The following is a 55670-nucleotide window of genomic DNA, read 5'->3' as shown; positions in this document are numbered from 1 at the left end:
GGCGCACATGATGGCGGCGCTGCGTCAGGCCCTGGGCCCGGCGCATGAGGGGGTGGCGGCATCGGACCTGGGACATGCGTTCATCCGCACGGTGGAGGCCCTGTCGATGCCCGCGCGGCGCGTCGTGGTGACGGGCATCGGCAAGTCGGGGCATATCGGGCGCAAGATCCAGTCCACGCTGGCCTCCACCGGGACGCCGTCGATCTTCGTCCACCCGGCCGAGGCCTCGCACGGGGATCTCGGCATGCTCCAGCCCGGCGATGCGATCCTTGCGCTGTCCAATTCGGGGGAGACGTCGGAACTTGCGGACATCGTCTCGCACGCACGAAGGTTCGGGCTGCTGCTGATCGCGATGACCGCCCGTGCCGATTCGACACTGGCGCGGGCGGCGGACATCGCGCTGGTCCTGCCCCAGTCGCCGGAGGCCTGCCCCATGGGGCTGGCGCCCACCACCAGTTCGACCATGCAGCTTGCGCTGTGCGACGCTCTGGCGATCGTGCTCCTGACGCAGCGCGGCTTCGGCGCGGATGATTTCGGGATCTTCCACCCCGGCGGCCGCCTTGGCGCGCAGTTGCGCGACGTGCGCCAGTTGATGCATGCCGGGCCGAGCATGCCGCTCGGCTCCCCCGACCTGCCGCTGCGTCAGGTCATCATGGAAATGACGCACAAGGCCTTTGGCTGCATGGGCGTGGTGGGGCCGGATGGCACGCTGGCGGGACTGATTACCGATGGGGACCTGCGCCGCGCGCTGGAACAGGATATCGACGGCACCCGCGCCGCCGACATCATGAACACGAACCCGCAGACCATCCGCCCCGACGTGCTGGCGGTGGACGCGCTGCGGATCATGAACGACCGCCCGCGCCCGATCACCAGCCTGTTCGTGCTGGATGGGGACCGTCGCCCGATCGGCATCCTGCACATCCATGACCTGCTGCGTGCCGGGGTGGCATGAACGACAGGGCGCCAGACGATCCGCCGCAGGATACGGACGCGCGCAGCACGGATGCACGCGAAGGCGGTGTCCAGCGCGAGGATTACGCCCGTTCGGCCGAAGACATAGCCCGCCAGCGCAGCATCTTCGACACCCGCTCCATCCGGCAGCGGCTTCTGCCCAACGAGAACGACCTGGCGCGGCGGCGCGCGATCATGCGCTCGGCCAAATGGGTGCTGCCGCTGACCGCGCTGGTGCTGCTGGGGTCGATCGCAGCGTGGCCCGCCGTGGAACGCGCGGTCATCATGCATCGCGGCACGATGGCGCAGATGTCGCATGTGCGCGTCAAGAGCGGCAGCATGCTCAACGCCACCTATCGCGGGGTGGACGACCATGGCCATCCCTTCATGGTAACGGCGAGCGAGGCGCGACAGATCTCCACCGAACGCATCGACCTGACCACGCCGCAGGCCGATACCCTGCTGGGGCCGGGCAACTGGGTCTATGTCACGGCGCGCAATGGCGTCTATATCCAGCATAGCCAGCTTCTGGACCTGACCCAGGACGTAATGCTTTATCGTAGCGACGGAACCACCATGTACAGCCCAACCGCGGATATCGACATGAAACACGGCGTCATCGTGTCCGACAGCTGGATCCATTCCGAAGGTCCGTTCGGCATCCTGGACACGCAGGGGACGATGCTGCTGATCCGTGACGGCATCATGCAGTTCCGGGGACCGGGGCGCCTGATCCTCAACACCACGCATGGCGGGGCGGCGAACGGGCCCCAGGCCCCGGCGGCGCCCACCATGCCCGGTGGTGGGAAACGCTGATGCGCAGGCATGCCCTCACCTCCGTGCTGCTTGCCGGCGCGGCGCTCTCGACCATCTGCACCGGGCCTGCCACCGCACAGGGACTGGACATGTCGCAGGGCGGGCAGGTCAGCATCACGGCGGCGGGCGGGTTCGACTGGGACCAGAACACGCAGACCGTCACCGCCTATGACCGTGCGCAGGCCGTGCGGGGCAATGTCACGGTCCGCGCGGACCGCCTGATCGCCTATTACCGCAAGAAGACGCCGGGCACGCATCCGTCCTCCCCTGCCGCGTCTGCGTCCGGAAATGTGCCAAAGGCCGCAGCGCAGGCAACCACGCCGCAACCCAAACCACAGCAGCAGCCACAGGCCACGCCCCCCATCGCGGAGGCAGGCCCCCCGCCCGCCCCGGCGCAGGACCCCGACGCGGCCCCGCCCGATGCGTCGATCCAGACGGCGCGCCCGGGGGACAGGAAACATCCGGCCACGAAGCCGTCCCCCGCCGCGGCCCCACCGGCGCAGAAGCAGGCGGCTGTCCCCGCGACACCTCCCGCAAGCTCCCCTGCCGGGCCTGCCGCCGCGTCACCGGGCAACATGCCTGCGGCGACCACCCCACCCACGGCGACGGCCCCTGCTGCACAGCAGACCGCAGGCGCCGACCCGGACGTCGATACCAGCCTTGTGACCCATTCCGACACCCTGCCGGAGGATCTGCCACCGCCCGACCGGCCCGCGTCGCAGTCCATGGGCCATAACAACACCCCCGCCCCCAGCGGCGATGGCACGCCCGGCAATGGCGGCAGCGAGGTCTATCGCCTCGAAGCGGTGGGGCATGTCCACATCTTCACCAATACCGACCAGGCATGGGGCGACCGGGCGGTGTACGACATGGACCAGGCCGTGCTGGTGATGACCGGCACGAACATGAAGATGACCACCCCGCAGGACATCCTGACGGCGCGTGACACGGTGGAATACCATTCGCGCGAACACATGTCCGTCAGCCGTGGCAACGCCACGCTGACCACCAATGACGGCCGGCAGATGCGTGCCGACATCCTGGTGGGATATGACCGGCCCAAGGCCGAACGCACGCCCCATGGCGCAGGGCGTGATCCGGGCGGCGCGGGCGCGATTGAACGCGTCGATGCCTTTGGCCATATCCTGATCCGCACACAAAGCGAGGCGGTGACCGGCGATCGTGGCGTATATGTTCCCGACAGCGGGATCGCGCGGATCGTGGGGAATGTCCATATCTCACGCGGGCTGAACGAGATCAGCGGCGCGTCCGCGATCGTGAACATGCGCACGGGCATCGCCACCCTGACGGATACGCCGGGATCGCGCGTCAGCGGGCTTGTCGTGCCCAACCAGGCCGGAACCGGCAACAAGGGAACCACGAAATGAACACGTCCGACGCCCCCCTGCCCGCAACCGCCGCGCCGGCCACCCCCATCACACCCGACGTCACACCCGCCGGGGGCCTGATCGCCAGTGGCATCGGCAAGAGCTATCGCAAGCGTTCGGTCGTGCGCGACGTCTCGCTGCAGGTGCAGCGTGGCGAGGCGGTGGGCCTGCTTGGCCCCAATGGCGCGGGCAAGACCACCAGCTTTTACATGATCGTGGGGCTGGTGCGTCCCGACATCGGCACCATCACGCTGGACGGCGCGGATATCACGCAATTGCCGATGTATCGCCGCGCACGCATGGGAATCGGCTACCTGCCGCAGGAATCGAGCATCTTTCGCGGCCTGAACGTCGAACAGAACATCATGGCGGCGCTGGAGATCGTCGAACCCGACGCGGACCGGCGGCAGACGATGCTTGACGGGCTTCTGGGCGAATTCGGGATCACGCGCCTGCGCCATTCCCCCTCGCTCGCGCTGTCGGGCGGCGAACGGCGACGCCTGGAAATCGCGCGCGCACTGGCCAGCCAGCCGCATTACATCCTGCTTGACGAACCGCTGGCGGGCATCGACCCCATCGCGGTGGGCGAGATCCGCGACCTTGTCGCCCACCTGAAGGATCGCGGCATCGGCGTGCTGATTACCGACCATAACGTGCGCGAGACGCTCGAAGTGATCGACCGCGCCTATATCATGCATAGCGGCCAGGTCCTGACCGAAGGCCGCCCGGAGGAAATCGTCGCCAACGAGGACGTGCGCCGCGTCTATCTGGGTGAGAAGTTTACACTTTAGTTACAGCGGGTTGCGGACCGGGCGGCGGGTTGCATCGAAAATCGTGCCGCCTTGCATGCAAAGAAGGAATGGACAGGACCGCCCCGGACATGTCTGATGGGGTTTCCGGCCCTGCCCACGGGTGGGCCGGAACTGGTGCAACAGAGTGAACCTGAAGCCAGGGCAGGCCGTGCATGCGGAGCGGGGATTTTCATACCTGATACGATAAATGGCCCATCGCTTTTTCCGTCACTGCACATGGCTTCCTTGGCGAAAACAAGGAGTGGTCCCTTATGCACATCAGCGTTGCTGGCAAGCAGATCGACCTGTCTGACGCCCTGAAATACCGCGTGACCGATCACCTGGACCGCATTTCGGAAAAATACTTCGGACAGGCGATGGAAGCCCGCGTCACCTTCAGCCGGGCGCGTTCGTTCTTTACCTGCGACATCAACCTCCATGCCTCACGCGGGCTGACGCTGCGTGGCGAAGGCGAAGCCGCCGATGCCCATGGGGCGTTCGATGACGCCGCCGAACATATCGCCAAGCGCCTGCGCCGCTATCACCGCAAGGCCACCAATCACGGGCACCTGCGTTCCCGCGCCACGCCTACGGAAAAGGGACGCAGCTACGTCCTGCGTCCCGGTGGGGACATCCCGGCGCGCGAGGACACACGGCAGGCAGCCACCAGTGACGGCCTGGACGAGGACACGGACCCGGCCATAGCAGGGGCCGGCCCCTATGCCACCATCATCGCCGAACGCCCGACCGACATCGCGACGCTGAGTGTTGGGGAGGCGGTCATGCGACTCGATCTCGCGGATACGAAACTGCTGATGTTCCGCAATAGCTGCAGCGAGGAGATCAACGTCATCTACCGCCGTGATGACGGCAATATCGGCTGGCTCGACCCCGCGGGCCGCCTCCAGGCATGAAAAAAGGCCGCCCCGTCATCAGACGGGGCGGCCAGCAGGGCGGGATGCGGCAGGGTTCAGTGAACCAGCGCCGGCACCATTTCATGTTCCAGCACGGCGGTGATCGCCATGTCGCGATCCGGTGTCAGGGCCATGGGTGTGCCATCGGCGGCATGGATGGCGAACGCCTCCTCCCCGTCCACGACGACTTCCTTGATATAGGCCACATATTCCATTCCCAGCGCACGCATCTGGCTGTCGCTCAGTGTATGCACATCCAGCGGCAGGCTGTTGCCCTAGCACGGCACCAGCCGACCGTTACGGAGTGTTGTTCTCAATTGCATGCCCTCCAGCAGCCGGAAAATACCCCCATGAAGGAGGTCATTTTCCGCATTCACATGATAACAGGGATGGGCGGCATTCATCCCTCATTCGTCGTCGATGACCCGCACGACATGCTGCTTGCGCATCCCGGGCACATCGACAACCGGTGCTGCGCGATCGCGGATTGACGGGCCTTTCGCGATCTCGATCTTGCGCACGCGCACTTCGGGCTGTGGCCGGTGCAGTTCGATATGCAGCAGGCCGTTATCCATCCATGCACCGCCGATCTCGATTCCCTCGGCCATGACAAAGGCTTTCTGGAACTGGCGTGCGGCGATGCCACGATGCAGGAACACGCGCCCCTGCCCGTCGTCACCCTGCCGCCCACGGATCACAAGCTGGTTGTCTTCCTGCGTGATGTGCAGGTCTTCCATCATGAACCCCGCCACCGCCAGCGTGATGCGCAGGGTCGTGGGGCTGACCTGTTCTATGTTGTATGGCGGATACCCGTCCGATGCGTTCTTTGACGCCCGTTCCAGCATCTGTTCCAGATGATCAAAACCAAGAAACATGGGGGATCCGAACACTCTTCCCGACACTCAGGCCTCCTCAATTCCAGAGCGAGACGACAATCAGGGGTGGACCCGTCATGGCATCCACCCTGTTTCACGATATGGGACATCCGCGCCGGCGCGCAAGGGAACTGTCCCCCTGCGGCCACAGGCGCGGACAAAAGCGACAGGTCAAAAAATGGGCGGATCCGGTAAAAACACGTCTCTGACCACACGGAACCTCTGGTATCCGGGGCGCAGGATCGCTAAATCGCGAACATGATAGATCAGGATGTCATTGCAACGGCCACGCCGATGCCGATTCTTGTCGCCCCGCAGGCGATCCTCCGTCAGAAAACGCGCCTTGTCCGCCCCGAGGACACCGCCGGACTGCGCGAAGCCATACCGCGCATGTTCGCCGCGATGTACAAGGCCCCCGGCATAGGCCTCGCCGCCCCGCAGGTGGGACTTGGCCTGCGCTTCGCCATCGTCGATGTCGCGGACAAGGACGAGGCGCGCAACCCGATGGTGCTGATCAATCCCGACATCATCGCCGAAACCGAGACCATGTCCATCCGCGAGGAAGGCTGCCTGTCGCTTCCCAACCAGTATGCCGAGGTCGCCCGCCCCGAAAGCGTGCGCGTGCGGTACCAGGATCTGGAGGGCAAGCGTCACGAGATCGAGGTCGATGGCCTGCTTGCCACCTGCATCCAGCACGAGATCGACCATCTGGAGGGGATCCTGTTTGTCGATCACCTCTCGGCGCTCAAGCGCAACATGATCATGCGCCGCCTCGCCAAGGAACAGCGTCTCAAGCACTGACCGGCCCGATCCCCCGCCGCGATGCCCACGCCCCGATGACGTGATGCGCGGCGGCCCCTTTTCCCGCCGCCCATGGTGCCTGCCTGCCGCTGGCATCGCCCGGCGCGCCTTTTCCCCGATGGACCGACATCATGCGCCTTGCCTTCATGGGAACGCCCGACTTCGCCGTACCGGCGCTTCAGGCCCTGCACGCTGCCGGGCATGAAATTGTCGTGGCCTATACGCAGCCCCCCCGTCCCGCAGGCCGGGGCAAGGCGCTGCGCCCGTCACCGGTGCAGGTCGCGGCGGAGGCGCTGGGGATCGAGGTGCGCACGCCGCTGTCGCTGCGTCGCAACGTGGCGGAACATGAATATTTCGCGGCGCTGAAGCTCGACGCGGCAGTGGTCGCGGCCTATGGGCTGATCCTGCCGTCCGTCATGCTCGACGCGCCCACGCACGGGTGCCTGAACATCCATGCCAGCCTGCTGCCACGCTGGCGCGGGGCCGCGCCCATACAGGCGGCGATCCTTGCGGGAGACCGTGAAAGCGGCGTGACCATCATGCAGATGGATGCGGGCCTCGATACCGGCGCGATGCTGGTGGAAGGGCGCGTTGCCCTGACACCCCGCACCACGGCGAGCAGCCTGCATGACGACCTTGCCGCCATGGGCGCGCGCCTGATTGTCGAAACCCTGCGTGATATCCCGCCCCCCCGCCCGCAGCCGGAAGAAGGCGTGACCTATGCCGCGCGCCTGACGCGCGAGGACGGGCGCCTGCACTGGGACAAAACGGCGGAACAACTGGACCGGCAGGTGCGCGCCATGACGCCATGGCCCGGCACCTTCACCCGACTGGCGGGCCAGACGATCAAGATCGGGGCCGTCATGCCGGAACACGTGACTTCCTCGGCAGCCCCCGGCACGGTTGTCGATGACAGGCTGCTGGTGGCGTGCGGGGATGGCACGACCCTGCGGATCACGCGCCTGCAGCGCCCCGGACGCGGCATGATGGAGGCCGACGCCTTCCTGCGCGGACAGGACGTGCCCGTCGGCACCCGTTTCGACCTGCCCCACGCATGAACGACGAGACCGCGCGCCCCGAATGGGGCGGCCTGCCCCCCGGATTTGTCCCCCCACGCGCCGAAGCACCGGCAAACGTGCGCCGCTGGGCGGTCAGGATCGAATATGACGGTCGCGACTTTGTCGGCTGGCAGCGCCAGGCGTCGGGCCTGACCTCGGTCCAGAGCGTGCTGGAGGCTGCGGCCACGCGCCTGACCGGTGGCCGTCCCGTCAGCAGCATCACCGCCGGGCGCACCGATTCCGGCGTGCATGCAACCGGGCAGGTCGCGCACCTCGATTTCCCCGACGACATCCCGCTGAGCAGTGCGGCGGTGCGCGATGCACTGAATTACCACATGAAACCGCATCGCGTGGCCATCCTGATCGCGCGCCCCGTCCTGCCGAACTGGAGCGCGCGTTTTTCCGCCATCCGCCGATCCTACCGCTATCGTATCCTCAACCGCAGCGCCCGCCCCACACTGGACGAAGGGCGCGTGTGGCATGTGCGCCAGCAACTGGATGTGGACCTGATGCGCCAGGCGGCGCAGGCGCTGCTGGGACGGCATGATTTCACCACCTTCCGCGCCTCCGCCTGTCAGGCGAAAAGCCCGATCCGCACCCTCGACCGGATGGAGATCATGCGCGAGGGAGAGGAAATCGTGATCGTGACGGAGGCCCGCGCCTTCCTGCACCATCAGGTGCGCAACATGACCGGCACGCTCAAGATGGTGGGCGAAGGAAGCTGGTCGGTCGAACGGGTGGCGCAGGCGCTTGCCGCCCGTGACCGGCGCGCGGGCGGCCCAACGGCCCCTGCGGACGGGCTTTACCTGACCGGCGTGGGCTACCCCGAAGACCCGTTCGCGAAATAATCCTGAAAGCAACAGAAAGTTTTTGGTGAAGCTTTTTTCAAAAAGCTTCAGAGAAACGCCGCCTTCTTGAAAAAAGCGGCGCCCCAAAACCTTCCTTTACCAGCCCTTAGTGGCTGGTCCCAGACGAAGCCCCGGGAAGCGCCATGAAATCGTGCCACGGCATGTAATGCGGCGGCAGCAGCGCGGTCACCACCGCCAGAAGCGTCAGGCTGACCAGCACGGCCCCAACCATCAGCACCGCACGCCCACCACCCAGCGCAAGCCCGACGCGCGCGATGAACCATGTCATCCACAGGCTGTAGGCGAAGCCGACACCGTTGATGATCAGGCCACCATATGTCGTCTCCAGCAGCGCGGGTGAACCCAGCGCCATCAGCAGCGCAACCGCCAGCATGACAAACGGCGACAGCCAGTCGGTCCACCATGCCGCCGCGATATAGCGGCACCACAGCCCGGAACGATGCCAGCGCTGCGCCAGCGCATAGGTCACCACCGCAGGCAGCAGGATCATGCACAGCGAAAACAGCCAGCGCGTGACGCTGGTGGCGTCGGGCGCGTGCGCCATCGTCAGCAGGCCGCCGACCAGCCACAGTGCGATGCGCGGCGCAAGCGCCGTCAGGACCGCATCGCGGGTATTGCCGAAATATGCGAGCCCCGCGACCCGCCCGCGTCCAAGCAGCAGCATCCCACGCAGGATATTGCCAAACCCGCCGGGCTGGGGCGTCATGCCGTCATCCGCCATCAGGCCATCAGCCTTTCCAGAAACATGTCATAGATCCGTGCCAGTTGCGTCAGGTCGGCCACCGGCACATGTTCATCCGCCTTGTGCATGCTGGCCCCGACCAGGCCGAATTCGGCCACAGGGCAGTAACGGCTGATAAACCGGGCATCGGATGTCCCGCCCCCGGTATCAAGGCGCGGCACATGGCCGGTCACCCCGGCCACCGCATCGCGCAGGGCATCCACCCCGGCCGTCGGCTGCGTCAGGAACGATTCCCCGCTGATGCGGATATGGACATCCGCCCCCGGCGCATGCCGCGCGCAGACGGTGCGTATCCACCCCGAAAGGTCCGCCCCCGTATGCAGGTCGTTGAAACGGATGTTCAGCCGCGCGCATGCCGTGGCAGGGATGACATTGGTTGCGGTATTGCCGACATCGATGCTGGTCACCTGCAGGCTCGACGGTTCGAACCACTCGCTGCCGGTATCCAGCGGTGCCGCCGTCAGTTCGTGCAGGATGGCAAGCAGCCGGTGGACCGGGTTGTCCGCCCGGTGGGGATAGGCCACATGCCCCTGCACGCCCGTGACCGTAATCGTGGCATTCAGGCTGCCACGACGCCCGATCTTGATGACCTCGCCCATCTGCTGCGGGTTCGTCGGTTCCCCCACCACACAGAAATCGGGGATCTGCCCCTGTGCCTCCATCCATTCCAGCACGCGCACGGTGCCGTTGGTGGCGGGGCCTTCCTCATCCCCGGTGATCAGCAGGCTGATCGAACCGGGCACGCGGCCGTCGTGCCGCGCAAGGTAGCAGCGCACGGCAGCGACAAAGGCGGCGATCCCGCCCTTCATGTCGCACGCCCCACGCCCATACAGCAGGCCGTCATGGACCTGCGCGCCGAACGGGTCGCTGCGCCATGCAGCATCGCCCACCGGGACGACATCGGTATGCCCGGCAAAACAGACATGCGGATGCCCCGTGCCCAGGCGGGCGAACAGGTTGGGGGTGCGTGCACGCCCCTCCCCGAACGTCAGGGGCGTGACCGCAAAGCCCATCTGCCGCAGGACAGTGGCGAGCACATCGATCGCGCACCCGTCATCCGGCGTGACCGAGGGACAGCGGATCAGGTCGCGGGCCAGCGCAAGCACACCCCCGGCATCCTCCTGCGCCACGGGATCGTGTGTCCCGTGGGGTGCGTTGCCGGTGGGTGTCTCGCTCATGACCGGTCCGCCCTTCAGCCGCGCAGCAGCTCGTTGATGGAGGTTTTCGACCGTGTGCGTTCATCCACACGCTTGACGATCACCGCACAGTCGAGCGACGGCAGCGGCCTGCCCTCGGCCGAGGTCGGCTGGCGCGGCGGCAGGGTGCCGGGCACCACGACGGAATAGGCCGGGACGCGGCCCATGAATACCTCGCCCGTCGCACGATCGACGATCTTGGTCGAGGCGCCAAGGAACACGCCCATCGACAGTACGCTGCCACGTTCGACCACGACGCCTTCGGCCACCTCGGAACGCGCGCCGATGAAGCAGTTGTCCTCGATGATGACCGGGGCGGCCTGCAGCGGTTCCAGAACGCCGCCGATGCCCACGCCACCGCTGATATGGCAGTTCTTGCCGATCTGCGCGCAACTGCCGATCGTCACCCACGTATCGACCATCGTGCCGCTGTCCACATAGGCACCTGCATTGACGAAGCTGGGCATCAGGACCACGCCCGGCGCGATATGGGCCGAACGGCGCACGACGGCACCCGGCACGGCGCGAAAGCCTGCGCGCACGAACTCTGCTTCGTTCCAGCCAGTGAATTTCAACGGCACCTTGTCGAACGCCGGCGCGCCAGCGCCACCACCAAGAACAAGGTGGTTGTCATTAAGGCGGAAGGACAGCAGCACCGCCTTCTTCAGCCATTCATTGACAACCCAGCCGTCCGCGCCCGGCGTCGCCACGCGCAGGCGACCGGTATCAAGTGCGGACAGCGCGGCCTCCACCGGCGCGCGTTCCGCGTTGCCGGATGTGGGGGACAGCGTCTCACGCCGTTCCCACAGGGCCTCGATCTGGCTCTGGAGGGCTGTATCAGTCATGAATTCCAAATCCTGTTCCGGACAGCATCGCCGCCCCTGTGTCTCAGGGTGCGCGCGACGGCATGAAATGGGGCGATCGCGGACCATGCGGGGGATGGCCGCCCCTGTCAACGCATTCCCCGGTTCTCGAAGCCAGAGGCGGCCGCCGCCTCATCCCGCGCGAATGATCGTGCCCAGCCCTGCTTCGGTAAACAGTTCCAGCAGGCAGGCATGCGGCACGCGGCCATCAAGGATCACGGCGGCCTTCGCCCCGGCCTTCACGGCGGCAAGGCAGGTCTCGACCTTCGGGATCATCCCGCCCGAGATCATGCCGCTTGCGATGCCACGGCGGGCATCCTCTGCCGTCAGTTCGGGGATGAGGTTGCCGTTTTCATCGAGGACGCCCGGCACGTCCGTCAGCATCAGCAGGCGGCTGGCATTGACCGCGCCCGCGATGGCGCCAGCCGCCGTGTCGGCATTGATGTTGTAGGTCTCCCCGTTCTCGCCACTGCCGACAGGGGCGATGACAGGGATCAGTCCCGATCCCGACAGGGCGTAGATCACGCGCGGGTCGATGCGCGTGGGTTCCCCCACGAAACCAAGGTCGAGCAGGCGGTCCGTCTCCACCCCGTTTTCACGGGCGCGGCGTTCCAGCCTGCGCGCGGAAATCAAGCCGCCATCCATGCCCGAAATCCCCACCGCCAGCGCGCCGGCACGGTTGATCAGGCCCGCGACCTGCTTGTTCACCTTGCCCGCCAGCACCATCTCGATCACGTCGATCATCGCCGCATCGGTCACGCGCAGGCCGTCGATGAAGGTCGATTCAATCTGCAGGCGCTTGAGCATCGCGCTGATCTGCGGGCCGCCGCCATGGACGATGACGGGATTGATCCCCACCTGCTTGAGGAGCGCGACATCATGACCGAACGCATCCGACAGCGAGGTATCGACCATCGCGCTGCCGCCATATTTCACGACAAGCGTATCCCCGGCATAGCGTCGCAGGTACGGCAACGCCCGCGCCAGAACATCTGCCCGTTCGCGGGCATCCTGACTGCCCGGTCCTGTTAACGTCATCCGATCGTGCCTCAATCCATCAAACACTGTGCGGCCATGACCCTTATCACAGCCGGACCCTTCATGCCCGCGCGGGGGGCGGATATGCAAGCCGCGCAAGTTCCGCGCGCAGTTCAACGATGCCTTCGCCGTTCGTGCTGCTTGTCGCAAGGACGGTGGGATAGGCTGCGGCGTGGCTTGCCGCGATCTCGCGCGTTTCACGCAGTTTCGCCGCCAGCACGGGGGGCTTCGGGACATCGCATTTCGTCAGCACGATCTGGAACGTGACCGCCGCGCGATCGAGCAGCTTCATGATCTGGCGGTCATTTTCCTTGATCTCCACCCGCGAATCCAGCAGCAGCACCACGCGCTTCAGCGTCGGGCGCCCGCGCAGGAACGAGAACATCATCCCCTGCCAGTCTTCCTTGACCGCCTTGGCCGCCTTGGCAAAGCCATAGCCGGGCATGTCCACCAGCGTCAGGCGCCCTGCAAGTTCAAAGAAATTCAACTGTTTCGTGCGTCCCGGCTCGGACGAGGCACGCGCCAGCGTCCGCCGCCCCGTCAGGGCGTTGACCAGGCTGGACTTCCCCACGTTGGAACGTCCGGCAAACGCGACCTCCGGCAGCAGCGGGTCAGGCAACTGCCCCAGCTTCTGCGCGCCGAACACGAACTGGCATTCCCCGGCGAACAGCAACCGTCCGGCCTCGCGGTCGCGCTCGATTTCCTCGGGCGTCGGGGCCTGGGGGGTGAAATCAACCATTGCCGCCTGTCTTATCCCCGTTCGGGCCGTTGCCCTGGTCCCCGTTATTCCCGCCCGTCTTGCCATCGCCTGCGGAGGGATTGGCGAGGGCGGCCTTCTGCTGCTCCCTGGCCTTCTTGTTCTTCTGGTTCTTGCCCTTGCGCGGCGACGTATAGGTCGCAGGCGCGCCGCCTGCGTCCGTCGTCGCGTCCGGTTTCGTCGCGCTCGTGGCGTCGCCTTGCGTCCCGGCGGGTTTGTCCGCATCGGTTTCGGGCGCCTGCGGGATTTCCCTTATCACGGTGCCTTCGATCTGCTTGCCCTTGCCTTCGGCCTTGCCCTTGGCGGACGCCGCGTTCTGCACCGCCTGCGCCTGCCGCTCAAGCATGCCCTGCAGCTTCTTTGCAAAGAAGCCCGGCTTTTCCGGCTGCGACGTCTTCACCACGGGGTTCTTCGCTTCGGCATTGACGCGACGCTGGATCAGGGCCTGCTGCGCCATCGTCAGCAGGTTGTTCCAGCAGTAATAGATCACCAGTCCCGACGGCTGGCGCGCCATGAAGAAGGTGAACAGGATCGGCATCAACTGGAACATCTTCTGCTGCGCCGGGTCGGCGGCAGGTGCGGGGTTGATCTTCTGCTGCGCGAACATGGTCAGGCCAAAGGCGATCGGCCACAGCCCAAGCTGGAAGAAGGTCGAGATATGCGTCGGGTCCCACGGGATCAGCCCGAACAGGGTAAAGATGTTCGTCGGGTCGGCCGCCGAAAGGTCATGGATCCAGCCGAAGAACGGCGCATGACGCATCTCGATCGTGACGAACAGCACCTTGTACAGGCACCAGAACACCGGGATCTGCAGCAGCATCGGCAGGCAGCCGCTGGCGGGGTTGACCTTTTCTTCCTTGTACAGCGCGATCATGTGCTGGTTCAGCGCCATCTGGTCGTCTTTGTAACGCTCCCGCATGGCTTTGACCTTGGGCTGAAGCTGGCGCATCTTGCCCATGGAGCGGAACTGCTTGGTCGCCAGCGGGAAGAATAGCCCCTTGACCACCAGCGTGAAGGCCATCAGCGCAAGGCCGAAATTCCCCAGAAGCGTATTCAGCCAGTCCAGCACGGTGAAGATGGGATGCGTCAGGAACGCGAACCATCCGAAATCCACCGCCTTCCAGAAGGAGGGGATGTGGAGGCTCGCCTCATATTTCTCCAGCAGCGGCACTTCCTTCGCACCGGCGAAGACATGGCTTTCGGTCACGCCGTCACCGCCGGGGGCGATCACTTCGGGCGTGCGGGCGGTAAAGCCGACCTGATAGACGCCCTCATGCCCCGGTTCCGGCCCGTAGCCATAGCTGCCGGTGACCAGCGAATCCTGCTGCGGGATCACGGCCGTCAGCCAGTATTTGTCGGTAATGCCGCTCCAGCCGCCCGTGCCGGGCTTGTTCCACGACAGGTTGCCCGGCGGCACCGCGCCATTGCGCACGGATTTGTAGGAGCTTTCATCCAGACGCCCGTCAATGACGGAAATCGGTCCTTCATGCACCAGGTATCCCCCCGTCTCCACGGGGGTATAGCCACGATCGACACGCGAATAGGGGTAGAGCGACACCGCCTCCGCCCCGTGGTTGTGTACCTTCTGCGTGACGGAGAACATGTAGTTCTGGTCGATCGCGACGACGAGTTCGAAGACCTGCCCATGCCCGTTATCCCATGTCAGGGTGACGGGCTGGTCCTGCGTCAGGGTGGACTGGTCCGCGCTCCAGACCGTGTTGGCGTCGGGCACGCGCACCTGCCCGCCCGCAATGTTGAGCCAGCCGACCTCCACCATGTTCGACTGCGAATCCTGCCGCGGATCGAGGATACGGACCAGCGGACTGCCGGGCTTGACCGTCTCGTGATAGTCCTTGAGCACGAGGTCATCCAGACGCGCGCCACGCAGGTCGATCGACCCGCTGACCCGTCCGGTATCAATCGCAAGGCGCGGGTCGTTCTTCGCCTCCACCGCGGCGGACCTGTCCTCCGCCGGGGCAGGCGAAGCCGTGGCAGGCGTATCCTGCCCGGCGCTGGCCGCGGGTTGTGTGACCGCCTTGTGGTCCGGATGCGGTACCAGATACTGGAAACCGACCAGAACCATGGCAGACATCGCCACCGCCACAATTAAACGCTTGATATCCATCAGCGACCAGCCAGACTCTCGTTATTCAGGTTTGTGGATGCAGCAGCAGGAGCGACCGTCATGGTGCGTGTCCGGCACCGGGTCATATCCCCCCGCATTCCAGGGATTGCAGCGCATGATACGCCAAAGCGACATAAGACCGCCACGCCACGCACCATGGCGCGCCAGCGCATCGCGGGCATAATGGCTGCATGACGGGGTAAAGCGGCAGTTCGCGCCAATCACGGGCCGGACCAGCAACTGGTAGGCACGGATCATTGCGCGCATCGCTGCGACAGCAGGACCCCGTGAAACCGGACCGGGGGAAGGAATGTTCACGCGTCCCCCACGACCCCGGCCTTTTTCAATGCCTTGCGATAGTCAGTGAGCAGCGCGGCAAATTTACGATCGATTGTGGCGCTACGGCCAATCACCACAAGATCGACGCCACTGAGTGGCAGTTCCCGCCCGACCTGACGGACCACCTCGCGCAGGCGCCTGCGTACACGATTGCGGACCACCGAGTTCCCGACCTTCTTCGTCACGGTGAAACCATGACGCGCCGAATCGTCATCATCACGATGCAACGCCTGCACAACCATGCCGGACACCGGGGCCTTGCGGCCTTTTGCCGCCACCTTCAGGAATTCAGCACGTTTCTTGAGACGTATCGACCGGTCGGCCACGTTCAGCAGCCCCTGTTAATGCAGAGTGTCATTCCGGGACAGACCGTCCCGGAACGTAAGACCAGGGCAATTAAGCGGAAAGACGCTTGCGGCCCTTGGTGCGACGGTTCGCAACCACCTTGCGGCCACCGACGGTTTCCATGCGGGAACGAAAGCCGTGACGGCGCTTGCGGACCAGCTTCGAGGGTTGATACGTGCGCTTCACGACGGCACTCCCAGATTGACTGTAACAGGTTACGGATGAATATCGGGGGTGCAGGCAATTTCCCTGCACATCCCCAAGGCGGGCCTTATACTGCCCGTTATTCCCAGCGTCAATGCGCAACGCGCGTTACATGATCGCGCAATGCACCATACCGCCACATCACAGCACGGACATGCCCATGCCACCGACCCCGCACACCACCCCGGATACCACGCCAGACACCGCAGACGTGGCGGGGATACGCAGGCACCTGCATGACATCCGGGGCATCCTGTCACCCGCCCTGATGCAGGCGGACGTACTGTCGGCGCACCCTGACGCGAAAGTGCGCGCGGGCGCGGATGTCATCATACAGGCGATAGAGGCCACGGTCGGCAGGCTCGACCTCATGCGGCGCACCTGCCTGCCCGCAAAGGAAAAGGACTAGCGGCGTTCGATCAGTTCGACCTTGTAGCCATCGGGATCCTCGACAAAGGCGATGACGGTGGTGCCGAATTTCACCGGCCCCGCCTCCCGCGTGACCTTGCCGCCGCCTGCGCGGACCCGTTCCACCATGGCGGCGACATCCTCCACCCCCACGGCAAAGTGGCCGAATCCGGTGCCGACGTCATATCCCTCGTCCTGGCCCCAGTTATAGGTCAGTTCGATTTCCGCCTGCCCAGCCGCGTTGTCGCCGTAGCCGATGAAGACAAGCGTATATTTGCCCTCCGGTACCTCGCGCCGACGCAGTTCATGCATCCCCAGCAGCCTGTAGAAGGCGATGCTGGCCTCCAGGTTACGGACGCGGACCATTGTATGCAGGTAACTGCCCATGACGTTTTCACTCCTTTTTACAAAAGGGATTCCATTGTCCCGGCTGTCGTGATCCCGACGAGGAAAAGCCCCGCCGCATCGGCCAGCGCCACACATTCACGCGGGTCGGTCAGCAGCGTCGCCCCGGCCTCGAACGCGATGCCGCGCAATCCCGCGCGGGCCGCGCGGCGCACCGTTTCCGGGCCGATGGTCGGCAGGTCGGCGCGCCGTTCCTGCCCGGGCTTGACCATCTTGACCAGCACACCGCCGGGGCGGCCATCCTGACGGTATCGCCCGACACGTTCAAGCATCTCGTCCGTGCCCTCGATCGCCTCGACCGCAAGGACAAGCCCGTCCTGCACCACGCAGCCCTGACCGATATCAAGCGCGCCCATGGCCACCACCACGCTGCGCCCGCGCCCGATATCCGACACGGCGACGGAATCGGGACGCACCGCGCCCATCACGCCCCGCCGCCCGACGGAGGCATGCAGGTATTCATGCGCCCCCCGGACGACGAATCCTTCCTCCCCCAGCACCCGGACAATCGCGCCAAGCAGTCCATCATCGCCTGAAAACAGGGCACGGCCGATCCGCGCCAGAATCCGCGCCCCCGCCGCATCAGGCCGCAATGTCGCAAAGGAAGGACGCCGCACCGGCCCGATCAGGACCAGTTCGCGACATCCATGCTGGCGCAGGGTGGAAAGGATTTCGCCCGCCGCGGCAAGCCGGATGAACCGGTGCGGCCATGGGGCGATGACGTCGGGTTCGGCAAAGCCCTCGAACCCGATGATGAAAACGCTGCCGCCCGCGGCGACGACCGACTGCGCCACCTGCGCAGGCAGCGGGCCGCCCCCTGCGAGGATCCCGACACAGCGGGGCGCGGGCGGTTCAGAAGACGGCGACACCTGATCCCCCGATGGATCAGGCGCCATCGGTCTCGATCATTTCGCCCGGACTTCTCTGCACGCGCACCAGTCCACGATGGCTGGGCGCGGCAATGAAGTCGAGGATTTCGGACACGCGGGCATCGTCACCATACTGCGCGCGCACCTGTTCCAGACGCTGCTGGAAGACTGCGCCACTGGCATGCGCGGCCTTGGGATAGAGCGCGCGGAACGCCAGACGCATGCGCCGGATATCATCGGGGGCAACGCCATTGCGCCGCAGCCAGATCCAGTGCAGCCCCACAAGCCGCGCCCGGTTGCCCAGCACACTGCCATACGGGATGACGTCCGCCTCCACCCCGCAGACACCGCCGACAAGTGCGGCATGGCCGATGCGCACGAACTGGTGCAGGGCGGCGGACCCCATGATGCGGGCATTTTCGCCGATCACGACATGGCCACCCATCACCACATTGTTGACGATGATGACACCGCGCCCCAGCGTGCAGTCGTGCGCCACATGCGAATTCGCCATGATAAGGCAGCCATCGCCAATCGTGGTCACACCCACACCCGTGGCGGTGCCGCGGTGGATGGTGACGTTTTCACGGATGATGGTGCCCGCCCCCACGATACAGCGGGTCGGTTCACCACGATATTTCAGGTCCTGCGGTTCCAGTCCCACCGTGGTGAAGGGATAGCACACGACATTCGCGCCGATATGCGTATGGCCATCAACCACGACGTGGGAAATCAGCCGCACACCATCTTCGATCACCACATCGGGACCGATCGTGCACCATGGACCGATTGACACGCCGCGACCAATTCGGGCGCCAGCGGCAACGATGGATGAGGGATGAATCTCGGCAGGGCCCAAAGGTCCCGTCTCCCCTGTCGCGCCGGTAGATGCGCTGTGTGCCAGAACAGCCTCCATTTCGACGGCCTTCCGGCAGACTGCTACCGGAGAAAAAGCCATGATCCCGATACCGGCCCCCGGTCACGGTGCCTGCCGGTACGGGCCGATCATTTGCGTTGCGCGGGGCGCGGCCTAGCCCATGATCATCGCGCTGAACGTCGCCTCGGCCACCGAGACGCCATCAACACGTGCGATCCCCTTGAATTTCCAGACATTCGCGCGGCTGCGCTCTTTTTCAACGGAAATCCGCAACTGGTCGCCGGGGCCGACGGGCCGACGGAACTTCGCACCGTCGATGGTCATGAAATAGACCAGCTTCCCCTCGAACGCCTCGCCCAGGGTCAGCACGACCAACGTCGCCGCCGTCTGCGCCATCGCCTCGATGATCAGCACGCCGGGCATGACGGGCCGCGCGGGGAAATGCCCCTGGAAATGCGGTTCGTTCACGGACACGTTCTTGATGCCGACCGCGGACTGCCCCCGGACGATGTCAACCATCCTGTCAATCAGCAGGAATGGATAACGATGGGGTATCGCCTCCATGATGCGCATGATGTCGATTGCCTCGACACTCTGCGGCGCCTGCTCCGTCGGTAATGCCTCTACTTCTTTATCCACGTCGTCCAACCATCTATTCGGTACGGGGGACGCCTGCAATCTGACTGGACAGGCCGCCCCGTGCCGGTTGAATGTTCCTTGCCGCGCCTCGGCACAGTCGCCTAGCCGGCCTTGTCGCCCCCGTCCTGCGCCGGTTTTTTCGCCAGACGACGCAGGAACGCCACGTTTCGGAAAAACTCCCTGAATGGCATCGCCGGGCTTCCGATGACATCGGCCCCGGCCTCGACATCGGACATGACGCCACACTGCGCGCCGATCCGTGCCTTTGTGCCGATCCTGATATGCCCGATCAGCCCGGCCTGCGCCGCGATCGTGACAAAATCACCCAGTTCCGTCGAACCCGAAATACCGGCCTGGGACACCACGATACAGCACCGTCCCAGACGCGCATTATGGCCGATCTGCACCAGATTGTCGAGGCGCGAACCCGCCCCGATCAGGGTGTCACGGATCGAACCACGGTCAATGGTGGAGTTGGCCCCGACCTCGACCCCGTCCTCAAGGATCACACGGCCAAGCTGCGGCACGGTTTCAAACCCGTCCGGCCCGGTGGCGAAGCCGAACCCCTCCTGCCCGATGCGCGCACCCGGCAGCAGGGTCACACGTTCACCCAGCAGCGCGTGCGACAGGCAGACATGGCTGCCGATACGGCTGCGTGCGCCGATTTCCACGCCATCGCCAATCGTGACATGCGTGTCGATACACACACCCGCGCCGATGCGCACCCGTTCACCAATGACACAGAAGGCCCCGACCGCCGCCGTGGGGTCGATCTGCGCGCCTTCGCCGATCACCGCCGTGGGATGGATCCCCGGCTTGACCGGCGGCGCGGGATAGAAACGTGACGCAACCCGCGCCCATGCCAGGTACGGTGTCTTTGACACCAGCGCCACGGCATGCGCGGGCACCTTGTCCACAAAGGCGGGCGCCACGATCACGGCCCCCGCGCCCGTTTTCTCCAGCAGGGGGAGATAGCGCCGGTTGTCGAGGAAGCTGACCTGCGTCGGACCCGCCGACTGCAGCGGCGCTATGCCGCAGAACTGTGGCGCACCGGCCAGGGCCGCGTCCGATCCGTGGAGTTCGGCATCGGCGCACCGCGCAAGTTCGGCGGCATCAAACGGGCCGTCAGATACAAAAAACCGCGTATCGCCCGGCCCGCTTTCCTCCTGCACGTGCATGGATCCTTCCAAGCCCTTAATGCTTCGCCTTGGCCGCGGCGGCAGGCGCCGCCGGAGCGGAGGCCCCGCCTTCCGCATCGGCAGTCGTCGGCATCGTGCCCGATTTCGCCAGCACTTCAGGATCGACATTCGCCGCCGGGATGAAGACGCTCGGCAGGACAGAGTTCAGTTGCGTCGCAACCTGCTGCGTGATGTCGAGGCTGTCCTGGCTCAGCGCCACCTGCTCACGGTGCAGGACAAGGTTCATGCTGCGGCTGGCCGCGACCTGGCGGATGATCTGCACCAGTTCACGCTCGATCTGCCCCAGCGACACCTGGGCTGCTTCCTGGATGATGCGGTTGCGGTTGCGGAAGTTCTTCTGCGCCGCGATCACGCGTTCCTGCAGCTTGCGCTCGCTCGCCTGGATCTGGTCGGACGTCATGGTCCGGGCCTGCCCCTGCAGCTTCTGCTGCTCGTCACGCCACGATGCCTGCTCCTTCTGCGCATCGCGCGCCAGTTCGTCACGACGCGCGCCCAGCACGCGCTCCGCCTGCTGTGCCGCGGTGGACAGGCGCATCACGTCAGGCACGCTGATGACACCGATGATCGGCGCGGGCGGCGGCGCCCCCTTGGGCAGGTCGGGGGAGTTGGGAATCTGCGGCAGCGGCAGGACCGGCGGCGTCTGGGACTGCGCCTCCTCGCTGTCGGCGGGCGGGGCCGGCAGGGGCACGGGCGGCGGCGCAGGCTGGGCCGCGTGGGATGCCGCATGCTCCGGCTGCTGCTGGGATGCCTTGGGGACGAACCAGCCGGAATTGTTCTGCGCATGGGCAGCAGATCCGACCAGACTGCCACATCCCAGTGCGACAGCCGCGGCAAGTAGACGAACGCCGGAATTACGCAACATTATCACCTCAGAATTGTTGGCCGAAGCCAAAGCGGAGCAACTGTGTTCGGTCATGCTTCTGCTTGATGATCGGCACACCAAGATCGATGTTGATCAGACCAAACGGGCTTTTCCACGAAAAGCCCACGCCGGTACTGACGCGCGGCGTCAGCGTATCGCCATATACCGGGGTATATTTGTAACCATCGCTGGGCGAGGTATAGCGTTCGCGCACGCGCAGGCCATCCAGGCCACCGGCATCGACAAAATAACGTCCCTTGATCCCCATGTCTGCCGCGAACGGCATGGGGAAATGGATCGTGGCGGATGCGGTATACAGGAACCGGCCGCCAAGGAAGTCTTCCTGCGAATGCATCGGGTATTTCACGCCGTCGATGGTGCGTGCGGGAATACCCATCGTTCGCGGCCCGGCACCACCGTCAAGGAAGCCGCGCAGCGTGTTACCACCGAGGTAGAAGTTATCGATGATGTCGCTGCGCCCGCCGCCCCAGTTGGCGATGTCGCCCGCACCCGCGCGCAGGTCCACTGTCCAGTCATGGTTGCCCATCAGGCTGTCGAGCGGGATGTAGTAGGCGGCGTCGATCTTGCCACGGAAATAGCGTTCGTTGCCGCCGATACCCGCGAAGTCGCCACCCACGCGGATGACGTAGCCGCTGTGCGGCTGCATGCGCCGGTCACGGGTGTCATAGGTCAGCGTGGTGCTCAACTGCGACAGCAGCGACCAGCCGGACTGGTCAAGCACGTACCACGAGGAATCCGACCATGTATCGCCGACATTTCGATCGGTCAGCGTATAGCTCCACGACTGCGACAGGTGGTTATTGTACGAATACCCCATGCGCAGCGTCATGCCGTACCGGCCTTCGGAGTAGTTCTGGTACGTCATGTAACGGTTCTGGATGCCGAAGATGTCGATACCGGCGACCAGGTTGCGGTTGAGGAAATACGGGTCCGTGATCGAGATGTCGGCCTGGTCCTCGTAATAGGCCGCCGTGCCGGAGAAACCGGCATCAATGCCGGTGCCCAGCAGGTTGTGCTGCTTCAGCCCAAGGTTGCCGAGCACGCCCGCATCCGACGAATACCCGCCACCGAGCGAGAATTCACCCGTCGGCTTTTCCACCACGTCGGCGGAGATGTTGACCTTGTCGGGCGCGGAACCGGGCGTCTGGTCGATCGAAACCGTCTTGAAGAAGCCAAGATCCTCAAGCACCGCCTTGGAATACTTGCGGTCCATGGGGGTGTACGGGTCGCCTTCGGACATCGGCAACTGGCGGCGGATGACCTTGTCCTGCGTGATGGTGTTGCCGTTGATGTCGATACGCTCGACATACATGCGCGGCCCTTCGCTCACGTCGAACAGCAGGTTGACCGTACGCTTTTCGGGATTGCGCGCGATTTCGGGATGCACCATCGCGAACGGATATCCCTTGGCCTGCAGGATCTCCTGCATGGATGTCGCGTTATGCTGGATGGCGCTGCCGTCATACCACTGGTTATGGAACAGGGAGATGTACTTGTGCAGGGACTCCGCGCTGACATGCCGCAGCGAAGAACGGATATCCATCTTGTTCAGACGGTAACGCGGCCCCTCTTCCATCGTATAGGTGATGTAGAACGCCTTGTGGTCGGGGGAGAGTTCACCCGTCGCGTTCTTGATCTGGAAATCGACAAAGCCGTTCTTCAGGTAGAAGCGGTGCAGCAGTTCCGCGTCATACTTGATACGTTCGGGATTGTACTGGTCGCTCGACGAGAAGAAGCGGTACCACGCCGTTTCCTTCGACGACACGACACCGGCAAGGCGCGTGCTGGAGAAGGTGCGGTTGCCCACGAACGTCACCTTGCGGATCAGGGTCTTCTGCGCCTCGTTGATGCGGAAGATCACATCGACGCGGTTATGCGCAAGGCGGATGACCTGCGGCGTGACGGTGGCGGCATAGCGCGCCTTTTCCGCATAGACACCAAGGATCTTCTGCCGGTCGGAGGCAATCGTCTTGGTGGAGAACACCGCGCGCGGGCGCAGCGAGATGACCTTTGTCAGGTCCTCGTCCTTGGCGCTGTGGTTACCTTCGAAGATGATGCGGTTGACGATCGGGTTTTCGACGACATGCACGATCAGCATGTTGCCCGAACGCTGCATGCTCACGTCCTTGAACAGGCCGGTGGCGTAAAGCGTCTTGAGCGAACGGTCGAGCAGGTCCTGGTCAAACCGGTCACCGGGCTGCACCACCATATAGGACAGGATGGTGTTCGTCTCGATACGGTCATTGCCCTTGATGTCCACCGCCTCGATCGGGTCGGCCAGCGGCGGCGGCTTGATGGCCTCGACCTCCGGCTGGTCAGGGGCCATCCCCGGCGTAGGGGCCATGCCGTCGGACGGGGGGGCGTCGGAAGGCGGCGCGCCCTCCGGTCCAGCGTCCTGCGCGTGGGCTCCTGCCGTCCAGAACAGCGGCACAACGCACACGGATGCAAGCAGCGCTGAACGTTTAGTCGACAAAATCGGCATTCCTCACCATTCGGTAGGCGGATTGGCCACACTGCCAGCCATGCGAAGAGGTCATCTCCGTGCTGTCATGCATTATCCGCATGGGCGGACGTATCCGATATCGCCCCTCTCGTGCAAGCACTTGTCTCATGCCGCCATTCTTACGTTATCCGACATGCGATGCCAGCCATTGAAACAAGCCGAAATGCGAGAGGTCGTTAAATGTAGAAAATAAAAACAGGCTGGCAATAAGGGCGAATCCCGCCTGGAAGCTGATCTGCTGCACCCGGCGCGACACGGGACGCCCCATTATTGCCTCAAGAATATAGAACATCAGCCGTCCCCCATCGAGAATCGGGATGGGGAACAGGTTGATCAGGCCAAGGTTGATCGACAGCAGCGCCATGAAGGATACGAGGCTCGAGATCCCGTACTGCGCCACCTGCCCCGACATCTGCGCGATCCGCAGCGGGCCGCCCAGGTCCTTGGTGCTGTGCTGTCCCGTCAGCATCTGCCACAGCCCCGCAAGGGTCTGCACGGACACGTTCCATGTCTCCTTCACGGCGGAGACGAAGGCATGCGGCAGGGACTGCGGCGCGCCCATTTCCGCAAGGAAGGAGACGCCAAGCTGCCCGTGCGGGGCCTGCCCCTTCGCACCGGCCACGCTGCCGACCGTCAGCGGGATCGTCACGTCATTGCCGTCGCGGCGCACGACCACGTCGATATGCGCGCCGGGTTCGGCGGCGATGCGCGCCTGCAGGTCCGCCACGTCGGAGATGGGATGATCGCCCAGCCGCACGATGGCGTCATGAGGGTGGATGCCGGCCGTCGCCGCAGCACTTCCGGGCATCACATCGGCCACGACATTGCGGATATGCGGCTGCCCCGCAAAGGCGAACAGGCCGGTAAAGAGGATGATCGCAAGCAGGAAGTTGAAAACCGGTCCCGCGATAATGACGATGGCCCGTGACAGCACAGGCTTGTCATGGAACGTGCGTCCCGGCTGCCAAGCGGCCATCTGTTCAGGGGTGGCGTCTTCCGGTCCCTCGAACCCGTGCGGCTTCACATAGCCACCAAGCGGGACGGGACACAGCCGCCATTCCGTGCCGACACTGTCGTGCCAGCGCAGCAGCGGCTTGCCAAACCCGATGGAGAAAACCTCCACATGCACCCCGCGCCAGCGCGCAGCGAGGTAATGGCCGAGTTCGTGGATGAAAACCAGCACCCCCAGCACCAGGGCAAATGCAAGAATGGTCCGCAGCAGATCATGCATGATGATTATGAGTTCCCCTGATGATCACGCGCGGCCATCCTCCCCTTGATCCAGTCGTCTTATGCGGCCCGTGCCGTGATCATGCTCCGGGCGAGGCGTCGCGCCTCCTCATCCCAGCGCAGGACCTGCTCCAGCGTGTCCGCCTTCTGGTTTCCAAGTGATTGCATCACATCCTCGACAACCCGCGCAATATCCCGGAAGCCGATTTTACGATTAAGGAAGGCCTCCACGGCAATTTCATTGGCGCCAGACAGGATCGCGGAGGCAGCGCCCCCCGCCCGCAGCGATTCCCGGGCAAGGCGCAGCGCGGGGAAACGTTCCTCGTCCGGTTCCTCGAAATCCAGCCGCGACATGGCGGCAAGGTCGAGGCGCGGCGAATTCGTCGCCATGCGCTTCGGCCACGCCAGCGTGTGCGCGATGGGAATGCGCATGTCGGCGGAGCCAAGCTGCGCGATGATGCTGCCATCGGTGTACTGGACCATGCTGTGGACCACGGACTGCGGATGGACGATGACGCCGATCCGGTCCTCCGTCATGTCGAACAGGCGCGCCGCCTCGATCAGTTCAAGGCCCTTGTTGAACATCGTCGCGGAATCGATGGTGATCTTGGCGCCCATGCTCCATGTCGGATGCTTCAGCGCGGCCTCCAGCGGGGCCTTCTCCATCTCCTCGATGCTGGCGCGGCGGAACGGGCCGCCAGAGGCCGTCAGCACGATCTTTTCCACCTGGTCCACCTGCCGGTCGGCCATGGACTGGAAGATGGCGTTATGTTCCGAATCGACCGGAAGCAGCGTCGCCCCCGCCTGGTGCACCTCGCGCAGCATGACGTCGCCCGCGCAGACCAGCGCTTCCTTGTTCGCCAGCGCGACACACCCGCCATTGCGCACCGCCGCCAGCGTGGGTTCCAGCCCGATGGCCCCGGTGATCGCAGCCATGGTCCAGTCCACCGGCACGCCAGCCGCACGGATCACCGCCTCGCGCCCGCCGGACACCCGCGTGGACGTCCCGGCCAGCAGGGTCTCAAGCTCCCCCACCAGGGTTTCATCGGCGATGACGGCATATTCGGCATCCAGCGCCCGCGCCTGTTCGGCCAGTCGCGTGACATTGCGCCCCCCGACCAGGGCCACGACGCGGAACCGCTCCGGCGCCTGCAACAGCAGATCCACAGTGGAGCAGCCAATGCTGCCGGTACTGCCCAGAACGGAAACTGTCTTCATCCTACCGATTTCCCCAATCTTCTTTTCATTGCGACCGCGCGCTCAGCGCAGGCCGACATACCAGAAAGCAGCGCCCGCCGCTGCCCCCAGCGAAATCAATGCAGCCAGTGGTGCCGCCACCAGCAATCCGTCAAACCGATCCAGCAGGCCGCCATGCCCCGGAATGATCGTCCCGGAATCCTTGACGCCGCGCGCCCGCTTGAGCGCACTTTCCGCAAGGTCGCCCGCCTGCGCCGCAATCGCCATGACGCCGCCCATCATCGCCCCGCGCACGGCCGCCCCCGACAGCGCATCCGGCAGCAGGGTCGCGATCGTCGCGCCCCCCGCAATCGCGGCCAGCAGTCCGCCCACCGAACCCGACCATGTCTTGGCCGGCGAAATGCGCGGCGCAAGCTTCGGCCCGCCAACCGCCCGCCCCGTCAGGTAGGCGCCCGTATCGCTCAGCGCGACGCACGCCACGACAAACAGGACGACGCCCGCCCCCGGATGCGTCATGAAGCGCAGCCACAGGAGCGATATCCCCGCGCAGCCAATCGCCACCTGCCCCGCCCACAGGGCCGGGCCAAAAACAAACGCCGCCCCCATGACCAGGAACGCGCCACCCCATTGTCCATCGAGTGCCGCCGCGGCACAGGCCAGCGGCCATACAAGGTAGAGCACGCCGCGCCAGCTCCGCGCCGACAGCGAAAACATCCGTCCCCATTCGGACGCCATGCCCAGCATCGCCAGCATGATCATCACGGCATAGGCGACGCCCCCCGCCCAGACGCACAATCCGGCAAGCGGCACGATCACCATGGCCGACAGCACGCGCGCGCGCAGGTCCTTCCACCCGCGCCCGGACCCGCCACCCGGCGGCCGGGGGGCCGAGGGAAACGCGATGACGGTAGGGGTGTCGGGATCAGACGGGTCTTGCACCGAAGCGCCTTTCGCGCCGGGAATAGATCTGAAGCACGGCATCGAAATGCCCGGCGTCAAAATCAGGCCACAGCGTCTCTATGAATATCAGTTCGGCATAGGCCGACTGCCATAACAGGAAATTGGACAGACGGCTTTCGCCACTCGTGCGCACCACGATGTCGGGGTCCGGCATGTCCGCCGTCATCAGGAAGCCGCCAAACGTGTCCTCGTCAACCTGTGCGGCCGCCAGCGTGCCGTCATTGATGGCCTTCGCCATACGCAGCGCGGCCTGCATGATGTCGGCCCGCCCGCCATAGGACAGTGCGAGCACCACCGTCAGCACCGTGTTGGAGGCTGTCTCCACCTCCGCACGGCGGGCTTCGGCCCGCACGTCGTGGGCAAAGCGCGACAGGTCGCCGATGATGCGGATACGCACCCCCTTCGCCGCAAGCTCCGCCACCTTGTAGCGCAGGTAATAGCGCAGGAGGCTGGTCAGGTCGGCCACTTCCTGCGGGGTGCGCCGCCAGTTTTCAGAGGAAAAGGCATAAAGCGTCAGCCACTTCACCCCCGCCGCGACGGCCGCGCGGATGCAGCGCTGCACCGCCTCCGCCCCGGCACGATGCCCGGCGAGCAATGGCAGGCCGCGCGCCGCCGCCCACCGCCCGTTGCCATCCATGATGATCGCCACATGGTCAGGCACGATCCCTGCACGCCGCCCCCCGGCCACTGGGTACATGCGGGGGTCAGACCTGCTTGATCTCGCGTTCTTTTTCCGCGAGCAGTTCGTCAACACGCTTTACATACTGGTCCGTCAGCTTCTGGATCGCATCGGACCAGACCTTGACGTCATCCTGGCTGATTTCGCCCTTCTTTTCCTGTCCGCGCGTCTGTTCCATGCCATCACGACGCACGCCACGCACCGCGATCTTCGCGTTCTCGGCATACTTGCCCGCCGCGCGCGCCAGTTCGTTGCGACGCTCCTCGGTCAACTGGGGGATGGGCACGCGCACGGTCTGGCCATCGGCCGCCGGGTTCAGGCCCAGACCGCTGTCACGGATCGCACGTTCCACCGCACTGACCAGCGAACGGTCCCACACCTGCACCGTCAGCATCCGCGCCTCCGGCACGGCGATGGAGCCAACCTGCGTCAGCGGCACCTCACCGCCATAGGCTTCCACGCGCACCGGTTCCAGCAGCGCCGGGCTCGCGCGGCCCGAACGCAGGCCGGCGAAATCACGACGCAGGCTTTCAAGCGCGCCTTCCATGCGACGGGTAATATCCGCCAGCAAACTTTTCTGATCGACAGACACCTTGGCCCTCCCAACATTCCTCAAACGGTCGCGTTCGACCGCCATGCGACTCTATTCGTGCGGGGTGTGCGCCTCAGTCCGAGGCCACGATCGTGGTAAAGCGTCCCTCGCCCCGCATAACGCGCGAAAACGCATCCTTTTCATGGATATTGAACACCACGATCGGCAGTTTGTTCTCACGCGCAAGGCTGATGGCGGCCGCATCCATGACATTGAGGTCATTGGCCAGCACATCGCGATAGGTCAGCGTATCGTAACGGCGCGCGTCAGGCACCTTGCGCGGGTCGGCGGAATAGACGCCATCGACCTGAGTGCCCTTGAACAGGGCGCTGCATTCCATTTCCGCCGCACGCAGGGCGGCACCCGTATCGGTGGTGAAGAACGGGTTGCCGGTCCCGGCGGCGAAGATCACCACCCGTCCCTTTTCCATGTGCCGCACGGCGCGGCGGCGGATATAGGGTTCCGCGATGGAAGACATCTGGATCGCGCTCATCACGCGGGTTGCGATCCCCTGGCGTTCGAGCGAATTCTGCATGAGCAGCGCATTGATGACAGTCGCCAGCATGCCGGCGTAATCGCCCTGCGCACGGTCCATGCCACGCGCCGCGGCGGCGACACCGCGAAAGATGTTGCCACCCCCGATAACCAGACACACCTCCACGCCAGTACGCGCAACCTCCGCCACGTCGGCGGCGATTCCATCGACGGTTGCAGGATCGATCCCGTAGGACCCGCTGCCCATCAGGGCCTCGCCCGAAACCTTCAGCAGGACCCGGCGGTAACCGGGGGCATTGTCTGGGGCATGATCTGTCAGCGGATTTGTCATTGGCCCTCGAACACAACAGGAATAAGACACAAAGCGGCAGGCCGCCGCCCGCGAGTGGCGGCAGCGCCCGCGCAGCACATGTCATATAGGGGGTTCGCCCCCCTCACAAGCACACGATGCCGATAATGCGGCAATCAGGACATGGCCGCCGCGTTTCATGCGCCACGCGGCGCATCACCGATCCGCGATCCCCCTGCGCACCGCGAATCCCGCACCACCATGCGGGGCCGGGGCGTCAGGCGTCGTCGAGGCCGATGGCACGCAGGCGGGCGCGTTCCTCATCCCAGCCGGAGCGTTCCTTCACATTGAGGAACAGGTGGCACGGCCGGTCCAGCAGGCGCGAAAGTTCCTTGCGCGCGCGTTCGCCAATACTGCGAATCCGCGACCCGCGCTCCCCGATCAGGATCGCCTTGTGCGACGCACGCGCGACATAGATCGTGACCTCGATCCGCACCGACCCGTCCGGGCGCTCCTGAAAGCTCTCGGTCTCCGCCGTGGCGGCATAGGGGACTTCCTCATGCGTCTGCAGGAAGATCTGCTCGCGCACCAGTTCGGCGGCCAGCAGGCGATCGGGCAGGTCCGTCAGGTCGTCTTCGGGATACAGGTACGGCCCCACCGGCAGTTCGGCGGCCATCCGGTCCATCAGGTCATCCACCCCCTGCCCCGAACGCGCGCTGATCATGAACACGTGCTCCACCGGCAGCAGGCCCGACAGTTCCGCCGTCAGGGGCAGCAGCGCGTCGCGCTTCATCAGGTCGGTCTTGTTCAGCACCAGCCACACCCGGCGGTTGCGCTGCGCCAGTTGGGAGACGATCTCGCGCACATCCTCGGTCAGGCCCGCGCGCGCATCGACGATCAGCAGCGTGATGTCCGCGTCCTCCGCCCCGGTCCAGGCGGCCGCGACCATCGCACGATCAAGCATGCGGCGCGGGCGGAAGATGCCCGGCGTATCCACCAGCAGCATCTGCGCGTTGTTGCGCATCAGGATTCCCAGCACCCGGAACCGCGTCGTCTGCGCCTTGGGGCTGACGATCGACAGCTTGGTCCCCGCCATGCGGTTCAGCAGCGTGGACTTGCCCGCATTGGGCGCCCCCACGATGGCGACGAAACCGCAGCGGGTCGTCATGTCTTCATGTTCCGGCATCTGTCATTCCCACGGCAGCGATGGCCGTCCCGAGTGTTCTATTCTGTGTGCCCGCGCCACCATGGACGCGCACGGCGTCAGCCAAACTGGCTGAGCAGCCTTGCCGCGGCCTCGCTTTCGGCGGCGCGCTTGCTGCCTGCAACGCCTTCGCCGCGCCGTCCCGATGCCTCCACCGAAATCACGAAGCGCGGCGCATGCGACGGGCCGTCGGTGGAGACCACCTTGTACACCGGCAGCGGCAGTCCCCGCGCCAGCACCCATTCCTGCAATGCGGTCTTGGGGTCCTTGGGCGGGCGGGCCTGCGCCACGATGGCGTCGTTCCATGCGCGGCGGACGAAGGCGCGGGCAGGCTCCAGCCCACCATCAAGGTAGATCGCACCCAGGATCGCCTCCACCGCGTCGGCCAGCACGTTGGCCATCTGGCGCACGCCGGCGCGGGCCTCATGCTCCGCCACGTCAAGGGCGGGCGGCAGGGCCATCTCCTCGGCGATGCGGGCCAGCACCGTGCGCGAGACAAGGTGCGCGTGGCGCGGGCCAAGCGCGCCTTCCTGCTCGTCAGGGAAACGTTCAAGCAGCCATTCCGCCATCAACAGGCCGAGCACGCGATCGCCAATGAACTCCAGCCGTTCATTCGACCCCGCCCCACGCCGCGCCACCGACTGGCGCGTGCGCCGCCCGACCGCGCTGCTGCGCTGGTGGGCGGCGGAGCGATGGGTCAGCGCCTCCCGCAGCAGGGCGGGGTTATGGAAGGAATAGCCGACATACGCCTCGATCCGTTCGAATTCGGTCGTGGCACTGCTGGACGCCTCCATGATCAGTGCACCCCCGAAAACAGGCGTCCCCACCGGATTTCCGTGGGCCATTTCCAGAATTCCCACGTCGGATACTGCGAATCCACCGACAGGAAGATCCACTTGGCCTGCCCCACGAGGTTCTCCATCGGCACGAAGCCAAGATCCTGTGGCGCGTCGCCCATGAAACGACTGTCGGCGCTGTCGTCGCGGTTGTCGCCCATGACGAAGAAATAGCCCGGCGGGACGACATATTCGGGGGTATCGTTCTTGTCCCCCTCATCCGTCAGCTTCAGGATGTCGTGCGACACCACCGGACGGCCATCGCTGCCGGGCAGGTCCTCGCGATAGCGCTCGCCCTCCATGCGGGTGTGATGTTCGTCCACCGCGACATACTCGCCCTCCGACGTGCGGGGGACGAGTTCACCGTTCAGGTAAAGCTGCCCCTCGCGCATCTGGATGCGGTCCCCCGGCAGGCCGATCACCCGCTTGATGTAATCGATGGACGTGTCCTTGGTGAAGCGGAACACCGCCACATCGCCACGATGCGGTTCACTGCCGAAGATGCGGCCGCTGAACAGGTTGGGCGACAGCGGCAGGGAGAAGTGGGAGTAGCCATAGCTGTATTTGGCGACCCACACATAATCCCCCACCTGCAATGTCGGGATCATCGAACCGGACGGGATATTGAACGGTTCGAACAGGGCGGTGCGCACGAAAATCGCGATCGCGCCAGCAACCACGACAGTACGCAGGAGTTCCAGCATGCCGCGCGTCCCCGTGGAGGGGGAGGTCGTCAGGACAGTTGGCGTCTGGGGGTCATCGCTCGACATGTTCTTCATAAATCCGGCTTCGTGCTCGACCGGGCGCAATACGGCACCGGGCGCATATTCTGGCGATCAAGCCCACGGGGCCATGCCCTGTCAAGCATGGGCGGCCATGCATGGGACGATCAGGAAGATGGGGCGGCATCCGCCACGATGACGACCTGGGCGAAGGCATAGGGATATTCGTCCGTCATCGTCACCATGATGCGCGGCGCATATCCCGCCGGCACGAGTTCATCAAGCCGCGCGCGCGCCCCACCCGACAGCACCATGACAGGCTGCCCCCCGGCCAGGTTTTCCACGCCGAGGTCGCGATGGTACACCCCCCGGGCGAACCCGGTGCCCAGCGCCTTGGCGCAGGCTTCCTTCGCCGCCCAGCGCTTGGCGTAGGTGCCAAGCCGGGCCTGCCCCGAACGCCGGTCGGCCACGGCACGTTCACGCGGGGTAAAGACCCGCGCCTCGAACCGGGCGCCGTGCCGGGCGAGGACACGCTCGACCCGGCGGATGTCACACAGGTCCGAGCCGATCCCGATCATCATGACGGCAGATGCCTCATTGCCAGTTCCCAGTCATCCCTTGGCGCGCTCCACCTGCACGACACCGGTTTCCGCCCGCAGCGCCGCCATGATGGCCGACAGGTGGCGCAGGTCGCGCACCTCGATATCGGCAAGGATCTCCATGAATTCCAGTTGCCGGTTGACGATGCGCAGGTTCACCATCACGCCTTCATGCTTGGTCGCGATGTTCGTCAGCGTCGCAAGGACCGAAGGTTCGTTGGCGGTCACTACACTCAACCGCCCGACATGGGTGCCACCCGCGTTGCGCGCGATCAGGTCGTAATCCCAGTTCAGGTCCATGAAGCGTTCGGGCGTGGCCGCGAACGTCTCCAGCGTCTGGCATCCCTGCGCATGGACCGTGATCCCCTTGCCGGTGGAGACGATGCCCACGATACGGTCCCCCGGCAGCGGATGGCAGCAGCCCGCGAAATGCACCGCCATCCCCGCGCCCACGCCCGCCAGCGCCATGCCGGCCGCGTTCTTGCGCCGGGCCGCGGAAAAGGACGTCGTGCTTTCGGCCGCGCGCATCGACAGGCCGGGCACCATGCGCGGCGCACGCGGCGCACGGCGCAGTTCGGGATAGGCCGCCTGCACCACCTCACGCGCGGACAGGTTGCCGTTGCCCACCGCCACATACAGGTCCGCCACCGACGACAGGCGCAGGTCCTTGAGCTGGGATTCGAGCACCTTTTCCGACCCGTCCACGCCTTCCTGCCGGAACGACTTGGCGAGGGCGACACGCCCGCTGTCGAGGTGCGTTTCACGCTGCTGCAGCGCGACATGGCGGCGGATGCGCGCACGGGCCTTGCCGGTGACGACGAAGCGCTCCCACGACGGCGACGGCGTGCCGCCGCGCGCGGTCATGATCTCCACCTGGTCGCCATTCTGCAGTTCGTGGCGCAGGGGCATCAGGCGGCCGTTGATGCGCGCGCCGACGCAACTGTCGCCCACCTGGCTGTGCACGGCATAGGCAAAGTCGATCGGCGTTGCCCCACGCGGCAGGGAAATCAACTGTCCCTTCGGCGTGAAGCAGAACACCTGGTCCTGATAGAGTTCGAGCTTGGTATTTTCGAGGAATTCGTCCGGCGCGGCCGAGTCCTCGAGGATGTCGAGCAGGTCCTGAACCCAGCGCAGGCCAGAGACCACGTGCGAGGCGTCCTCCACCTTCCCGTCGCCGCCCTGCTTGTACAGCCAGTGCGAGGCGACGCCGTTTTCCGCGACATCATGCATTTCCGCCGTGCGGATCTGCACCTCGATCTTCTGGTTGCGCGGATGGCGCAGCGTAACCCCGGTATGCAGGCTCTGGTAGCCGTTGACCTTGGGGGTGGAGATGTAATCCTTGAACCGCCCCGCGATCACGGGATAGGCCGCATGCACGGCGCCGAGCGTGACGTAGCATCCCTCCCGCGAGGGGACGATGATGCGGAACGCCATGATGTCGGACAACTGCTCAAACGCGACATTGCGCCGCTGCATCTTCTCCCAGATGGAATAGGGCGTCTTCTCCCGCCCCGTGACCTCCACGCCCTTCAGCCCGGCTTCCGCGCACAGGTTCTGCAGTTCGTGGCGGATTTCCTCGATCACGTCCGCACCCTGCCCGCGCAGGTAGTTCAGGCGGGCACGGATGGTAGCCATCGCCTCGGGCTCAAGTTCCGCAAAGGAGAGGTTCTGCAGTTCGACCTTCACCTTCTCCATGCCGATACGATCGGCAAGCGGGGCGTAGATTTCCATGGTTTCGCGCGCGATGCGCTGCCGGCGGTCAAGGCGCTGCACGTAATGCAGCGTACGCATGTTGTGCAGACGGTCCGCAAGCTTGACGATCAGGACGCGGATGTCCTTGGACATCGCGAGCACGAGCTTGCGGAAATTCTCCGCCTGCTTGGTGCGGTCGGACTGAAGCTCCAGCCGCGTCAGCTTGGTCACGCCATCGACGAGTTCCGCGATGGTCGGCCCGAACTGCGTGCGCAACTGCGCCTGAGTGACGCCGGTATCCTCGATCGTGTCATGGAGCAGCGCCGTCGCGATGGAGGCCGCATCCAGCCGGAACCCGGCCAGGATGTTCGCCACCGCAAGCGGATGGGTGATGTAGGGATCGCCGTTGTCGCGGGCCTGTCCCTCATGCGCCCTGTACGCCACGTCGAACGCGCGGCGGATCAGGTCGATGTCGGCGCCGGGGTCATAGGCCTGGATGCGCCGGATCAGCCCGTCACAGGAAATGACCCGTCCGGCCGGCGGTGGTGCGGCCTCCGCCGTCACGGCAGGCACGGCATCCGCCGCGCCGTGTGACGGGGCCTGCGTGGCAGGCATGGCAGGGGACATGAGGGAAGCCGTCGTTTCAGAGCCGACCCGATCCGTCACATCCGTCCCCTTCCGTCAAGAATGCTATCGCGAACCCCGACCGCCGAGTTCCGCCTCGATCGTAGCCTCGAGTTCCTCTGCCGTCATGCCTGCCGTGTGGCGGGCTTCCTCCTCGGCGGAGACATCCTGCAGGCCAAAGATGTTCTGTTCCGTCGGGATCAGGTCCACGACTTCCTCGTCGGCGGGCTCGGGCTCGGGCGCGCGGGCCAGCGAACGCAGCAGGTCGCTCTTGACCTGGTCCAGACTGATCGTCTGGTCCGCAATCTCACGCAGGGCGACGACGGGATTCTTGTCGTTGTCGCGATCGATCGTCAGTTCTTCGCCGCGCGACAGGGCGCGGGCGCGCTGGGCCGCCAGCAGCACCAGTTCAAAGCGGTTGGGAACCCGCTCAACGCAGTCCTCGACAGTGACGCGTGCCATCAGGCCAGACTCCGGTTTCTCTATGGAACAATATATCGGTGGAACAAGATGGAATACTCCCCCCCGTTCCACAACGCAAGCACGCTCTTATGCGCTCAGCCCGGCAGGCGGGTGATCTGCTGGTCCGCCACGCGGGCGAGCAGGATGTCGATCCCCTTCCCGCTGACGGGATCGCGCCAGTCTGGGGCGACATCGCGCAGCGGCAGCAGCACGAAGGCACGCAGGCAGGCGCGCGGATGCGGCACGATGGGATCGGGACCGGCGCGCACAAGGTCGCCCATCGCGATGATGTCCAGGTCCAGCGGGCGGGCGGCATTGGCGATCGTGCGTACGCGCCCGGCCCGCGCCTCGATGTCCTGCAGGGCAGACAGGAGGGCTTCGGGTGTGATATCGCCACTCAGTCGCACCATCCCGTTGACATAGGGGGGCTGCCCCGAGGGCGGGATCGGCGCGCTTTCATACCAGCAGGAGACCGCCTCCACCCGAATTGTGTCAATGTGCCCTATTTCCGCCACAGCCCAGTGGCAAGTCTGCAATGGCCCTTCCACCGTGCGGCGGGACAGGTTCGCCCCCACCGCCACAAGGATGCCTGCTGAATGCCCGCCGGAACCCGGCACCATATCGTGCGTATCCATGTCATGAATAATAACATGACTGGATGATTTGTTATCTCAAACTTTATGACTACATCGGTATGGACAATGTCAGGCCGGATGACTACATCGGTATGGACAATGTCAGGCCGGGCGCACCCCACCCCGGCCTCCCTCCTGACGGACCACGACCAGAGCCATTGGAATTTTCAATCGTCAGCCGGGCATATCAAGCTACCTCTTTCAGGGACACCCTCTAATGTTCTTTCAGCCCCAGGAACGGCTTTGTCTTTTTATTGATGGAACCAGCCTGTATTCAGCGTCACGCAACCTCGGTTTCGAGGTCGATTATCGCAAGCTGCTGTCATTTTTCCGGTCCAAATCGAATGTCCTGCGCGCCTATTATTATTCAGCCGTGCTGGAGACGGAGGAATATTCCCCGCTCAAGCCACTGACGGACTGGCTTGTCTATAACGGCTATTTCCTCGTGACGAAGACGGCGCGTGAATATACCGACCATACGGGCCGTCGGCGCGTAAAGGGCAACATGGACATCGAACTGGCCGTGGACATGCTGGAGATGGCGCCAAAGATCGACCATGCCGTGCTGTTCAGCGGGGATGCGGATTTCCGCCGCCTGCTTGAGGCGGTGCAGCGTCAGGGCGTGCGTACGACGGTCATCGCGTCCATCAAGACCTCGCCACCGCTGATTGGCGATGAACTGCGCCGTCAGGCGGACCAGTTCATCGAACTTGCCGACATTGCATCGCATTTCACCCGTCGGCAGATCGAAAACCGCGCCAACCGGCCCAACCCGGCGCCGCCGGTCCGCCACCCGGCCGACCACCTGAGCGACCTTCCGGAAGAATGACGACCGTTTCAGAAGAATAGATTAAGAAAAATTAAAGTTTTTCGGATGCTGCCTTTATCCCGAAAAAGGCAGCGCCCTTCGAAGCTTTAAAAAAGCTTCACCAGAATTTCTGAATGATTTTCTTTTACAGGCGGCGCAGTCATCTACGCCGCCCGGAAAAAGCCACCCGTAAAAATCAGCCTTCAAGCTGAAGCGTCTGGCGTGTCCAGTCGCGGGTGCGCGCGCACAGGGCGGCATCGTCGGACAGGCGCTTGCCATAGGACGGGATCATCTTGCGCAGGCGGTCTTCCCACTGCGGCAGGCGATCGGCAAAGCAGCGCTGGATGACCGACAGCATGATCGGCGCGGCCGTAGACGCCCCCGGCGATGCGCCCAGCAGGCCCGCGATCGTGCCATTCGCGCCGGTCACCACCTCGGTCCCGAACTGCAGCACGCCGCCCTTGACCGGATCCTTCTTGATGACCTGCACGCGCTGGCCCGCGGTAATCAGTTCCCAGTCGCTGCTGCGCGCGCCGGGCACGAAATCGCGCAGGGCCTTCATGCGGTCCTCGCTCGACTGCATGACCTGCTGGATCAGGTATTTCGTCAGCGGCATGTTATCGCGCGCCACCGCCAGCATCGCGCCGATATTGTCCATGCGGATCGAACGCGGCAGGTCCAGCCAAGACCCCTGCTTGAGGAACTTGGTGGAGAAGCCCGCATACGGGCCGAACAGCAGGCCTTCCTTCCCGTCGATGACACGGGTGTCGAGGTGCGGGACCGACATCGGCGGCGCGCCCACCGACGCCTTGCCATAGACCTTGGCATGGTGGCGGGCGACGATTTCGGGGTTGGTGCAGCGCAGGAACTGCCCGCTGACGGGGAATCCGCCGATGCCGCGCGCCTCGGGGATGCCGCTTTTCTGCAGCAGCGGCAGCGCACCGCCCCCCGCGCCGACAAACACGAACCGCGCCGCGACATCGCGCGATGCCCCGTCATGCATGCCCTGCACCGACACGGTCCATCCCGACCCGGACTGCCGCAGGCCCGTCACCTCATGCGCGAGGTTGAGGTCAAAGCCCGGGCCACCGGTCAGGATATCGACCAGGCGATGCGTCAGCGCGCCGAAATTGACATCCGTGCCCGCCGGGTGATGCGTGGCCGCCAGCGGCGTGCCACCCGTGCGCCCGTCCATCACCAGCGGCATCCACTGCGCCAGTTGCGCCGTGTCGGTGGAATAGGACATCCCCGCGAACAGCGGATGGTCCTTCAGCGCGTTATAGCGACGCTGGAGGAAATCGACATTCTCCGGCCTCCATACAAAGCTCATGTGCGCAATGGGGTTGAGGAAGTCGCGCGGCGAGGCGATCAGGCCATTTTCCGTCAGGTAGGACCAGAACTGGCGTGAAACCTGAAAGGCCTCGTTGACGTTGACGGCCTTGGAAATATCGACCTCGCCCCCCGCGCCCATGGGGGTATAGTTGAGTTCGCACAGCGCGGAATGGCCGGTGCCGGCATTGTTCCATCCATTGGAACTTTCGAGCGCGACATCGTCGAGACGCCCGAACAGCGCGATCGACAGGTTGGGTTCAAGCTGTTTGAGCATCACGCCGAGCGTTGCGCTCATGATACCGCCGCCGACAAGGACGACATCATAGGTGGAATCGGCAGTAGTAGGCTGAGAGGTCATGATATTCTCCGCTTCGGCGTCGGGCAGTGGTGTCGTGGCTGCAATCGTGCGCTCCGGGCAGCCTGCCGGTGGCGCGGGACCGGCCTGCAGGGGGCATCCCTGGCGACCATGCCACGCCGGATTTCGTGTTCCCGCGTCCCGCCGGGTCCGGCGCGCGGAAAATACCGTCCGCCCCACCCCACCCGTGCGCGCATCCGTCCCATGGCGGGACGGGGCAGGCGCGCCGGGCACGGACAGGCCTGACAGCGACAGTCATTCCTCATGCCATTGGCACGGTCATTGTGGCGCATCATCTTTGTGCGAGGGAAAAGGATCGCGGCGCATATCTGCATTCCATGTATCGCATTCATGCACCGTCCGCGCCGGGGCGTGCAATGCGGTATCCCTTGCGCACCATGGCCACGGCGACCATGCATGACAGCATGCGCGTGGACAGGGAATCCGCCCGGCTGGTCAGGACCACGGGCACGCGCGCGCCGATCACGATGCCCGCCGCCTGCGCACCGCCAAGGAAGGTCATCTGCTTGGCCAGGATATTGCCCGATTCAAGGTCCGGCACGACCAGGATGTCGGCCCGCCCGTCAATGGGCGAACGCACGCCCTTGCACCGCGCGGCCTCCGGACTGAGGGCGTTGTCGAGCGCCAGCGGCCCATCGACGATGCCACCGGTGATCTGCCCCCTGTCCGCCATCTTGCAGATGATCGCCGCATCCAGCGTGGACTGCAGGCCGGGATTGACCGTCTCCACCGCCGACAGCAGCGCCACGCGCGGGCAGGCAATGCCCAGCATGTGCGCAAGGTCGATCGCGTTGCGCACGATGTCACGCCGCACGTCGAGGTCGGGCGCGATGTTGACCGCCCCGTCACTGACGAGCAGCGGCCGCCCCACCCCCGGCAGGTCGAGGATATAGACATGGCTCATCCACCGTTCGGTGCGCAGGCCACTGTCATGATGGCCGATTTCATGCAGATAGACACGCGAATGCAGCGCGCCCTTCATCAGGATCGCGATCTCCCCGTCGCGGGCCATGCGCACGCCGCACCGCGCGGCCTGCGCGTCATCGGCGGCATCCACGAGGCGGCAGGCGGAAATATCGAGCGATTCTTCGTGCGCGATGGCGCGAATCCGCGCGGCAGGCCCGATCAGCACAGGCTGCGCAAGGTTGCGGCGCAGCAGTTCGCACGCGGCGCGCAGGGCGATCGCGCTGCAGGGATAGACGATGCCCACCGGCATCGGGGCGACATCGCGCAGGGTTGCGGCAAGGCCATCAAAGAAAGGCAAGGCGGGCACGGGGGCAGGCGTCGGGGCGGACGTCGTCATGGATTTTCCCAGCAAGGCGGACACTTAACGGCTCTGCCCTTCCTTGCCACAGACATGGGGGGCCCTTGCGCATCATCTTTGCGCGACCGCGCGGACACGCCCACCATCGCCCGCGTGACATCCCCGCTCCCATTGGGCAAGCTTGTCCCGATCATGCCCGCATGACGGGCCTTCATGCCCCGGATGAACAAGACAGGAGTTTTTCCCATGTCCTCTCTGATCGGCTTTATCGGTTTTGGCGCCATGGCCAGCCGTATGGGTGCGAACCTGCGCAAGGCGGGATACCGCATCGCGGCCTATACCCCGTCGGGCAAGGGCGGGGATGGCGACGTGCCGTTCCTGCCCACGCCCCGCGCGCTGGCGCAGGAAGCGGACATCGTCATCGCCTGCGTCCCCGATGACGAGGCGCTGGAGCAGTCCATGTCCGGCCCCGACGGCGCGCTTGCGGGCATGAAGGCGGGCGGCCTGCTGATCAATACCAGTTCGGTGGCCCCCGAAACCTCCACCGCGCTGGCGGCGCAGGGGGCGGCGATCGGGGTTGCGGTGCTCGATGCGCCCGTGGCAGGCAGCACGCCGGAGGCCGAATCCGCCAACCTTGTCGTGCTGGTGGGCGGGCACGCCGCCGATGTCGCACGCGCACAGCCCATCTTCGACGCCATCGGGCGCCTGACGATCCATGCCGGCCCGTCAGGCAGCGGGTCGAAGCTGAAGCTGGTCATCAACGGCATCATGGGCGCCACGCTGGCGGTTGTGGCCGAAGGGGTCACCTATGGGCTGGCAAGTGGCCTGGACCGTGACATGCTGTTCGATGCGCTTGACGCCGTGCCGGTCATCTCGCCACACCACAAGCGCAAGCTCAAGGCCGCGAAGGCCGGGGATTTCAGCCCGCAGTTCCCCACGCGCCTGATGCAGAAGGACATGCGCCTGCTGATGACCGACGCCGCGCGCCAGATGGCCCCGATGCCCGCGACCGCCGCCGCGACACAATCGCTGAGCCTGACGCGCCGGCGGTATCCGAACGAGGATTATTCCGCCCTGTTCGCCGTGATGGAAGACATGGTCGCCAACGACGACACGCCATAAATATCTTTTAAAATCAGAAGTTTTTGGTGAAGCTTTTTTCAAAAAGCTTCAAGAGACGCCGCCTTTTTGGAAAAAGGCGGCACCCAAAAACTTTTGCTCCTTAATTCAGACCCGCCCGCGCGCCATCGCGGCCATGACCGCCAGCCGGTCGCCGATGCCGCGCGCGGCACCGTCCTGCCCCCCACCGGCCTTCAGGTCGCGCCGCCCCAGCACGGCAGGCAGGGCGGCAGGCAGGATCGCGCGCGGCAGGCGCGGGGCAAGGGCCATGGCACGGGCATGGAACGCCTCCCCTTCGGTGCGCAGCATGCCATGCAGGGCCGCCACCTGTCCGGCGGTGGCAGTATGGCCGTCGCGCATGCCATCGCGGCTCAGCCCCACGGCCTCCAGCGCCTCATCGGGCAGGGGACAGCGCCCCGAACGCAGCACCGCCCCCAGATGCCGCGCCAGTGCGCCCACGCCATAGACCGCGCCAAGTTCCGCCACCGCATCGCACACCGCATCATCATGACAGCCCATCGCCTGGGCCATGGCACGCTGCACGCCGCCGGCGCCCGCGCACATGTTGTCGCGCCATGCGGGCCAGTCCGGCAGCCCGTCGAGTTCACATTCGCGCGCATCGACAATCCCGCGCACGGTATCCGCCCTGACCGCGCCACGCGCCAGCAGGTCCACCAGCGCGATGGCGACCGGATGGCGCTGCGGGTCGCCGCCATCGATCACGTCACGCCACCATTGCAGCCGGATCATCCCCGCGATCGGTCCCGCCACCGACCAGGAGGCAGGAGTCGACAGCGCGCGAACGCACTCGTGATTGAAGGCGATCAGCGTCATCGCCGCCTCCCGCACCGGGGCGGGCATGAACAGCGCGCACAGGAAACGGTCCGGGTCGAAACGCCGCGCAATCGCGCCACATTCGGACAGGCCATCAATGGAGTGTTCTGCATCCCGGACAGGGGTCATGACGTTAGGGGTCCATGCGTTACGATGGTACCGCGCCGTGGCGCGTGACTTGACGCACCCGCCGTGCGCCCATAGATGTTTAGGGGTAGCGGTGCGATACCGCCTTTTGCAATCGCCAGGAGAACGTTCATGGCTTTCGAATTGCCCTCCCTTCCCTTCGCCTACAATGCGCTTGCCGCGCGTGGCATGTGCCAGGAAACGCTGGAACTGCATCATGACAAGCACCATCAGGCCTATGTGACGGCGCTGAACGGCTTTGTCGAATCCAAGCCCGAACTGCAGGGCAAGTCGCTGGAAGAAATCATCCTGGCGGTCAAGGGTGACCCGGCACAGGCGCCCGTGTTCAACAATGCGGGACAGCACTGGAACCACATCCTGTTCTGGCAGAACCTGTCGCCCAAGGGCGGCGAGATGCCCGAATCCGTGTCCAAGAAGCTGGTCGAGGATTTCGGCAGCATCGAGAAGTTCAAGGCCGACTTCAAGGCAGCCGCCGCGTCGCAGTTCGGCTCCGGCTGGGCCTGGCTGGTCCTTGGCCCCGATGGCAAGCTCAAGGTGACGAAGACGGCCAATGGCTCCAACCCGCTGGCCGAAGGCCAGGGCAAGGTGCTGCTGGGCCTCGACGTGTGGGAGCACTCCTACTACCTCGACTTCCGCAACCGTCGTCCCGACTACATCGTCAACTACCTCGACAAGCTGGCGAACTACGAATTCGCCGAAGCGCAGCTCAAGGCCGCGTAAGGCGTCACGGCAACCGCCGGGCGGCCCCCGGGCCGCCATGATGGAACCCGGCCGTGCATGCGGTCGGGTTTTTTCGTTCCCTTTCCATGAGGTGTACCCCCCTGGCCCGCACGGCCATGGCACGACCCGCAGGACCGCGTGATGACCCTTCATTCATGGTGGCTGTTTTCCGTCGCCGTCTTCCTTCTCTGCGCCATTCCCGGCCCCAACATGCTGCATGTCCTGACACGCAGCGTCCATTTCGGGGTGCGGCGCACCACCGCGGCCATGGCGGGGTGCCTGCTCGCGCTGCTGGTCGCACTTGGCGCCTCCGCGGCGGGGCTCAGCGCGGCACTTGCCGCATCGCCGAAGCTGTTTGGCGTCCTGCGCGTGGCGGGCGCGTGCTATCTCGTCTTCCTCGGCATCAGGGCATGGCGCGCGGATGCTGGGACTGCACCCCCGCAGGGGGATGGGCAGGATGACGGCGCCGGGAATGGCGACGCCACGGCGGATCCCGCCACCACCACGACATTCGCCCTGTTTCGCGGCGGCTTCCTCGTCGCGATCAGCAACCCGAAGCTCCTGCTGTTCGCGGCCGCGTTCTTCCCGCAGTTCATCAATCCCACCGCACCGCAACTGCCGCAGTTTTCCATCCTCGTCGCGACCTTCGCCACGATCGAGACGGGATGGTACATGATCTATGCGCTGGGGGGCCGCAAGATGGCGGCCTATCTGGAACGCCCGTCACTCAAGCGGGCGTTCAACCGGGTGACCGGGGGGATCTTCATCGGCTTTGGCGCGATCCTGCTGCGCGCACGCGCCTGACCCCCACCCGGCCGGTCCCGGCCTGACGGGGCGTGGCCTCAGTCCTTCTTGGACGGGGTCACGTCGTTGGCGGGGACGGAAACACTGGTGATGACGGTGCTGATGGTGTCACGCAGCACCGTGACGCGCACGTTGGGGGCGATTTCGACCTCGACCTCGTTCGATCCGTCGCTGACCTTCTGGACCACGGCGACGATCCCGCCCGCCGTCAGCACCCGGTCGCCCCGGCGCAGGGCGGCAAGCTGGCTGCGCAACTGCTTCTGCTTGACCTGCTGCGGGCGGATCAGCAGGAAATAGAAAATCCCGAACATGGCCACATAGGGCAGGATGGACATCAGTCCCTCGGCGCTGAATCCGCCGCCCCCCGCCGACTGTGCATAGGCTGGGGTAGTCAGGAAATTGTCAAAAAGAGAGCGCATGGGCAGCTTTCCGGCATGATACAGGTTGGAACGGGTTGCAGGGTTGCGATGCGGACCATAGTTTTCGCCTGTTTCCCGTCAAGGCGTCACTTCGCCATTGCATATGGTCCGACGCGCTCCGGTTACCAGTCAGCGTATGCTGTCGCCTCTTGTCCAGGACCCAGGATCGACGATGGATTCCAACCTGCTCCCCCTCCTCGAACGTATCGCCTCCGCGCTGGAGCGCCTCTCCCCGCCCGCGCCCAGCCTCGGCGGGCTTGAATCAGCGGACGCCTTCATCTGGCATCCCGCGCTGGGGCGCCTGTCGCCCGTGGCGCATGTGGCGCGTGTCGATATCGGCCTGCTGCGCGGGGTGGAACGCCAGCGCAACATGCTTTTGGAAAACACGCTGCATTTCGCCCGTGGCCTGCCCGCCAACAACGCCATGCTGTGGGGTGCGCGCGGCATGGGCAAATCGTCGCTGGTCAAGGCGGCGCATGCGCAGGCCAACCTGGTGGATGGAAAGCCCGCACCACAGGGACAGGGTCGCGTGGCGCTGGTGGAAATCCAGCGCGAGGACCTGTCCACCCTGCCCGAACTGCTCGCGCTGCTGCGTGAAAGTTCCCGGCGGTTCATCGTCTTCTGCGACGACCTGTCGTTCGAGCGCGAGGATGCGGATTACAAGGCGCTGAAATCCGTGCTTGATGGCGGGATCGCGGGGCGCCCGGCCAATGTCCTGTTCTATGCCACGTCGAACCGCCGCCACCTGATGCCGCGCGAGATGATCGAGAACGAAAGTTCGACCGCCATCAACACGTCCGAAGCGACGGAGGAGAAGGTCTCCCTCTCCGACCGGTTCGGGCTGTGGATCGGCTTTCACAACTGCGCGCAGGATACATTCATGGACATGGTGCGCGGCTATGCCCGCGAACGCGACCTGCCGATCAACGATGCCGACCTGGTGCGCCGCGCCAATGCGTGGTCACTGGCGCGTGGCGGGCGTTCGGGCCGTGTCGCGTTCCAGTTCATCGAGGACCTGACGGCGGAACTTTCCGCGCAAGGATGATCCAGCACAAGGACCATTGCGTGCCAGCCTGCCATCATGGTGTGGGCCACAATGGTGCCGCCGCGTATCATGGCGCGGCATGCACACCCGCATCAGGACGCAGGAGGGCATATGACAAAGTGTGGGCAGGCGGAACCATTTATGCTTCCCGCGAAAAACATCCTTATATACCGTAGTGGATATTATACCTGACCGCACAGATGACAGACCCAACGCCACCCGGGATTCCTGGCATGTCCGATTGCCACGGCCATCTTCAAAATCAAGAGAGACAATGGACAAACTGCTATCGTCAGACAGCATGCCGCCCCTGACCACAGGCCGACGCGACCTGCGTCGCATCCATGCGCATCCTGACAACTGGTACCCCGTCGCATGGTCGCGCGAACTGCGCCCGGGCAAGACAATCGGAACACGCTACGCCGGCCTGCCCATCGCGCTGGTGCGCCCGCGCGAGGGCGGTTCCGTCTTTGCGCTGGAGGACCGCTGCGCCCATCGTCAGGTGCCCCTGAGCAAGGGGACCGTCAAGGGAGACTCGGTGCAATGCTGCTATCACGGCTGGGCCTATGGCCGGTCGGGGCGCTGCATCGACGTGCCCTACCTTGGCAAGGGGAAACTGCCCAACGGCGTGCGCACCTATCCCTGCCGCGAACAGGACGGGCTGATCTTCATCTTCCCCGGCGACCCGGAAAAGGCACAGGCGCAGGCCCTGCCGCACCTGGCGCAGGTGGCCAACCCCGCCTACAAGACGCGCCGCTTCGGCCGCACCATCAAGTGCCACTACAGCTTCATGCATGAGAACCTGATGGATATGAACCACCAGTTCATGCACATGAAGCAGATGGGCGAGATGAAGCCGCGCTTCCTGGGGCAGGAACGCACGTCCAACATGGTGGAGGCGCGCTACAGCTTTGCCCGCACCGGGGGCAAGCAGCCGATCGGGGAGGCCCTGATCTTCGGGCAGAAGCGCGACAACAGCGAAAAATTCGCCCATCGCGACGTCATGACGATCCGCACCGTCTATCCCCACCAGACGCTGTCGATTCGCACGGGCGACAACGACCCGGTCATGGACCTGTGGATTTCCTATGTCCCGCAGGATGCGGAGCAGTTGACCAACCGCACCTTCGGCCTGCTGTCGATCAAGCGGCCGGGCATCCCCGGCCTGCTCGACCTCGCATGGCCGTTCCTGACCGCCTTTACCGAGCGCATCTTCCGCGAGGACCGCGAGATCGTGGAAATGGAGCAGGAGGCATGGAACGAGCAGGGCGGCGACCGCAACCAGGAGATCTTCCCCGTGATCTGCAACCTGCGCGAACTGCTGGCCGAATGCGGGCTGCCGGCTGAAGACGACACCCCTGCCCCCGCCGCGCCACAGACCACCACATGACAACGGAGGGACAGTCACGGTTTGCGGGCACCGCGCTGGAGGCAGGTGACTACCTCCTGCGTGAGGTGCGGGCCACCGACGCGCCGGTCATGCATCGCCTGATCAATGACTGGAGCGTGGTGCGCATGCTCAGCCGCGTGCCGTTCCCCTACCCGCGCGCCCTGACGGATGAATGGATCGCCTCCACCATCGCGCAGTCGCGCAGCGGCGATGCCTACCACTTTGCCATCACCTGCCCGAAAGCCGCCAATCCCGACGAACTGATCGGCTGCATCGGGCTGCGGATCGACCATGCCAACCGTTCGGGCACGCTGGGATACTGGGTCGCGCGCACGCACTGGAACCGCAAGGTGGCGTCCACCACGGCGGGACGCCTGGCGCGCTGGGCCATGGCCAACCTGCCGATCGAACGGCTGACGGCGTCGGCCGCGCATGACAACCATCCCTCCATCGCCGTGCTGCTCCGCATCGGCTTTCGCGAGGTCGGGACCGGACATCAGGAGTTCGTCTCACGCGGGGGGGAATATCCCGTCCTGTGCTTCGAGGCGCGCCGGGCCGACCTGTCGGGCACCGGCGCCCCCGCCGGGGAGGACACTGGCCTGCCGCGCCAGAAGAAAAGCGTGCTGGTCGCGGCGGTCGCGCTGATCGACACGGACGGACGCATCCTGCTGGCCCGGCGGCCGGAGGGGAAATCCATGGCCGGGCTGTGGGAATTCCCCGGCGGCAAGGTGGAACCCGGCGAAACGCCGGAGGTCGCGCTGATCCGCGAACTGGATGAGGAACTTGGCATCGACGTCACGCGCTCATGCCTGGCGCCGTTTACCTTCGTGTCCCACGATTACGGGCATTTCCACCTGCTGATGACGCTTTATGTCTGCCATCGGTGGAAAAACACCCCCACCCCGCGGGAGGGGCAGGCCCTGGCATGGGTGGCGACCAGCCGCCTGCATGAATATGCCATGCCCGATGCGGACAAGCCGCTGGTGCCGCTGCTGCGCGACCTCGTCTGAAGAACCGGGGCAGGGGAACAGAAGTTTCCGGGCGCCGCCTTTTGACCTGAAAAGGCGGCGTCGTTCGAAGCTTTTTCAATCAGAAGCTTCACCAAAAACTTTTACCTGCTTCATCAGGCCGGGCTGTGCAGTTCCCTGCCAAGCTCGCGCACGCCGCTGGCCGGGAACGTCGCCTGTTCCTGTCCGGGGACATCGACGCGGAACGTGAACAGCCCCCCCGTCAGGGGTTGCGCGGCCAGCACATCCGCCTCCAGTCCCTTGCGCGCTGTCGTGACGAAGACGGTGCGGTAATCTTCACCACCAAAGGCGACCTTGGTCACGTTGCGCGCGGGCACCATCACGAGGGCAAGCCGCTGTCCATCGGGGGCGAAACGCTCGATCCGGCCACCGCCCCAGACCCCGACCCACAGGCATCCCGCGCTATCGACGACCACGCCATCGGGATAGCCTTCCGACAGGCGGGCAAAGACGCGCCGGTTCGCCAGCGCACCGTCGCCGGACACGTCGAAGGCGTAAATCGACTGCCGGTGCGAATCGTTGTGATACAGCGTCTGACCGTCGGGGGAGAGCGCGGGACCGTTGGTCACCACATAGCCCTCATCCTGCCGCACGATGCGCAGGGCGCCATCGCCTTCGCGCGTCACGCAGTACAGCGCGCCCGACGGGGATGCCTCCCCATCATCCATGGTGCCGAACCACAGGCGGCCGCGCGGGTCCACATACCCGTCATTGATCCGGTTTCCCGGCTTGTCCGGTTCCACCACGGCCTGCGCGCTGAACCGCCCGGTTACGGGATCGAACGCATGCAGCCCGTCCTGCAGGCCGCACATGAAGGTGCCGTCCGCCACGGGCACAAGGAACACGGGACGGCGGGGGGCCTGCCACGATGTCGTCGCCTGTGTGGCGGGGACATAGCGATGAATGGCCGAACCGACGATATCCACGAAATAGAGCGCCTGTTCCGCCGCGACCCAGACCGGGCCTTCGCCAAGCTGCGCCTTGAGGTCCCAGATGCATTGCGGTGTCATCGTATCCATGCTGCTTCCTTTGCGGATGTATCGGATGGGCGGGAGTCTATCGCAAAAAGCCCCGACGCGCGCAGTCCCCTTTCATGCCGGGCAACGCGGCACGCCGCCATGGCCAAGACTTTTGCCGCAATCTCCTGTAGCCTGCGCGCCTATTGATCCTTTCGCTTTCAACCCGATGGATGAGACGCCATGAACCCGACCGCCTGTATCCTGGTTATCGGTAACGAAATCCTGTCCGGCCGGACGCAGGACGTAAATGTGCAGTATATCGCCCGCCGCCTGACGGAAATCGGCATCAGCCTGCGGGAGGTTCGGATCATTCCCGACATCCGCCGCGTGATTGTCAGTGTGGTGACCGAAGCGCGCGCGGCCTATGACCATGTCTTTACCACCGGCGGCATCGGCCCGACGCATGACGACATCACCTCCTCCTGCGTGGCGGAGGCGTTCGGCGTGCCGTGGGTGCCCCATTCCGAGACATTCGCCCTGCTGGAAAAACATTTCGCGCCGGGTGAGTTCAATGCGGCACGCCAGCGCATGGCGACCCTGCCCCAGGGGGCGATCCCCATCCGCAATCCCGTTTCCATCGCGCCCGGCTTTACCATGGGGAACGTGCATGTCATGGCGGGGGTGCCCCGGATCATGCGCGCCATGTTCGAGGAAATCGCCCCCACCCTGCGCCATGGCACGCCGGTCACGTCACGTAGCTGGCACGCATTCGGCCTGTATGAAGGGGCACTGGCGGCGAAGCTGGAAAATATCCAGCATGCCCATCCCGATATTGATATCGGCTCCTACCCTTTCCACGACAGGGACGGCCATGGTGGCGTGGCGCTGGTGTGCAAGGGACTGGACGCGGACGAGGTCACGCAGGTCGCGGACAAGATCGCGGCCATGATCCGGGAAATGGGCTTCACACCGCTGGCAGGTGAACCCGCGCATAAGGCGTAAACAGCCCGCCCCCGATCTGTTGAAAAGTAATGGTTTCCAAAGGGTAATGCCCTTTGGTGGGGGTTCGGGGGCAAAGCCCCTGAATATGAGGGACCGTCGGCGCATGAAATATCCGGGCGCCGCCCGGACCCGGCAGGTATCGCGATCCCTTCACCCTGATTCCTTAAAAAATCATGGTTCCCAAGGTTGAATGGGCGGTTCTCAGGCGATCTTGTCGCGTCCCATGGCGACGAACTTTTCCCGACGCTGCGCCTTGAGCAGCGTCGCATCCTTCTTCATCAGGCCGGGCAATTCCGCCGCAATGGCGTCGCCCACCGCGCGGATGGTCGCCTTCGGGTCGCGCTGCGCCCCACCAAGCGGTTCGGGAATGATCCGGTCGATCAGTTCAAGATGCAGCAGGTCCTGCGCCGTCAGTTTCAGCGCACCGGCCGCCGTGCTCGCCTGCTTGGGGTCACGCCACAGGATCGAGGCACAGGCCTCGGGCGAGATGACGGAATAGATCGCATGTTCCAGCATCATGACGCGATCCCCCGCGCCAAGTGCGATCGCCCCTCCGGAGCCACCTTCGCCAATGACGGTCGCGATGACCGGCACCGGCGCGGACAGGCAGGTGTCGATGGAGCGCGCGATGGCTTCGGCCTGCCCGCGTGCCTCCGCATCGATGCCGGGCCATGCGCCGGACGTGTCGATGAAGGTCAGGACCGGCAGGCCGAACTGCCCCGCCAGCTTCACCAGGCGCTGCGCCTTGCGATAGCCTTCGGGCCGCGCCATGCCGAAATTGTGCTCAAGGCGGGTTTCGATTTCCGCCCCGCGTTCGGTGCCGATGACAACGACCGGCTGGTTGCCGAAACGGCCCAGCCCCCCGATGATGGCCTTGTCCTCCCCGAACAGGCGATCACCCGCAAGCGGCGTGAACTCGGTAATCAGCCCGGCGATGTAATCTACCGTGTGCGGACGCTGCGCATGGCGGGCGACCTGCACCTTCTGCCATGGCGTCAGCTTGGCGTAGGCCGCGCGCAGTTCGCGGTCGGCCTTTTCCGTCAGGCGTGCGATCTCGTCGGCGATGTTAATGCCGTCGGGACCGGACATCTTGCGAAGTTCGTCAATCTTGTTTTCAAGCTCGGCGACGGGCTTTTCGAAATCTAGAAACTGGCGCATGGCCTGCCGATAGCACAGGCCGGGGCACAGCCAAACAGATTCTGCACCGATGATCGCGCGTTTTTGCCGTCCCCGGTATTTTTGCCCTCAGGCGACGGCATGTTCCGACAGCGGATGATGCTGGCGCAGCGCTTCCTGCAGCCGTTCCGTCAGGACATGGGTATAGATTTGGGTGGTGGCGATGTCGGCATGCCCCAGCAGCATCTGCAACGCCCGCAGGTCCGCCCCGTGCGACAACAGGTGGGTCGCAAACGAATGGCGCAGCACATGCGGCGACAGGTGCTGCGGGTCCAGCCCGGCCTTCAGCGCCACGTCATGCAGGATGCGGTCGAATCCCTGCCGCGTCATCGGCCGCAGCGGACTGCGGCCGGGGAACAGGTATGTGCTGCGCAGCGGGCGGTCCATGCGCATCAGTTCACCGGCGGCGTCGCGCGCCCGCGCCGACAGCGGCACCATGCGTTCACGCCCCCCTTTCCCCCGCACCAGCAGCATCCCCGTCATGCGTTCCAGTGCCGCGCGCGGCAGGGACAGCAGTTCGGAAATGCGCAGGCCCGAGGCGTACAGGATCTCCAGCGCAGTGCGCGCGACCAGCATGCGCCGCACCTCCTGCGCACCGGCATCGGCGCGCGCCACGCATGCCGCCAGCAACGACTCCACATCACCTTCGGACAGGAAACGCGGCAGCGCCGCACGCAGGCGCGGGGCTTCGAGCATGCCTGCCGGATTGTCGGGCCGCCGCCCTTCACGCACGAGGAACAGGTAGTACTGGCGCAGGCATGACAGCCGCCGCGCCTGCGTGCGCGCCGACAGTCCCGCCTGCGCCAGACCCGAAAGATACGCACCCAGTTGCCGGGCCGTGGCCTGCGGCAGCGACGCCCCCTGCCCCGCCAGCATGGCACCGAGGTCATCGAGGTCGCGGCTATAGGCCTTCAGCGTATTGAGCGCGGCCCCCCGTTCGGCGGCCAGCATCTCAAGAAACGCATCGACGCCGTCCGCGCTCATTGCGCGGCGGCGGGCTTGCCCAGCGGCATGACCGGCAGCGGCGCGGGTGCTGCGATCGCCATCGGCGGGGCTGCTGCAGGCGCACTGGCCAGCGACAGGTCACGATGCACGTCCTGCTGCACCAGCGCGGGCGGGAACATGCCAAGCGAGAGGAACCCGCCGACCATGCAGACCAGCACGACCGCAAACGCGGCGACAATAATACGGCCCATGACCGTTTCCCCCATGCAAAGGATGCGCCAGATACCAGATGGACAACGCGGGAAAAAGCCGGCGCATGGCCGTACAATCGGCGGCGCGCCGTCTTCCCCGCTATCCGTTTTTTCCCGCTCTATGTTAGGTTGGCCGTCATGTCACGCCCGATTTCATCCGATACGCCCCCGATGGCGCGCCCGACGTCCACCCATAACGACGCCACGCCCCTGTTCATCCCCCTCGATCTCGATGCGCTCGGCCAGGGCCGGCATGCCGCCACCGCCCCGCCACAGGGACGCAGCATCGTGCTGGTCGGGCTGATGGGCGCGGGCAAGACCACCATCGGACGCATGCTCGCGACGCAACTGAACCTGGAATTCGTGGATTCGGACGAGGAGATCGAACGCGCGGCGGGATGTTCCATCGCCGACCTGTTCCAGAAATACGGGGAGGCGGAATTCCGCCGCGGCGAACACATGGTCCTGCGCCGGCTGCTGTCCGGGCCGCCGATCGTGCTGGCGACCGGGGGCGGCGCGTTCATGGACCCGCGCACCCGCGCGTGCGTGCGCGAAAATGCGACCTCGGTATGGCTGCGCTGCACCCTGCCGGTGCTGCTGAACCGCGTGCAGGACCGCACCCATCGCCCGTTGTTGAACGTGGAGTCGCCCGCCACGGTGCTGTCGGACCTTATGCGCGCCCGTCATCCCGTCTATGCCGAGGCGGACATTATCGTCGATTGTGGAGATGACAACGTGGAGCACAGTGCCGAAAAGGTCCTGGGGGCCATCAACACCGCGCGCCGCCCCCTGCTGGTGCCCGTGGAACTGGAACGCGCGCGCTATGACGTGCAGATCGGGGCGGACATGATCCGCCGTGCGGGTGCGCGCCTTGCGCCCCTGCTGCCGCAGAAGCGGGTGATGATCGTCACGGACGCGAACGTGGCGGCACTCCACCTGCCCGCGCTGCTCGCGGGGCTGGAGGAAACCGGCATCCGACACGAGACCATTACCGTGCCGCCGGGCGAAGGGTCGAAGACACTTGCCGAATACGGGCGCGTGACCAATGACCTGCTGGCCGCCGGGGTCGAACGCGGCACCACGGTCGTCGCCCTTGGCGGCGGGGTCGTGGGCGACCTTGCCGGGTTCGCCGCCGCGACCACCCTGCGCGGCCTGCCGTTCGTGCAGATCCCGACCACGCTGCTGTCGCAGGTCGATTCGTCCGTGGGGGGCAAGACCGGGATCAACACCCCCTTTGGCAAGAACCTGCTCGGCGCGTTCCACCAGCCCATTTCCGTGCTGATCGACACGACGGCGCTGACCACCCTGCCCGCGCGCGAAATCCGCGCCGGATACGCGGAAATCCTGAAATCCGGCCTGCTGGGCGATGCGGACCTGTTTGAATGGTGCGACCGGCACGGGCAGGCGGTGCTTGAAGGCGACTCCGCCATGCAGGCCGAGGCCATCCGCCGCGCCTGCGCCTTCAAGGCCGCCGTCGTCGCCGATGACGAGCGTGAGGAGCGCAAGGCCAACGGGCGTGCGCTCCTCAACCTTGGCCATACGTTCGGCCATGCGCTGGAGGCGGAGCTTGGCTATGACGGGCGCCTCCTGCATGGGGAAGGCGTGTCGATCGGCCTGCGCCTGGCGTTCATGCTGTCGGTGCGACTGGGTTACTGCCCGCAGGCCGACCTTGACCGCGTGACGGCGCACCTTGAACGTCTGGGCATGCCCGCGCGCATCAGCGACACGGGGGAGGAATTCTCCACCGCGACCCTGATCCGCCACATGCAGCGTGACAAGAAGATGCGCGACGGGCGGCTGTCCTTTGTCCTCGTGCGCGGCATTGGCGAGGCCTTCACCTGCCGCGACGTGCCTGATGACGCGGTGGCCGCCGTCCTGCGCGCGGATGGCTGCCGCCCCTGACCCGCCGCCCGCCACACCGCACCACGACTAGCAGCGCATGCGGCAAGGCGTGATGTTTATGCAACAATAGCCCGGAGATGGTGCGCACCTGCCATCTGCCGGGCTATATTTACCTTATTTCAACCTGTCTCCCTCAGAAAGAAACCCGCCAAGGGTCGTATCGGGAGATCTGGTAAGAAATATTCCCGCAATATTCCCCCTGGCGTCGCAAAAGAAAAGCACAAGCTTTATTCGCTCAACATTGTATCGCCCTTGTGGAACTGCCCCCTGTCTCCACGAACACAGGCGTACGATCAGGTTTAAGGACGGGAATATGCGTCTGCGTACGGCGTTACTGGCAACGACCCTGATGGCTGCCGCCCCGGCGGCCTCGATGGCCACGACGATCACGGGCCCCTATGTCGGAATCGGTGGGGGCTATGACCTCACCCAGGTCCAGCATGGCCACGGGGTCGATCGCGACGGTGGTCCCAGCCATCAGGAAAACGAGGTCGGAACACGCGACCGCCTGCATCACAGCAATGGCTGGACCGGCTTTGGCGGGGTGGGCTGGGGCTTTGGCAACGGCCTGCGCGTGGAAATCGAGGGGGATTACAACTGGTCGCAGATCAACCGTGAGACGATCGGTGGCGGGGCCAACACCTTCGTGGGCCGTACCCACGGGTCCGACCGCTCCTATGGCGGGTTCCTCAATGTCCTGTATGACATCGACCTGAAGCGCCTGTTCAACATCGACGTCCCCGTCACGCCGTTCGTCGGTGTCGGTGCGGGCTACCTGTGGCAGGATGTGGGCACGTCAACCGGCTACAACATCAATGGCGTCAGCGCGAATGTCCGCCATATGGGCGGCAACCAGGGTTTTGCGTATCAGGGCATCGTCGGTGCGGCCTATGACATCCCCGGCGTGCCGGGCCTGCAGATGACCACCGAATACCGCATGATCGGACAGCCGCAGTCCTTTGCGATGGGCAATGCCGGCAGCCAGACCACCATCGGCAGCCCGTGGAACGCGGAACGCAATGGCTATGTCCGTTTCGACCACCGCTTCAACCACCAGTTCATCGTCGGCGTGCGCTATGCCTTCAACCATGCGCCCCCGCCGCCGCCGCCGGCCCCCGCCGTTGTCCCGCCCGCACCGACCGCGGCGCGCACCTACCTCGTCTTCTTTGACTGGGACGGCGCAGCCCTTACCGGCCGTGCGCGTGAGATCGTGGCCGAAGCCGCGCAGGCTTCCACCCATGTCCAGACCACCCGCATCGAGGTCAATGGCTACACCGATAACTCGGCAGCGCAGCCCGGCCCCCGTGGCGAGCAGTACAACATGGGCCTGTCCCTGCGTCGCGCCAACAGCGTGAAGGCCGAACTGATCCGTGATGGCGTGCCTGCCAACGCCATCGACATCCAGGGCTATGGCGAGGCGCACCCGCTGGTCCCGACCGGCCCGGATACCCGCGAACCGCAGAACCGTCGCGTCGAAATCATCCTGCACTGATGACACGACCGGTTACGGCAACAGGGAAAAGGGGCGCTCCGGCGCTCCTTTTTTCATGGTGCCGCCGATTCCTGCCGCGCCGGTAGATAAGTCCCGGCAAAATAAGGCAGAAACACCATAGAGTGTTCTTCATATATTCTTTTTCAAAGACCATATGAAATTTATGAGATTTCGCAGGAAATTTCCGATATCCCCTTTTAGGAACACGATAAATTAGAATTATACCTCGCAGTATCTTTAAGGTTTTGTGCTTTTTTTGCCACACTCATCCCGATACAGCGAAACATCCCTTCTCATCCCTACCGAGAAAGGCTATCTGACACTCAGAAAAGATTAACGGATGATGTGTCTGTGCATCCTGCTGAGTTGGGACGCGCCTCATCCCTTTGAGACTCCATGAAGTTCTGACACTTCATTTTTTAAGGACGAGAATATGCGTCTTCGCACGGCGTTACTGGCAACGACCCTGATGGCTGCCGCTCCTGCGGCCTCAATGGCCACGACGATCACCGGTCCGTATGTTGACATCGGGGGTGGCTACAACCTGACCCAGACCCAGCACGGCCACTTTGCCGACACCGAT

Annotated in this window: 58 protein-coding genes and 2 pseudogenes (1 of these 60 running past the window's edge); 20 read left to right on the top strand and 40 right to left on the bottom strand. The window is 65.0% G+C overall.

Features of this window, described 5'->3' with window-relative positions; genetic code table 11:
* From CFR72_RS03895 to hpf, 5 genes are all read left to right on the top strand, one after another.
* Window positions 1-955, top strand: the 3' portion of a protein-coding gene (locus CFR72_RS03895; protein ID WP_208629957.1) for a KpsF/GutQ family sugar-phosphate isomerase. Its footprint begins 47 nt before the window's first position; 955 of the gene's 1002 nt are visible here — the last part of the coding sequence; its start codon lies beyond the left edge, outside the window; its stop codon occupies window positions 953-955.
* The gene (gene lptC / locus CFR72_RS03890; RefSeq protein ID WP_244182162.1) at window positions 952-1770 is read left to right on the top strand and encodes an LPS export ABC transporter periplasmic protein LptC; all 819 of its coding nucleotides are present in this window, start codon (window positions 952-954) and stop codon (window positions 1768-1770) included. Before CFR72_RS03895 ends, lptC begins: the two co-directional genes overlap by 4 nt.
* Entirely contained in the window at window positions 1770-3158 is a 1389-nt protein-coding gene (locus tag CFR72_RS03885) for a hypothetical protein (protein ID WP_110912734.1), read from the top strand. Before lptC ends, CFR72_RS03885 begins: the two co-directional genes overlap by 1 nt.
* The gene (gene lptB, locus CFR72_RS03880) at window positions 3155-3949 is read left to right on the top strand and encodes an LPS export ABC transporter ATP-binding protein (RefSeq protein WP_233045074.1); all 795 of its coding nucleotides are present in this window, start codon (window positions 3155-3157) and stop codon (window positions 3947-3949) included. The genes CFR72_RS03885 and lptB overlap by 4 nt, the downstream gene beginning before the upstream one ends.
* A gap of 272 nt (window positions 3950-4221) precedes the next feature.
* Window positions 4222-4863, top strand: a complete 642-nt coding sequence (gene hpf, locus CFR72_RS03875; protein WP_110912733.1) for a ribosome hibernation-promoting factor, HPF/YfiA family — start codon at window positions 4222-4224, stop codon at window positions 4861-4863.
* Window positions 4864-4919: 56 nt separating this feature from the next.
* Here hpf and CFR72_RS03870 read toward each other — a convergent pair whose 3' ends face one another.
* Window positions 4920-5117 carry a DUF1150 family protein gene (locus CFR72_RS03870; protein ID WP_244182161.1) on the bottom strand — a complete coding sequence of 66 codons (198 nt, stop codon included), beginning with the start codon at window positions 5115-5117 and terminating at the stop codon, window positions 4920-4922.
* Window positions 5118-5270: 153 nt separating this feature from the next.
* Window positions 5271-5738, bottom strand: a complete 468-nt coding sequence (locus CFR72_RS03865) for an Hsp20 family protein (RefSeq protein ID WP_180999862.1) — start codon at window positions 5736-5738, stop codon at window positions 5271-5273.
* 258 nt (window positions 5739-5996) lie between these two features.
* On the opposite strand from CFR72_RS03865, the gene def reads away from it, so the two are divergent.
* Window positions 5997-6539, top strand: coding sequence for a peptide deformylase (gene def / locus CFR72_RS03860; RefSeq protein ID WP_110912731.1), 543 nt, complete (start codon window positions 5997-5999; stop codon window positions 6537-6539).
* On the opposite strand, the gene CFR72_RS17460 is transcribed toward def, so the two are convergent.
* Complete coding sequence (locus CFR72_RS17460) at window positions 6529-6672, bottom strand: hypothetical protein (RefSeq protein WP_167400295.1); 144 nt, start codon at window positions 6670-6672, stop codon at window positions 6529-6531. The genes def and CFR72_RS17460 overlap by 11 nt on opposite strands.
* On the opposite strand from CFR72_RS17460, the gene fmt reads away from it, so the two are divergent.
* Both fmt and truA read left to right on the top strand, forming a co-directional pair.
* A complete protein-coding gene (fmt, locus tag CFR72_RS03855; protein WP_110912730.1) occupies window positions 6671-7597 on the top strand; it encodes a methionyl-tRNA formyltransferase in 927 nt (308 codons plus the stop codon). The two genes, CFR72_RS17460 and fmt, sit on opposite strands and share 2 nt — an antisense overlap.
* Complete coding sequence (truA, locus tag CFR72_RS03850; RefSeq protein ID WP_233045072.1) at window positions 7594-8445, top strand: tRNA pseudouridine(38-40) synthase TruA; 852 nt, start codon at window positions 7594-7596, stop codon at window positions 8443-8445. Before fmt ends, truA begins: the two co-directional genes overlap by 4 nt.
* A gap of 106 nt (window positions 8446-8551) precedes the next feature.
* Here the strand turns inward: truA and CFR72_RS03845 are convergent, their stop codons facing one another.
* The 9 genes and pseudogenes from CFR72_RS03845 to rpmH form a co-directional block, all read right to left on the bottom strand.
* Window positions 8552-9187, bottom strand: a complete 636-nt coding sequence (locus CFR72_RS03845; RefSeq protein WP_167400294.1) for a hypothetical protein — start codon at window positions 9185-9187, stop codon at window positions 8552-8554.
* A complete protein-coding gene (gene dapE / locus CFR72_RS03840; protein WP_110912729.1) occupies window positions 9187-10386 on the bottom strand; it encodes a succinyl-diaminopimelate desuccinylase in 1200 nt (399 codons plus the stop codon). Before dapE ends, CFR72_RS03845 begins: the two co-directional genes overlap by 1 nt.
* A 14-nt stretch (window positions 10387-10400) precedes the next feature.
* Entirely contained in the window at window positions 10401-11249 is an 849-nt protein-coding gene (gene dapD / locus CFR72_RS03835; protein ID WP_110912779.1) for a 2,3,4,5-tetrahydropyridine-2,6-dicarboxylate N-succinyltransferase, read from the bottom strand.
* Window positions 11250-11399: 150 nt separating this feature from the next.
* Window positions 11400-12305: an acetylglutamate kinase gene (gene argB, locus CFR72_RS03830; RefSeq protein WP_110912728.1), complete on the bottom strand. Its 906-nt coding sequence runs from the start codon at window positions 12303-12305 to the stop codon at window positions 11400-11402.
* Window positions 12306-12366: 61 nt separating this feature from the next.
* The gene (gene yihA / locus CFR72_RS03825) at window positions 12367-13044 is read right to left on the bottom strand and encodes a ribosome biogenesis GTP-binding protein YihA/YsxC (protein ID WP_110912727.1); all 678 of its coding nucleotides are present in this window, start codon (window positions 13042-13044) and stop codon (window positions 12367-12369) included.
* A 391-nt stretch (window positions 13045-13435) separates the two neighbouring features.
* A pseudogene (gene yidC / locus CFR72_RS03820) lies at window positions 13436-15187 on the bottom strand (membrane protein insertase YidC); the annotation flags it as partial.
* Window positions 15188-15208: 21 nt separating this feature from the next.
* On the bottom strand, window positions 15209-15454 hold the full coding sequence (yidD, locus tag CFR72_RS03815; RefSeq protein WP_110912725.1) for a membrane protein insertion efficiency factor YidD: 246 nt from the start codon (window positions 15452-15454) through the stop codon (window positions 15209-15211).
* A 47-nt stretch (window positions 15455-15501) separates the two neighbouring features.
* Window positions 15502-15852, bottom strand: coding sequence for a ribonuclease P protein component (rnpA, locus tag CFR72_RS03810; RefSeq protein WP_110912724.1), 351 nt, complete (start codon window positions 15850-15852; stop codon window positions 15502-15504).
* Between the two features lie 70 nt (window positions 15853-15922).
* Window positions 15923-16057, bottom strand: coding sequence for a 50S ribosomal protein L34 (gene rpmH, locus CFR72_RS03805; RefSeq protein WP_010507731.1), 135 nt, complete (start codon window positions 16055-16057; stop codon window positions 15923-15925).
* A gap of 178 nt (window positions 16058-16235) precedes the next feature.
* Here rpmH and CFR72_RS03800 point away from each other — a divergent pair, with 178 nt between their 5' ends.
* Complete coding sequence (locus CFR72_RS03800; RefSeq protein WP_233045067.1) at window positions 16236-16484, top strand: hypothetical protein; 249 nt, start codon at window positions 16236-16238, stop codon at window positions 16482-16484.
* Here the strand turns inward: CFR72_RS03800 and gloA are convergent.
* The 20 genes from gloA to folK form a co-directional block, all read right to left on the bottom strand.
* Complete coding sequence (gene gloA, locus CFR72_RS03795; protein ID WP_110912723.1) at window positions 16481-16870, bottom strand: lactoylglutathione lyase; 390 nt, start codon at window positions 16868-16870, stop codon at window positions 16481-16483. The genes CFR72_RS03800 and gloA overlap by 4 nt on opposite strands.
* A 17-nt stretch (window positions 16871-16887) precedes the next feature.
* Window positions 16888-17784, bottom strand: coding sequence for an LpxI family protein (locus CFR72_RS03790; RefSeq protein ID WP_110912722.1), 897 nt, complete (start codon window positions 17782-17784; stop codon window positions 16888-16890).
* A complete protein-coding gene (lpxA, locus tag CFR72_RS03785) occupies window positions 17774-18673 on the bottom strand; it encodes an acyl-ACP--UDP-N-acetylglucosamine O-acyltransferase (RefSeq protein ID WP_407716812.1) in 900 nt (299 codons plus the stop codon). The genes CFR72_RS03790 and lpxA overlap by 11 nt, the downstream gene beginning before the upstream one ends.
* 114 nt (window positions 18674-18787) lie before the next feature.
* Window positions 18788-19273, bottom strand: a complete 486-nt coding sequence (gene fabZ, locus CFR72_RS03780; RefSeq protein WP_040510475.1) for a 3-hydroxyacyl-ACP dehydratase FabZ — start codon at window positions 19271-19273, stop codon at window positions 18788-18790.
* A gap of 101 nt (window positions 19274-19374) precedes the next feature.
* A complete protein-coding gene (lpxD, locus tag CFR72_RS03775; RefSeq protein ID WP_110912720.1) occupies window positions 19375-20451 on the bottom strand; it encodes a UDP-3-O-(3-hydroxymyristoyl)glucosamine N-acyltransferase in 1077 nt (358 codons plus the stop codon).
* A gap of 16 nt (window positions 20452-20467) precedes the next feature.
* Entirely contained in the window at window positions 20468-21334 is an 867-nt protein-coding gene (locus tag CFR72_RS03770; protein ID WP_110912777.1) for an OmpH family outer membrane protein, read from the bottom strand.
* A 7-nt stretch (window positions 21335-21341) separates the two neighbouring features.
* Entirely contained in the window at window positions 21342-23837 is a 2496-nt protein-coding gene (bamA, locus tag CFR72_RS03765) for an outer membrane protein assembly factor BamA (protein ID WP_167400293.1), read from the bottom strand.
* Between the two features lie 145 nt (window positions 23838-23982).
* Window positions 23983-25089, bottom strand: coding sequence for an RIP metalloprotease RseP (gene rseP, locus CFR72_RS03760; protein ID WP_110912719.1), 1107 nt, complete (start codon window positions 25087-25089; stop codon window positions 23983-23985).
* A gap of 59 nt (window positions 25090-25148) precedes the next feature.
* A complete protein-coding gene (gene dxr / locus CFR72_RS03755; protein WP_110912718.1) occupies window positions 25149-26306 on the bottom strand; it encodes a 1-deoxy-D-xylulose-5-phosphate reductoisomerase in 1158 nt (385 codons plus the stop codon).
* A 42-nt stretch (window positions 26307-26348) separates the two neighbouring features.
* Complete coding sequence (locus tag CFR72_RS03750; protein WP_390669913.1) at window positions 26349-27104, bottom strand: phosphatidate cytidylyltransferase; 756 nt, start codon at window positions 27102-27104, stop codon at window positions 26349-26351.
* 103 nt (window positions 27105-27207) lie between these two features.
* A complete protein-coding gene (gene uppS / locus CFR72_RS03745) occupies window positions 27208-27942 on the bottom strand; it encodes a polyprenyl diphosphate synthase (RefSeq protein WP_110912716.1) in 735 nt (244 codons plus the stop codon).
* Between the two features lie 7 nt (window positions 27943-27949).
* On the bottom strand, window positions 27950-28516 hold the full coding sequence (frr, locus tag CFR72_RS03740) for a ribosome recycling factor (protein ID WP_110912775.1): 567 nt from the start codon (window positions 28514-28516) through the stop codon (window positions 27950-27952).
* 73 nt (window positions 28517-28589) lie between these two features.
* Window positions 28590-29342, bottom strand: coding sequence for a UMP kinase (pyrH, locus tag CFR72_RS03735; protein WP_110912715.1), 753 nt, complete (start codon window positions 29340-29342; stop codon window positions 28590-28592).
* A 235-nt stretch (window positions 29343-29577) separates the two neighbouring features.
* Window positions 29578-30468 (bottom strand): GTPase Era, encoded by an 891-nt coding sequence (gene era / locus CFR72_RS03730; RefSeq protein WP_244182160.1) that lies wholly within the window; start codon window positions 30466-30468, stop codon window positions 29578-29580.
* Between the two features lie 95 nt (window positions 30469-30563).
* Window positions 30564-31298 carry a ribonuclease III gene (gene rnc, locus CFR72_RS03725; protein WP_110912713.1) on the bottom strand — a complete coding sequence of 245 codons (735 nt, stop codon included), beginning with the start codon at window positions 31296-31298 and terminating at the stop codon, window positions 30564-30566.
* 2 nt (window positions 31299-31300) lie between these two features.
* Window positions 31301-32044, bottom strand: a complete 744-nt coding sequence (lepB, locus tag CFR72_RS03720; RefSeq protein ID WP_408869955.1) for a signal peptidase I — start codon at window positions 32042-32044, stop codon at window positions 31301-31303.
* Between the two features lie 185 nt (window positions 32045-32229).
* Window positions 32230-32643 carry a holo-ACP synthase gene (gene acpS / locus CFR72_RS03715; protein ID WP_110912712.1) on the bottom strand — a complete coding sequence of 138 codons (414 nt, stop codon included), beginning with the start codon at window positions 32641-32643 and terminating at the stop codon, window positions 32230-32232.
* A 30-nt stretch (window positions 32644-32673) separates the two neighbouring features.
* The gene (locus CFR72_RS03710; protein WP_408869954.1) at window positions 32674-34968 is read right to left on the bottom strand and encodes a RelA/SpoT family protein; all 2295 of its coding nucleotides are present in this window, start codon (window positions 34966-34968) and stop codon (window positions 32674-32676) included.
* 75 nt (window positions 34969-35043) lie between these two features.
* Window positions 35044-35439, bottom strand: a complete 396-nt coding sequence (gene rpoZ / locus CFR72_RS03705) for a DNA-directed RNA polymerase subunit omega (RefSeq protein WP_110095458.1) — start codon at window positions 35437-35439, stop codon at window positions 35044-35046.
* 95 nt (window positions 35440-35534) lie between these two features.
* On the bottom strand, window positions 35535-36074 hold the full coding sequence (gene folK, locus CFR72_RS03700; protein ID WP_110912711.1) for a 2-amino-4-hydroxy-6-hydroxymethyldihydropteridine diphosphokinase: 540 nt from the start codon (window positions 36072-36074) through the stop codon (window positions 35535-35537).
* Window positions 36075-36291: 217 nt separating this feature from the next.
* On the opposite strand from folK, the gene CFR72_RS03690 reads away from it, so the two are divergent.
* Window positions 36292-36903, top strand: a complete 612-nt coding sequence (locus tag CFR72_RS03690; protein WP_110912709.1) for a LabA-like NYN domain-containing protein — start codon at window positions 36292-36294, stop codon at window positions 36901-36903.
* A 175-nt stretch (window positions 36904-37078) separates the two neighbouring features.
* On the opposite strand, the gene CFR72_RS03685 is transcribed toward CFR72_RS03690, so the two are convergent.
* Window positions 37079-38572 carry a malate:quinone oxidoreductase gene (locus CFR72_RS03685; RefSeq protein WP_110912772.1) on the bottom strand — a complete coding sequence of 498 codons (1494 nt, stop codon included), beginning with the start codon at window positions 38570-38572 and terminating at the stop codon, window positions 37079-37081.
* 346 nt (window positions 38573-38918) lie between these two features.
* Entirely contained in the window at window positions 38919-39893 is a 975-nt protein-coding gene (locus CFR72_RS03680) for a bifunctional enoyl-CoA hydratase/phosphate acetyltransferase (protein WP_110912771.1), read from the bottom strand.
* 207 nt (window positions 39894-40100) lie between these two features.
* On the opposite strand from CFR72_RS03680, the gene CFR72_RS03675 reads away from it, so the two are divergent.
* Window positions 40101-40976 (top strand): NAD(P)-dependent oxidoreductase, encoded by an 876-nt coding sequence (locus tag CFR72_RS03675; protein ID WP_110912708.1) that lies wholly within the window; start codon window positions 40101-40103, stop codon window positions 40974-40976.
* Window positions 40977-41081: 105 nt separating this feature from the next.
* On the opposite strand, the gene CFR72_RS03670 is transcribed toward CFR72_RS03675, so the two are convergent.
* Window positions 41082-41936 carry a phytoene/squalene synthase family protein gene (locus CFR72_RS03670; protein ID WP_110912707.1) on the bottom strand — a complete coding sequence of 285 codons (855 nt, stop codon included), beginning with the start codon at window positions 41934-41936 and terminating at the stop codon, window positions 41082-41084.
* A gap of 129 nt (window positions 41937-42065) precedes the next feature.
* Here CFR72_RS03670 and CFR72_RS03665 point away from each other — a divergent pair, with 129 nt between their 5' ends.
* Window positions 42066-42674: a superoxide dismutase gene (locus CFR72_RS03665; RefSeq protein WP_110095463.1), complete on the top strand. Its 609-nt coding sequence runs from the start codon at window positions 42066-42068 to the stop codon at window positions 42672-42674.
* A 141-nt stretch (window positions 42675-42815) separates the two neighbouring features.
* Window positions 42816-43478, top strand: coding sequence for a LysE family translocator (locus CFR72_RS03660; RefSeq protein ID WP_110912706.1), 663 nt, complete (start codon window positions 42816-42818; stop codon window positions 43476-43478).
* A gap of 38 nt (window positions 43479-43516) precedes the next feature.
* Here CFR72_RS03660 and yajC read toward each other — a convergent pair whose 3' ends face one another.
* Window positions 43517-43897 (bottom strand): preprotein translocase subunit YajC, encoded by a 381-nt coding sequence (yajC, locus tag CFR72_RS03655; RefSeq protein WP_110912705.1) that lies wholly within the window; start codon window positions 43895-43897, stop codon window positions 43517-43519.
* A gap of 172 nt (window positions 43898-44069) precedes the next feature.
* Here yajC and CFR72_RS03650 point away from each other — a divergent pair, with 172 nt between their 5' ends.
* The 3 genes from CFR72_RS03650 to mutT all read left to right on the top strand — a co-directional run bounded on the left by CFR72_RS03650 (window position 44070) and on the right by mutT (window position 47342).
* Window positions 44070-44942 carry an ATP-binding protein gene (locus CFR72_RS03650; RefSeq protein WP_110912704.1) on the top strand — a complete coding sequence of 291 codons (873 nt, stop codon included), beginning with the start codon at window positions 44070-44072 and terminating at the stop codon, window positions 44940-44942.
* A 274-nt stretch (window positions 44943-45216) separates the two neighbouring features.
* Window positions 45217-46332, top strand: coding sequence for an aromatic ring-hydroxylating oxygenase subunit alpha (locus tag CFR72_RS03645; RefSeq protein WP_110912703.1), 1116 nt, complete (start codon window positions 45217-45219; stop codon window positions 46330-46332).
* On the top strand, window positions 46329-47342 hold the full coding sequence (gene mutT, locus CFR72_RS18255; RefSeq protein WP_110912702.1) for an 8-oxo-dGTP diphosphatase MutT: 1014 nt from the start codon (window positions 46329-46331) through the stop codon (window positions 47340-47342). The genes CFR72_RS03645 and mutT overlap by 4 nt, the downstream gene beginning before the upstream one ends.
* A 113-nt stretch (window positions 47343-47455) precedes the next feature.
* Here mutT and CFR72_RS03635 read toward each other — a convergent pair whose 3' ends face one another.
* The gene (locus CFR72_RS03635) at window positions 47456-48379 is read right to left on the bottom strand and encodes an SMP-30/gluconolactonase/LRE family protein (RefSeq protein WP_110912701.1); all 924 of its coding nucleotides are present in this window, start codon (window positions 48377-48379) and stop codon (window positions 47456-47458) included.
* 180 nt (window positions 48380-48559) lie between these two features.
* Between CFR72_RS03635 and CFR72_RS03630 the strand changes: the two genes are divergently transcribed.
* Entirely contained in the window at window positions 48560-49321 is a 762-nt protein-coding gene (locus CFR72_RS03630; RefSeq protein ID WP_110912700.1) for a competence/damage-inducible protein A, read from the top strand.
* A 201-nt stretch (window positions 49322-49522) separates the two neighbouring features.
* Here the strand turns inward: CFR72_RS03630 and CFR72_RS03625 are convergent, their stop codons facing one another.
* The 3 genes from CFR72_RS03625 to CFR72_RS03615 all read right to left on the bottom strand — a co-directional run bounded on the left by CFR72_RS03625 (window position 49523) and on the right by CFR72_RS03615 (window position 51693).
* The gene (locus tag CFR72_RS03625) at window positions 49523-50479 is read right to left on the bottom strand and encodes an acetyl-CoA carboxylase carboxyltransferase subunit alpha (RefSeq protein WP_110912699.1); all 957 of its coding nucleotides are present in this window, start codon (window positions 50477-50479) and stop codon (window positions 49523-49525) included.
* 87 nt (window positions 50480-50566) lie between these two features.
* A complete protein-coding gene (locus tag CFR72_RS03620; RefSeq protein ID WP_110912698.1) occupies window positions 50567-51481 on the bottom strand; it encodes a tyrosine recombinase in 915 nt (304 codons plus the stop codon).
* On the bottom strand, window positions 51478-51693 hold the full coding sequence (locus tag CFR72_RS03615; RefSeq protein WP_110912697.1) for a hypothetical protein: 216 nt from the start codon (window positions 51691-51693) through the stop codon (window positions 51478-51480). Before CFR72_RS03615 ends, CFR72_RS03620 begins: the two co-directional genes overlap by 4 nt.
* A gap of 138 nt (window positions 51694-51831) precedes the next feature.
* Between CFR72_RS03615 and aroB the strand changes: the two genes are divergently transcribed.
* The 3 genes and pseudogenes from aroB to CFR72_RS03600 form a co-directional block, all read left to right on the top strand.
* Entirely contained in the window at window positions 51832-53595 is a 1764-nt protein-coding gene (gene aroB, locus CFR72_RS03610) for a 3-dehydroquinate synthase (protein WP_110912696.1), read from the top strand.
* Between the two features lie 313 nt (window positions 53596-53908).
* Window positions 53909-55087 carry an OmpA family protein gene (locus CFR72_RS03605; RefSeq protein ID WP_110912695.1) on the top strand — a complete coding sequence of 393 codons (1179 nt, stop codon included), beginning with the start codon at window positions 53909-53911 and terminating at the stop codon, window positions 55085-55087.
* A 433-nt stretch (window positions 55088-55520) separates the two neighbouring features.
* Window positions 55521-55670 (top strand): annotated as a pseudogene (locus CFR72_RS03600) (OmpA family protein); the annotation flags it as partial.

Source organism: Gluconacetobacter entanii (assembly GCF_003206495.1).
Lineage (GTDB): Bacteria > Pseudomonadota > Alphaproteobacteria > Acetobacterales > Acetobacteraceae > Novacetimonas > Novacetimonas entanii.
Note: the sequence above shows the minus strand (reverse complement) of the source record. Positions and strands in the feature narration are given on the sequence as shown.

Excerpts from the sequence above, each read along its gene's own strand:
- CFR72_RS03865 (WP_180999862.1), bottom strand. The coding sequence starts at position 5,738 with ATGTTTCTTGGTTTTGATCATCTGGAACAGATGCTGGAACGGGCGTCA.
- era (WP_244182160.1), bottom strand. The coding sequence starts at position 30,468 with ATGACGACCCGCTGCGGTTTCGTCGCCATCGTGGGGGCGCCCAATGCG.
- lptC (WP_244182162.1), top strand. The coding sequence starts at position 952 with ATGAACGACAGGGCGCCAGACGATCCGCCGCAGGATACGGACGCGCGC.
- bamA (WP_167400293.1), bottom strand. The coding sequence starts at position 23,837 with ATGCCGATTTTGTCGACTAAACGTTCAGCGCTGCTTGCATCCGTGTGC.
- aroB (WP_110912696.1), top strand. The coding sequence starts at position 51,832 with ATGTCACGCCCGATTTCATCCGATACGCCCCCGATGGCGCGCCCGACG.
- CFR72_RS03635 (WP_110912701.1), bottom strand. The coding sequence starts at position 48,379 with ATGGATACGATGACACCGCAATGCATCTGGGACCTCAAGGCGCAGCTT.
- CFR72_RS03625 (WP_110912699.1), bottom strand. The coding sequence starts at position 50,479 with ATGCGCCAGTTTCTAGATTTCGAAAAGCCCGTCGCCGAGCTTGAAAAC.
- folK (WP_110912711.1), bottom strand. The coding sequence starts at position 36,074 with ATGGATACGCACGATATGGTGCCGGGTTCCGGCGGGCATTCAGCAGGC.
- CFR72_RS03605 (WP_110912695.1), top strand. The coding sequence starts at position 53,909 with ATGCGTCTGCGTACGGCGTTACTGGCAACGACCCTGATGGCTGCCGCC.
- CFR72_RS03800 (WP_233045067.1), top strand. The coding sequence starts at position 16,236 with ATGCCACCGACCCCGCACACCACCCCGGATACCACGCCAGACACCGCA.
- CFR72_RS03620 (WP_110912698.1), bottom strand. The coding sequence starts at position 51,481 with ATGAGCGCGGACGGCGTCGATGCGTTTCTTGAGATGCTGGCCGCCGAA.
- pyrH (WP_110912715.1), bottom strand. The coding sequence starts at position 29,342 with ATGACAAATCCGCTGACAGATCATGCCCCAGACAATGCCCCCGGTTAC.
- CFR72_RS17460 (WP_167400295.1), bottom strand. The coding sequence starts at position 6,672 with ATGATGTCGGTCCATCGGGGAAAAGGCGCGCCGGGCGATGCCAGCGGC.
- rseP (WP_110912719.1), bottom strand. The coding sequence starts at position 25,089 with ATGCATGATCTGCTGCGGACCATTCTTGCATTTGCCCTGGTGCTGGGG.
- fmt (WP_110912730.1), top strand. The coding sequence starts at position 6,671 with ATGCGCCTTGCCTTCATGGGAACGCCCGACTTCGCCGTACCGGCGCTT.
- CFR72_RS03665 (WP_110095463.1), top strand. The coding sequence starts at position 42,066 with ATGGCTTTCGAATTGCCCTCCCTTCCCTTCGCCTACAATGCGCTTGCC.
- def (WP_110912731.1), top strand. The coding sequence starts at position 5,997 with ATGATAGATCAGGATGTCATTGCAACGGCCACGCCGATGCCGATTCTT.
- CFR72_RS03670 (WP_110912707.1), bottom strand. The coding sequence starts at position 41,936 with ATGACCCCTGTCCGGGATGCAGAACACTCCATTGATGGCCTGTCCGAA.
- hpf (WP_110912733.1), top strand. The coding sequence starts at position 4,222 with ATGCACATCAGCGTTGCTGGCAAGCAGATCGACCTGTCTGACGCCCTG.
- CFR72_RS03710 (WP_408869954.1), bottom strand. The coding sequence starts at position 34,968 with ATGCCTGCCACGCAGGCCCCGTCACACGGCGCGGCGGATGCCGTGCCT.
- truA (WP_233045072.1), top strand. The coding sequence starts at position 7,594 with ATGAACGACGAGACCGCGCGCCCCGAATGGGGCGGCCTGCCCCCCGGA.
- argB (WP_110912728.1), bottom strand. The coding sequence starts at position 12,305 with ATGACGTTAACAGGACCGGGCAGTCAGGATGCCCGCGAACGGGCAGAT.
- CFR72_RS03790 (WP_110912722.1), bottom strand. The coding sequence starts at position 17,784 with ATGGCGCCTGATCCATCGGGGGATCAGGTGTCGCCGTCTTCTGAACCG.
- CFR72_RS03885 (WP_110912734.1), top strand. The coding sequence starts at position 1,770 with ATGCGCAGGCATGCCCTCACCTCCGTGCTGCTTGCCGGCGCGGCGCTC.
- dapD (WP_110912779.1), bottom strand. The coding sequence starts at position 11,249 with ATGACTGATACAGCCCTCCAGAGCCAGATCGAGGCCCTGTGGGAACGG.
- rpoZ (WP_110095458.1), bottom strand. The coding sequence starts at position 35,439 with ATGGCACGCGTCACTGTCGAGGACTGCGTTGAGCGGGTTCCCAACCGC.
- mutT (WP_110912702.1), top strand. The coding sequence starts at position 46,329 with ATGACAACGGAGGGACAGTCACGGTTTGCGGGCACCGCGCTGGAGGCA.
- lpxA (WP_407716812.1), bottom strand. The coding sequence starts at position 18,673 with ATGGAGGCTGTTCTGGCACACAGCGCATCTACCGGCGCGACAGGGGAG.
- dapE (WP_110912729.1), bottom strand. The coding sequence starts at position 10,386 with ATGAGCGAGACACCCACCGGCAACGCACCCCACGGGACACACGATCCC.
- CFR72_RS03675 (WP_110912708.1), top strand. The coding sequence starts at position 40,101 with ATGTCCTCTCTGATCGGCTTTATCGGTTTTGGCGCCATGGCCAGCCGT.
- lpxD (WP_110912720.1), bottom strand. The coding sequence starts at position 20,451 with ATGCACGTGCAGGAGGAAAGCGGGCCGGGCGATACGCGGTTTTTTGTA.
- CFR72_RS03650 (WP_110912704.1), top strand. The coding sequence starts at position 44,070 with ATGGATTCCAACCTGCTCCCCCTCCTCGAACGTATCGCCTCCGCGCTG.
- gloA (WP_110912723.1), bottom strand. The coding sequence starts at position 16,870 with ATGGGCAGTTACCTGCATACAATGGTCCGCGTCCGTAACCTGGAGGCC.
- CFR72_RS03645 (WP_110912703.1), top strand. The coding sequence starts at position 45,217 with ATGGACAAACTGCTATCGTCAGACAGCATGCCGCCCCTGACCACAGGC.
- acpS (WP_110912712.1), bottom strand. The coding sequence starts at position 32,643 with ATGATGATCGGGATCGGCTCGGACCTGTGTGACATCCGCCGGGTCGAG.
- rnc (WP_110912713.1), bottom strand. The coding sequence starts at position 31,298 with ATGGAGGCGTCCAGCAGTGCCACGACCGAATTCGAACGGATCGAGGCG.
- yajC (WP_110912705.1), bottom strand. The coding sequence starts at position 43,897 with ATGCGCTCTCTTTTTGACAATTTCCTGACTACCCCAGCCTATGCACAG.
- lepB (WP_408869955.1), bottom strand. The coding sequence starts at position 32,044 with ATGCTGGAACTCCTGCGTACTGTCGTGGTTGCTGGCGCGATCGCGATT.
- dxr (WP_110912718.1), bottom strand. The coding sequence starts at position 26,306 with ATGAAGACAGTTTCCGTTCTGGGCAGTACCGGCAGCATTGGCTGCTCC.
- CFR72_RS03770 (WP_110912777.1), bottom strand. The coding sequence starts at position 21,334 with ATGTTGCGTAATTCCGGCGTTCGTCTACTTGCCGCGGCTGTCGCACTG.
- CFR72_RS03685 (WP_110912772.1), bottom strand. The coding sequence starts at position 38,572 with ATGACCTCTCAGCCTACTACTGCCGATTCCACCTATGATGTCGTCCTT.
- lptB (WP_233045074.1), top strand. The coding sequence starts at position 3,155 with ATGAACACGTCCGACGCCCCCCTGCCCGCAACCGCCGCGCCGGCCACC.
- CFR72_RS03660 (WP_110912706.1), top strand. The coding sequence starts at position 42,816 with ATGACCCTTCATTCATGGTGGCTGTTTTCCGTCGCCGTCTTCCTTCTC.
- CFR72_RS03690 (WP_110912709.1), top strand. The coding sequence starts at position 36,292 with ATGTTCTTTCAGCCCCAGGAACGGCTTTGTCTTTTTATTGATGGAACC.
- CFR72_RS03615 (WP_110912697.1), bottom strand. The coding sequence starts at position 51,693 with ATGGGCCGTATTATTGTCGCCGCGTTTGCGGTCGTGCTGGTCTGCATG.
- CFR72_RS03680 (WP_110912771.1), bottom strand. The coding sequence starts at position 39,893 with ATGACGACGTCCGCCCCGACGCCTGCCCCCGTGCCCGCCTTGCCTTTC.
- CFR72_RS03845 (WP_167400294.1), bottom strand. The coding sequence starts at position 9,187 with ATGGCGGATGACGGCATGACGCCCCAGCCCGGCGGGTTTGGCAATATC.
- yidD (WP_110912725.1), bottom strand. The coding sequence starts at position 15,454 with ATGCGCGCAATGATCCGTGCCTACCAGTTGCTGGTCCGGCCCGTGATT.
- yihA (WP_110912727.1), bottom strand. The coding sequence starts at position 13,044 with ATGGTTGATTTCACCCCCCAGGCCCCGACGCCCGAGGAAATCGAGCGC.
- CFR72_RS03750 (WP_390669913.1), bottom strand. The coding sequence starts at position 27,104 with ATGGTGATCGTGCCGCTTGCCGGATTGTGCGTCTGGGCGGGGGGCGTC.
- CFR72_RS03630 (WP_110912700.1), top strand. The coding sequence starts at position 48,560 with ATGAACCCGACCGCCTGTATCCTGGTTATCGGTAACGAAATCCTGTCC.
- uppS (WP_110912716.1), bottom strand. The coding sequence starts at position 27,942 with ATGTACCCAGTGGCCGGGGGGCGGCGTGCAGGGATCGTGCCTGACCAT.